The organism is Acinetobacter sp. HA (genome assembly GCF_000264725.1).
Taxonomy (GTDB): domain Bacteria; phylum Pseudomonadota; class Gammaproteobacteria; order Pseudomonadales; family Moraxellaceae; genus Acinetobacter; species Acinetobacter schindleri.
On the sequence record NZ_AJXD01000098.1, the window covers coordinates 57,672 to 115,342 of the forward strand.

47 protein-coding genes, 1 tRNA gene and 3 pseudogenes (1 of these 51 only partly in view) are annotated in these 57,671 nt (G+C 42.8%); 31 read left to right on the top strand and 20 right to left on the bottom strand.

What is annotated here, in order from left to right; translation table 11 throughout:
* Window positions 1–2,104, top strand: partial view of a DUF6160 family protein gene (locus HADU_RS14445; RefSeq protein WP_008307503.1) — the 3' portion only. 137 nt of this gene lie to the left of the window's left edge; only the last 2,104 of its 2,241 coding nucleotides appear in the window; its start codon lies beyond the left edge, outside the window; it ends in the stop codon at window positions 2,102–2,104.
* A gap of 117 nt (window positions 2,105–2,221) precedes the next feature.
* Window positions 2,222–3,625: a hypothetical protein gene (locus HADU_RS14450; protein ID WP_005223032.1), complete on the top strand. Its 1,404-nt coding sequence runs from the start codon at window positions 2,222–2,224 to the stop codon at window positions 3,623–3,625.
* Window positions 3,626–3,679: 54 nt separating this feature from the next.
* Here HADU_RS14450 and HADU_RS14455 read toward each other — a convergent pair whose 3' ends face one another.
* The 4 genes from HADU_RS14455 to HADU_RS14470 all read right to left on the bottom strand — a co-directional run bounded on the left by HADU_RS14455 (window position 3,680) and on the right by HADU_RS14470 (window position 10,468).
* A complete protein-coding gene (locus HADU_RS14455; protein ID WP_004891776.1) occupies window positions 3,680–5,398 on the bottom strand; it encodes a proline--tRNA ligase in 1,719 nt (572 codons plus the stop codon).
* A gap of 96 nt (window positions 5,399–5,494) precedes the next feature.
* A complete protein-coding gene (locus tag HADU_RS14460) occupies window positions 5,495–8,602 on the bottom strand; it encodes an efflux RND transporter permease subunit (RefSeq protein WP_008307506.1) in 3,108 nt (1,035 codons plus the stop codon).
* Between the two features lie 21 nt (window positions 8,603–8,623).
* Window positions 8,624–9,757 (bottom strand): efflux RND transporter periplasmic adaptor subunit, encoded by a 1,134-nt coding sequence (locus HADU_RS14465; protein ID WP_008307508.1) that lies wholly within the window; start codon window positions 9,755–9,757, stop codon window positions 8,624–8,626.
* A gap of 51 nt (window positions 9,758–9,808) precedes the next feature.
* Complete coding sequence (locus tag HADU_RS14470) at window positions 9,809–10,468, bottom strand: hypothetical protein (RefSeq protein ID WP_034593087.1); 660 nt, start codon at window positions 10,466–10,468, stop codon at window positions 9,809–9,811.
* 306 nt (window positions 10,469–10,774) lie between these two features.
* Here HADU_RS14470 and pilG point away from each other — a divergent pair, with 306 nt between their 5' ends.
* The 6 genes from pilG to HADU_RS14500 all read left to right on the top strand — a co-directional run bounded on the left by pilG (window position 10,775) and on the right by HADU_RS14500 (window position 19,349).
* Window positions 10,775–11,158, top strand: coding sequence for a twitching motility response regulator PilG (gene pilG, locus HADU_RS14475; protein WP_004814763.1), 384 nt, complete (start codon window positions 10,775–10,777; stop codon window positions 11,156–11,158).
* Between the two features lie 30 nt (window positions 11,159–11,188).
* On the top strand, window positions 11,189–11,557 hold the full coding sequence (locus HADU_RS14480; protein ID WP_004814764.1) for a response regulator: 369 nt from the start codon (window positions 11,189–11,191) through the stop codon (window positions 11,555–11,557).
* A 5-nt stretch (window positions 11,558–11,562) separates the two neighbouring features.
* Window positions 11,563–12,099 (top strand): chemotaxis protein CheW, encoded by a 537-nt coding sequence (locus tag HADU_RS14485; protein WP_004814765.1) that lies wholly within the window; start codon window positions 11,563–11,565, stop codon window positions 12,097–12,099.
* A 44-nt stretch (window positions 12,100–12,143) separates the two neighbouring features.
* Complete coding sequence (locus tag HADU_RS14490; RefSeq protein WP_004814766.1) at window positions 12,144–14,216, top strand: methyl-accepting chemotaxis protein; 2,073 nt, start codon at window positions 12,144–12,146, stop codon at window positions 14,214–14,216.
* Window positions 14,217–14,384: 168 nt separating this feature from the next.
* Window positions 14,385–18,884, top strand: a complete 4,500-nt coding sequence (locus HADU_RS14495; protein ID WP_008307513.1) for an Hpt domain-containing protein — start codon at window positions 14,385–14,387, stop codon at window positions 18,882–18,884.
* Between the two features lie 3 nt (window positions 18,885–18,887).
* A complete protein-coding gene (locus tag HADU_RS14500; protein ID WP_008307514.1) occupies window positions 18,888–19,349 on the top strand; it encodes a hypothetical protein in 462 nt (153 codons plus the stop codon).
* Window positions 19,350–19,421: 72 nt separating this feature from the next.
* On the opposite strand, the gene dapE is transcribed toward HADU_RS14500, so the two are convergent.
* The 3 genes from dapE to HADU_RS14515 all read right to left on the bottom strand — a co-directional run bounded on the left by dapE (window position 19,422) and on the right by HADU_RS14515 (window position 21,819).
* A complete protein-coding gene (dapE, locus tag HADU_RS14505) occupies window positions 19,422–20,558 on the bottom strand; it encodes a succinyl-diaminopimelate desuccinylase (RefSeq protein WP_008307515.1) in 1,137 nt (378 codons plus the stop codon).
* A gap of 124 nt (window positions 20,559–20,682) precedes the next feature.
* Window positions 20,683–20,832, bottom strand: coding sequence for an entericidin A/B family lipoprotein (locus HADU_RS14510; protein WP_034593091.1), 150 nt, complete (start codon window positions 20,830–20,832; stop codon window positions 20,683–20,685).
* Window positions 20,833–20,970: 138 nt separating this feature from the next.
* Window positions 20,971–21,819 carry a DUF1853 family protein gene (locus tag HADU_RS14515; RefSeq protein ID WP_008307517.1) on the bottom strand — a complete coding sequence of 283 codons (849 nt, stop codon included), beginning with the start codon at window positions 21,817–21,819 and terminating at the stop codon, window positions 20,971–20,973.
* An 88-nt stretch (window positions 21,820–21,907) separates the two neighbouring features.
* On the opposite strand from HADU_RS14515, the gene HADU_RS14520 reads away from it, so the two are divergent.
* On the top strand, window positions 21,908–22,303 hold the full coding sequence (locus tag HADU_RS14520) for a YbaN family protein (RefSeq protein ID WP_008307518.1): 396 nt from the start codon (window positions 21,908–21,910) through the stop codon (window positions 22,301–22,303).
* A gap of 4 nt (window positions 22,304–22,307) precedes the next feature.
* A complete protein-coding gene (gene elsL / locus HADU_RS14525) occupies window positions 22,308–22,814 on the top strand; it encodes a cell wall-recycling L,D-carboxypeptidase ElsL (protein WP_008307519.1) in 507 nt (168 codons plus the stop codon).
* A 414-nt stretch (window positions 22,815–23,228) separates the two neighbouring features.
* Here elsL and HADU_RS14530 read toward each other — a convergent pair whose 3' ends face one another.
* The gene (locus HADU_RS14530; RefSeq protein WP_081399017.1) at window positions 23,229–24,257 is read right to left on the bottom strand and encodes a transposase; all 1,029 of its coding nucleotides are present in this window, start codon (window positions 24,255–24,257) and stop codon (window positions 23,229–23,231) included.
* A gap of 205 nt (window positions 24,258–24,462) precedes the next feature.
* Between HADU_RS14530 and HADU_RS14535 the strand changes: the two genes are divergently transcribed.
* Window positions 24,463–24,538, top strand: a tRNA-Val gene (locus HADU_RS14535).
* Between the two features lie 73 nt (window positions 24,539–24,611).
* Window positions 24,612–25,073, top strand: coding sequence for a DUF2750 domain-containing protein (locus HADU_RS14540; protein ID WP_008307522.1), 462 nt, complete (start codon window positions 24,612–24,614; stop codon window positions 25,071–25,073).
* A 25-nt stretch (window positions 25,074–25,098) separates the two neighbouring features.
* Here the strand turns inward: HADU_RS14540 and HADU_RS14545 are convergent, their stop codons facing one another.
* From HADU_RS14545 to yccS, 4 genes are all read right to left on the bottom strand, one after another.
* Entirely contained in the window at window positions 25,099–25,881 is a 783-nt protein-coding gene (locus HADU_RS14545) for a YdcF family protein (RefSeq protein ID WP_008307524.1), read from the bottom strand.
* A 98-nt stretch (window positions 25,882–25,979) separates the two neighbouring features.
* Complete coding sequence (locus HADU_RS14550; protein WP_008307526.1) at window positions 25,980–28,640, bottom strand: PepSY domain-containing protein; 2,661 nt, start codon at window positions 28,638–28,640, stop codon at window positions 25,980–25,982.
* Window positions 28,641–28,808: 168 nt separating this feature from the next.
* A complete protein-coding gene (locus tag HADU_RS14555; protein WP_004814787.1) occupies window positions 28,809–29,369 on the bottom strand; it encodes a YcxB family protein in 561 nt (186 codons plus the stop codon).
* Between the two features lie 85 nt (window positions 29,370–29,454).
* Window positions 29,455–31,629 (bottom strand): YccS family putative transporter, encoded by a 2,175-nt coding sequence (yccS, locus tag HADU_RS14560; RefSeq protein WP_008307527.1) that lies wholly within the window; start codon window positions 31,627–31,629, stop codon window positions 29,455–29,457.
* Between the two features lie 150 nt (window positions 31,630–31,779).
* Here yccS and HADU_RS14565 point away from each other — a divergent pair, with 150 nt between their 5' ends.
* The gene (locus HADU_RS14565) at window positions 31,780–32,988 is read left to right on the top strand and encodes a multidrug effflux MFS transporter (protein WP_034593096.1); all 1,209 of its coding nucleotides are present in this window, start codon (window positions 31,780–31,782) and stop codon (window positions 32,986–32,988) included.
* Window positions 32,989–33,036: 48 nt separating this feature from the next.
* Here HADU_RS14565 and HADU_RS14570 read toward each other — a convergent pair whose 3' ends face one another.
* The gene (locus tag HADU_RS14570) at window positions 33,037–33,744 is read right to left on the bottom strand and encodes a nitroreductase (RefSeq protein ID WP_005223003.1); all 708 of its coding nucleotides are present in this window, start codon (window positions 33,742–33,744) and stop codon (window positions 33,037–33,039) included.
* 889 nt (window positions 33,745–34,633) lie between these two features.
* Here HADU_RS14570 and gltS point away from each other — a divergent pair.
* Complete coding sequence (gene gltS, locus HADU_RS14575; RefSeq protein WP_005223001.1) at window positions 34,634–35,872, top strand: sodium/glutamate symporter; 1,239 nt, start codon at window positions 34,634–34,636, stop codon at window positions 35,870–35,872.
* 55 nt (window positions 35,873–35,927) lie between these two features.
* Entirely contained in the window at window positions 35,928–37,403 is a 1,476-nt protein-coding gene (locus tag HADU_RS14580; RefSeq protein WP_005222998.1) for an alanine/glycine:cation symporter family protein, read from the top strand.
* A 51-nt stretch (window positions 37,404–37,454) separates the two neighbouring features.
* On the opposite strand, the gene chrA is transcribed toward HADU_RS14580, so the two are convergent.
* Entirely contained in the window at window positions 37,455–38,663 is a 1,209-nt protein-coding gene (gene chrA, locus HADU_RS14585; protein ID WP_008307532.1) for a chromate efflux transporter, read from the bottom strand.
* Between the two features lie 122 nt (window positions 38,664–38,785).
* On the opposite strand from chrA, the gene HADU_RS14590 reads away from it, so the two are divergent.
* The 7 genes from HADU_RS14590 (at window position 38,786) to HADU_RS14615 (ending at window position 44,689) form a co-directional block, all read left to right on the top strand.
* On the top strand, window positions 38,786–39,781 hold the full coding sequence (locus HADU_RS14590; protein WP_008307534.1) for a patatin-like phospholipase family protein: 996 nt from the start codon (window positions 38,786–38,788) through the stop codon (window positions 39,779–39,781).
* Window positions 39,782–40,124: 343 nt separating this feature from the next.
* Entirely contained in the window at window positions 40,125–40,301 is a 177-nt protein-coding gene (locus HADU_RS15710; RefSeq protein WP_004814805.1) for a hypothetical protein, read from the top strand.
* Between the two features lie 296 nt (window positions 40,302–40,597).
* A complete protein-coding gene (locus HADU_RS14595) occupies window positions 40,598–41,119 on the top strand; it encodes an acyl-CoA thioesterase (RefSeq protein WP_004814807.1) in 522 nt (173 codons plus the stop codon).
* A 133-nt stretch (window positions 41,120–41,252) separates the two neighbouring features.
* The gene (locus HADU_RS14600) at window positions 41,253–41,816 is read left to right on the top strand and encodes a TetR/AcrR family transcriptional regulator (RefSeq protein ID WP_008307536.1); all 564 of its coding nucleotides are present in this window, start codon (window positions 41,253–41,255) and stop codon (window positions 41,814–41,816) included.
* A 31-nt stretch (window positions 41,817–41,847) separates the two neighbouring features.
* The gene (locus tag HADU_RS14605; RefSeq protein WP_034593102.1) at window positions 41,848–43,035 is read left to right on the top strand and encodes an MFS transporter; all 1,188 of its coding nucleotides are present in this window, start codon (window positions 41,848–41,850) and stop codon (window positions 43,033–43,035) included.
* A gap of 13 nt (window positions 43,036–43,048) precedes the next feature.
* Window positions 43,049–43,942, top strand: coding sequence for a LysR substrate-binding domain-containing protein (locus HADU_RS14610; protein ID WP_008307540.1), 894 nt, complete (start codon window positions 43,049–43,051; stop codon window positions 43,940–43,942).
* A gap of 129 nt (window positions 43,943–44,071) precedes the next feature.
* A complete protein-coding gene (locus HADU_RS14615; protein WP_008307541.1) occupies window positions 44,072–44,689 on the top strand; it encodes a glutathione S-transferase family protein in 618 nt (205 codons plus the stop codon).
* Between the two features lie 73 nt (window positions 44,690–44,762).
* Here HADU_RS14615 and HADU_RS14620 read toward each other — a convergent pair.
* A pseudogene (locus HADU_RS14620) lies at window positions 44,763–46,367 on the bottom strand (bifunctional 3-(3-hydroxy-phenyl)propionate/3-hydroxycinnamic acid hydroxylase).
* Between the two features lie 366 nt (window positions 46,368–46,733).
* The gene (locus tag HADU_RS14625) at window positions 46,734–46,970 is read right to left on the bottom strand and encodes a hypothetical protein (protein WP_008307546.1); all 237 of its coding nucleotides are present in this window, start codon (window positions 46,968–46,970) and stop codon (window positions 46,734–46,736) included.
* Between the two features lie 398 nt (window positions 46,971–47,368).
* On the opposite strand from HADU_RS14625, the gene HADU_RS14630 reads away from it, so the two are divergent.
* From HADU_RS14630 to HADU_RS14650, 5 genes and pseudogenes are all read left to right on the top strand, one after another.
* Complete coding sequence (locus HADU_RS14630; RefSeq protein ID WP_034593104.1) at window positions 47,369–48,391, top strand: CobW family GTP-binding protein; 1,023 nt, start codon at window positions 47,369–47,371, stop codon at window positions 48,389–48,391.
* Window positions 48,392–48,472: 81 nt separating this feature from the next.
* Window positions 48,473–49,003, top strand: a complete 531-nt coding sequence (locus tag HADU_RS14635; protein WP_004814824.1) for a YaeQ family protein — start codon at window positions 48,473–48,475, stop codon at window positions 49,001–49,003.
* A gap of 87 nt (window positions 49,004–49,090) precedes the next feature.
* Window positions 49,091–49,715: pseudogene (locus HADU_RS14640) on the top strand (MgtC/SapB family protein).
* A gap of 79 nt (window positions 49,716–49,794) precedes the next feature.
* A complete protein-coding gene (locus tag HADU_RS14645) occupies window positions 49,795–50,133 on the top strand; it encodes an FKBP-type peptidyl-prolyl cis-trans isomerase (protein ID WP_004891857.1) in 339 nt (112 codons plus the stop codon).
* A gap of 173 nt (window positions 50,134–50,306) precedes the next feature.
* A pseudogene (locus HADU_RS14650) lies at window positions 50,307–52,153 on the top strand (diguanylate cyclase domain-containing protein).
* Here HADU_RS14650 and HADU_RS14655 read toward each other — a convergent pair.
* A complete protein-coding gene (locus HADU_RS14655) occupies window positions 52,154–52,621 on the bottom strand; it encodes a GNAT family N-acetyltransferase (RefSeq protein WP_008307555.1) in 468 nt (155 codons plus the stop codon).
* 408 nt (window positions 52,622–53,029) lie between these two features.
* Here HADU_RS14655 and HADU_RS14660 point away from each other — a divergent pair, with 408 nt between their 5' ends.
* The 3 genes from HADU_RS14660 (at window position 53,030) to HADU_RS14670 (ending at window position 54,686) form a co-directional block, all read left to right on the top strand.
* Window positions 53,030–53,521, top strand: a complete 492-nt coding sequence (locus HADU_RS14660; protein ID WP_008307557.1) for a hypothetical protein — start codon at window positions 53,030–53,032, stop codon at window positions 53,519–53,521.
* A gap of 228 nt (window positions 53,522–53,749) precedes the next feature.
* Window positions 53,750–54,022, top strand: coding sequence for a hypothetical protein (locus tag HADU_RS14665; protein ID WP_005222971.1), 273 nt, complete (start codon window positions 53,750–53,752; stop codon window positions 54,020–54,022).
* 166 nt (window positions 54,023–54,188) lie between these two features.
* A complete protein-coding gene (locus tag HADU_RS14670) occupies window positions 54,189–54,686 on the top strand; it encodes a DUF2505 family protein (protein ID WP_004814839.1) in 498 nt (165 codons plus the stop codon).
* A 63-nt stretch (window positions 54,687–54,749) separates the two neighbouring features.
* On the opposite strand, the gene HADU_RS14675 is transcribed toward HADU_RS14670, so the two are convergent.
* The gene (locus tag HADU_RS14675; RefSeq protein ID WP_008307559.1) at window positions 54,750–56,030 is read right to left on the bottom strand and encodes an MFS transporter; all 1,281 of its coding nucleotides are present in this window, start codon (window positions 56,028–56,030) and stop codon (window positions 54,750–54,752) included.
* A gap of 316 nt (window positions 56,031–56,346) precedes the next feature.
* Here HADU_RS14675 and def point away from each other — a divergent pair, with 316 nt between their 5' ends.
* Window positions 56,347–56,835, top strand: a complete 489-nt coding sequence (gene def / locus HADU_RS14680) for a peptide deformylase (RefSeq protein WP_008307562.1) — start codon at window positions 56,347–56,349, stop codon at window positions 56,833–56,835.
* Here def and HADU_RS14685 read toward each other — a convergent pair whose 3' ends face one another.
* Entirely contained in the window at window positions 56,836–57,273 is a 438-nt protein-coding gene (locus HADU_RS14685) for a YbjQ family protein (RefSeq protein ID WP_004784913.1), read from the bottom strand.
* 3 nt (window positions 57,274–57,276) lie between these two features.
* Window positions 57,277–57,633 carry a YbjQ family protein gene (locus HADU_RS14690; RefSeq protein WP_008307565.1) on the bottom strand — a complete coding sequence of 119 codons (357 nt, stop codon included), beginning with the start codon at window positions 57,631–57,633 and terminating at the stop codon, window positions 57,277–57,279.
* Between the last annotated feature and the right edge of the window lie 38 nt (window positions 57,634–57,671).

Below are 57,671 nucleotides of genomic sequence, written 5' to 3' on the forward strand. Positions count from 1 at the left end.
AGTTTCAAAAGTGTACATTGAACAAGCCAACTGGCTTGATCCTACCGGTGATCAGAATGTACAAAGAGGTTTGGGGCTGCATCAAGTAAATGTATTAGGTGTTAATAACAATCCTATAGTGAGCCAATTACATCTTGATGTAGGTGCTACAGAGGTCGGCACAGGGATCAGGCTGGCATTTAGTGTTGATCCATTTAATGCAGAGGCAAACTTAAATATTGTTGAAAAAAACTGTAGTGAAGCAACGTGTCATGCTATCAATCGGAATGTGGCAAATGTAAGTAGCTTGGGTAAGTTGGGTATACAAACCAACTCTCCAATAAAAATGCTTTTAGAAACACAAGCAGGGCTATTTAACAGTAAAGAGCTCGCTTATCTAGATTTTCAATTGCAAAATGCGAATATAAGTCATGCCTTAGGGAATAATAAAACCCTATTAAAAGACTTTAATTTTAACTTCTCTGGTTTTGGATATATGTCTGTAAACCAGCATGAAGGTATTGTCCTAAGTACATACAATACTGCAGAAAAACCGAATATTAATAGTGAAACTAATATTGTGCATTTAGGACGTGTTGCTGATAAGACTGATGTGGCAGCGGGACGTTCTGGCGCTACTAATCCTGGTATAAATCTGGATTTGCGTTATGTAACCCAACAAGATGCAACTTCTAAAGCAGTAGTCAAAAATATTATGCGTATGGGCGCATCAGGCGATATAACCAACGCAAAAATATTTATGAATGGTAATCAGTCTAATATTACTAAATTTGGAGTCAATACCAATGGTCAGACTTACAATGCTTTAACAGGTTATGAAAATATCACCAATACTGGTGGCTTGCATTTGGGTATATCCACTGATTTCACCAATGCGTCCAATAGCCAAAATACACCAACAACATTAGAAATAGGTCATACAGGGAAAGGAAGTTATGCAATTGAGTTTTCTAATTTAAGGGCACTTACAAAGCAGCAAAATGCTTATATTGATTTTGGTGATATTTATGTCAATACGATTTCAGGTAAAAGCTTAGATTTTCTGATAAATGAAAATTTAAAAAATACCTTAATGCAGAATGATCATATTCGTAAGCAAAATCTAAAGTCTACTGAAAATTATGCCTTTATAGCAGTACGTGGCATGGACTTTCAGTCAATCGCCAGTAAAGCGCGCTTTATTTCAGACAATTCGATTGCCGCTCTTACAGGCGATGGTGGTTCTTGGGGTATAGGTATTCCAGTCTATAACCTGAATGCCAATGTAGCTTTGACCGGTACAACTTATAATGGTAAACAGGGGATAGCTTACAATGTTCTTGCATCAACCGAGGGTTATGGTATTGATGCTAAAACGGGTTTGCCAAGTACCACCTCTATTCTTTTAATTGATGGTCAAAATGGCGTACATGGCGAAGCTGTGAATTATTATGCTGGTTTACGTAACATTGATGCTCTGATTCAAGCTGAAGGTGTGATTAGCTATGAAGATAGTGGACTATATATTCGTGCAGATGATTTATTAATTGCAGCACAAGCGGAATTAGCCATTGGCCAATTGCCTGGTTCAAAATATAACTGTACTTCAGGATCTGCGCTATGTGGTGCTGTAGTTGCTAACGATAGCTTCTCAAAACCTGATGATGTTTTGACTACGATTGCTTTAAAACTAGATGGTTCAGGTGAACTACGCATTATTCCAGGAGTAGATCCGACTCCTGCTGATCCTGATAGTAACTTCCTTGGATTGAAAGGTAATTTCAAATTTAAAGATTTAACTGCTGCGCAACGTAATGATGAGAATTATGTAGGTAGTTATTTTAGTTTAATCAACAAAGATATTGGTGAAAATGGTCAGGTTGTACAAAGTTCAGCATTAACTTTGAACAGTCTGGAAGGAAATTTAGGTTTTAATACAAAAGTTAAATTAAGTACAGATACAGTGACCTTGGATAGTCAGATTGACTTGAATCATACTAAGGATCTGGCAACCCCATTTAGAACCAATTTCGCAATGACCACTAATAATACTATGCAGAATATGGCATCAATTGCGTTAACAGGTGGAACGATGCGTAGTACTTTAGGAATAACGCCACGTTAAAAGGGTCATCTTCTTACAGAAGTGTGCTGTGTCACATACTGGTAAGTAAGATAAATAATGAAATGTTAATGAATTATTGTTCTAAATTGAGTAACTGATACTTCATGGGATTATAAGATGAAAAAAATAATAATGAGCAGTCTTGCATTTGCAATACTAGCAACATCACAGCAAGGGATTGCTCTAACTGCTTTAGCGGATCAGGAACTGGCAGCAGTAGAAGGCCAAGCTCTTTTAAATATGCAGACTAATTATGATTCAGGGCAAGGTATCAAGTTTCATAAACTAGGCCTAGAAGCATTAATGGAACTTAATGTTAATATTAAAAGTCTCCAATTGGGCTGTGGTGGGATGAATGGTGCAAATGCCTGTGATATTGATATTTCCAATATATCATTAAGTGGTCCAGCAACAGGGCAAAAGACCGATGGCTCTCCAAGTTTTACGGGTGAACGTGCTGCAACCAGTGCTCAAATTACCAATCCATTTATTGAGTTTGCAATCAGTGGTAATCAGACAGCTACACGTGAAGTTGTGGGTTTTCGTCTAGGTGCAGAAGAAATTTTAGGCTTACTGACCTTGGGTACGGACAATATTCCAGATCCACAAGACGGAATTAAAAGCTTCAGTGGTTATATGAAAATGGCTCAAACAGAAGGTCACTCCTATACTAAGGCTGCAACCTTTGGTAATGCATCAGATCAGAAAATTAGTGGTACATTAACCGCTTTAGGACAAGACCGTACTTATACCAGTAAACCTGGTGCTGAAGGTCATACTGGAATTACTGTACCTTCGATGCGTGCAGATTTTGTGATGCCAGAAACAGTCGTAACCGGTAAACGTCTTAACTCAGCAGTCGTTTCTGGTATTCGTTCTACCTTAACATCTATTCCACTTGCTGCATCAGAGAGTGGTTCGTATGGGCCTGACGTAAATGGCACACCAGACTTTTCTAAAGACCAGCTATATGTCACGTTTCCTGCTCTAATTTCATTAGGGAGTATTGAGGTCGGAGATCACTCATTCTTTAAAATGGCAAAAGGATCAACCTTAGAAAACTTGAATATGGATATTACCTTTGTTCAAGCCTTAAATATGATTCATAACATTCCATTATCCGGTACAGGTGGATATCTGTCTTTGCAAAGCCGTGATGTGCAGTGGTTAGGCGCTGACGATAAAGATATAGCAAAAGCAGGGTGGTGGATGTCGTTTAAAGATCCAATTGACTTGGGATACTTAGAAACAAAAGATTTGGTAGATGTGTCTGCTGTATTGCCACAAGTTGCTAAAGCACTGACTACTGAGCTGATGGCAAGTTATCATAATGTAGATGTATCAGTGATTGAAGCGCTGGGTTCTTTAGCAGGCACCCCAATTGAACGAAAAATGAATATCAATGTTGGCGCCTATACAGGATATTATACTGGACAGCCTGCGCGATTAACCTTACAAAATCAGGTCTTGCAGAATCAGTCGGTTACATCTAACTGTTTCGGCGGGCACAAGTTCTGTTAATTTCAAACATAAAAAAATCCCGCACTTAGCGGGATTTTTTACTTCAAAGACAAATTATTTCGCAATTTTAGCCAATAACTCTTCTTTAGAAAGGTTGACTGATTCAGCATCACGGCGACCTTTATATTCAAAAGTGCCTGCATCCAGACCTTTTTCACCAATCACGATACGGTGTGGAATACCAGTTAGCTCAAGGTCAGAGAATTTTACCCCTGGACGTTCATTACGATCATCCAGCAGTACGTCATAACCTGCAGCTTGAAGCTCTGCATAAAGCGCTTCAGCAGCTTCTAAAGTACGCGGTGATTTGTGCGCATTCATCGGCACAATGGCAACTTCAAATGGTGCAATTGCAGCTGGCCAGATGATGCCTTTCTCATCATAGTTTTGCTCAATTGCAGACGCAACCACACGAGTCACACCGATACCGTAACAACCCATCGTTACAGTAAATGGCTTACCATCTTCACCAAGGACTTTACAGCCTAACGCTTCTGAGTATTTTTTGCCTAACTGGAAGATATGACCGACTTCGATACCACGCTTGATTTGAAGCGTGCCTTTACCATCTGGAGATGGATCACCTTCAACTACATTACGCAGGTCATAAACCTCAGTAAATTGTGCGTCACGGTCCCAGTTTACACCAGTCGCATGCTTGTCAGCTTCGTTTGCACCCGAAACGAAGTCAGACAGTACAGAAGCAGCACGGTCAGCAATGACCGTAATCCCTTTTTCTACCAGACCTTGTGGACCTACAAAACCTGCCGTTAAGCCAAGTTCAGCAAGTTGAGCTTCAGTTGCAAACGCTAAAGGAGCAGCAATTTGTGGATGCTTTTCAGCTTTAATTTCATTCAGTTCGTGGTCGCCACGAAGGAACAAAGCAACAACTGGAGCAGGCTGATCCGCTTCTTTTGCAACGCCTTGAACGAGGAGAGCTTTCACTGAATGTGCAGGATCAGTACCCAGGAAGTGAGATACATCAGCAATGGTTTTTTGATTTGGCGTGTCAACAACTTTTAATTCTTGAGCGGGTGCAGCGCGTTCACCAACCAGAACTGCTTCAGCCATTTCGATGTTGGCTGCATAATCCGATTCAGTCGAGAATGCGATGTCATCTTCGCCGCTTGAAGCCAGGACGTGGAATTCGTGAGAACCTGAACCACCAATTGAACCAGTATCCGCCTGTACTGGACGGAAATTTAAACCTAAACGGGTAAAGATTTTGCAGTACGCATCATACATCTTGTCGTAAGTTTCTTGCAGTGATTCCTGGTCTGCGTGAAAAGAATATGCATCTTTCATGATGAATTCACGTGAACGCATTACACCAAAACGTGGACGAATTTCGTCCCGGAATTTAGTCTGTACTTGATAGAAATTGGCAGGCAATTGCTTATAGCTTTTTAACTCATTGCGCGCAAGATCAGTAATGACTTCTTCGTGTGTAGGACCAAGTACGAAATCATTGGTATGACGGTCTTTGAAACGAAGCAGTTCAGGACCATATTGAACATAACGGCCAGATTCTTCCCAAAGTGAAGCAGGCTGAGTTACCGGCATCAACACCTGTAATGAACCAGCACGATCCATTTCTTCGCGAACGATCGCTTCAACTTTATTTAATACGCGAACGCCCATCGGCAGCCAGGTATATAAACCTGAAGCCAACTTACGAATCATACCGGCACGAAGCATTAGCTGATGTGAAATAACTTCAGCATCGTTCGGGGTTTCTCTCAACGTTGCAAATAAAAAGCGACTCGCGCGCATGGAAACTGTCCTAAAAAATTAAGCGTTAAAGCAGAGATTATACAATAAAAAATGAGGTGAACATTTCAGAATGTCACCCCACTGTTATGCAATAAATTATGACATGATTTTACGTGTATGGCGCAGCATAAAATTTTTAAAGTCATCTAAATAAGTAAAGATGACTGGAACAACGACTAAGGTCAGTAGGGTAGAGGTGATCACCCCACCAATCACCGCATGTGCCATAGGTGCACTCTGTTCACCACCTTCACCGAGTCCAAGTGCCAAAGGAACCATACCCATGACCATAGCACTCGTTGTCATCAGGATTGGACGTAAACGGGTTTTACCAGAAGCGATAATGGCTTCATAGCGATCTTCACCACGGTCCATGGCTTTCTTGATGAAGTCAATCAGCAGGATAGCATTTTTGGTCACTAGACCCATCAACATAATGATCCCGATGATCGAGAACAGGTTCATGGTCGAGTTAAACAGGAACAGGGCTAGGAATACACCAATCAAGGACAAGGGCAACGAAGCCATGATCGCAGCTGGGTGAATAAAGCTGTTGAACTGTGAACCGAGTACAATATAAATGAACACGATCGATAGAGTTATCGCTGTCAGGGCATAACCTGCAGATTCAGCCATATCAGCATTGGCGCCTTGAGTGTCAAAGCTATAGCCCGGTGGTAAGTCAAAATCAGCCTGTACTTTGCTAATGTCCGTACCGATATCGCCTGCAGGACGACCAGCTGTATTGGCTTCTACCAGTACTTCACGCGCCAGATCACGGCGGTTAATCTGGGATGCTCCAAGTTTTTCCTCAAATTTTGTCACACTTGAGAGGGGAACCATGATTGGTTGACCATTCGCATCGGCCTTATTTGATGTGAGATACATATTTTGTAAGTCACTTGGTAGAGTACGTTTATCTTCAGTCAGGCGTAAATTCACGTCATAGGTTTCACCTTTCTCATCTTGCCAAGAGGTGACATCATCACCAGCAATTAATGGACGTATGACATTGGCAATCTGATTGACTGAAAGACCAAGATCACTTGCCAGTAATCGATTGACCTGTACACTCAGAGTAGGCTTGGGTTCTTTTAATGAACTCTCAAGGTCAACCACACCCTCTACTTTGCTAATCTCTGCCATAAAGCGGTCAGAAATTTTTTGTAATTCATCCAGATCTGGCCCTTTAATAGAGATCATGATGGGCTTTTGCCCACCAGAAACAGTTTCGTCTGCGGAGGCGACTGAAGTAATGGTAATCCCACCTACAGACTGCAAGCGCTCACGGAATTCATTGTTAAGGTCGTTCAGAGTTTTTTCACGTTCAGTCCGTGGCGTCACAGTGACGCGTAGACTGACATGGTTTTTGCCCCGGTCGGTAACCCCATTAATGACGCCATAAGTCGCACGTACATCCGGATGTTTACGGATGATCTGATCAACCTGCTGGAGTTTGGCTTGAGAATACTCCAGAGATGAATCAACCGGAGTTTCGAATTTAATCCGGATTTCACCTTTGTCTGGCACAGGTACAAATTCGGTACCAATCAATTTGGAAAGTCCGAGAGCACCGAATAGAGAAGCAACCGCAATCAGAATCGTGATTAATCTAAAACGCAGTGCCAGTTTGAGTAATTTCTCGTAGACATCGCTTAAGCCATCGAGCTTATTGGAAATCCAGGTAAAAAAGCGTTTTACCGCGTTGGGTTTTTTATTTGGATCCTTTTTACGCTCTGCCCAATGCGCAGACAGCATTGGATCCAGGGTAAAGCTGACAAACATGGAAATCAGCACAGCGGTACTTACCGCGACGCCAAACTGGAAGAAGAAACGGCCAATAATGCCGCCCATAAATGCAACGGGTAAAAAGACTGCGACAATGGTCAGAGTCGTAGCGAGAACAGCCAGACCAATTTCTTTGGTGCCATCCAGAGCGGCAGTGACATGGTCTTTGCCCATATCACTGTGACGTACAATATTTTCCCGGACCACAATGGCATCATCAATCAACAGACCAATACTGAGCGAAAGTGCCAGCAGCGTCATCATATTGATGGTGAAACCAAAGGCCCAGATAAAGGTTAAGGTACCAAGCAGGGCAATCGGTAAAGTAAGGCCAGTAATGACAGTAGAACGGAAAGAACCTAAAAATAGCAATACGATCAGTACTGCAAGCACAGCCCCTTCAATGATGGTTCGTGCCACATCGCCAATCGTTCCACGAATGCTTTTGGAGGAATCAACCACCACTTGCAAAGTAGTACCTTGCGGGAGCTGGGCTTTAATGCTTTCTAAAGTTTTATAAGTTTCATCGACAACTTCAATAACATTAGAGTCAGAACTACGCAGAATATCGATAGCCACTGCTGCCTTGCCATCCAGGAAAGCACCTGTTTCCAGTTCGGCCTGACTATCCTCAATCTTGGCAACCTGTTTCAGGAAAATAGGTGCACCATTTTTATTGGCAATGACCAGGTCCCCAAAGGCTTGTGGATGCAGCACTTTAGAATTGATTTCAATCACCAGCTCAGAATTGCCAGATTTCAGCGTACCACCAGGAACTTCAATATTTTCAGATTTCAGTGTGTTAATGACACTGTCTACACCAATCCTAAAAGCTTGTAATTTTTGTGGTTCAACCTGAATACGGATCTGACGCTGGGCATCACCGAGCAGGTTGACTGTACCCACACCGGGAACAGTACGTAGCTGCGGTACAATACGTTGATCAAGATAAGAACTTAATGATTTGAGATCCATTTTGTCGGATTCAAATACGATCGACATGACAGCATTGGCAGATGGGTCATAACGCTCAACCACGGGTTCCTGAATTTCATCACGAAAATCGGCAGTAACAGACGCAATTTTATCTCGCACATCCTGTGCAGCAGTGGTTGATGGTACATCCAGGTTAAATTCTGCCGTAATCATCGACAGGCCTTCACTGGATTGTGAAATCACCTGTTTAAGGCCAGAAATGGTATTGATCTGGTCTTCCAGTTTTTTGGTGATCTCAGATTCAACCGTTTCAGGAGAAGCACCCGGATAGTTAGTATAGACCACCACGAAAGGAAAATCCACATCTGGAAACTCTTCCACACCCATACGTTGCCAAGAAGCGAGGCCCAGTACCATCAGACAGAACATCATCATGATGGTAAATACAGGAAACTTCACACTAATACGCGTCAACCACATCTTGATAATCCTTTTATGATTTTAGTTCTGGCCAAGGGTGACGGTTTTATTAATATCGGCATCCGTGAAGCTGATTCGGCTGACCCGATCACTACTTTCAAGTCCGCGAACGACGGCAAGATTATCGTTATAACGTTGTTCTAGTACATCCACATTCACTTTAATGATCTTATTCTGGCGAACAGCCCAGACATAAGGCTTGTTCTGAATATCCCGGATAGTATCCAGAGGAATCAGCTGTCCGGAAATCTGGCGAGCACTGAGAATCTCGCCATCCACAAAGGAGCCGATACTTAAAGAAGTAATGGTTTCATTTGGACGAGCAAAGAATTCAATCTGACGACTGGCCTGATCTGCAATAGGAGAGATCCGGCTGATACTGGCAGTAAGCAGGTTTGGATTGCCCTGAATACGGTATTCAATTTTACTGCCAGTTTTCAGGTCAGCCTGCATGTCGCTCGGCACTTTAGCCTGAATTTCCAGTTGATCTGGATCGACAATTTCAAAAATGGTTTGACCGGGAGCGACAGTCTGACCTGGCTCAACCTGACGTTGGGTAATTACCCCACTAATCGGGCTGCTAATGATGCCATCCCGATCTGCCTTTTGTGCAATATCGACATTGGCCTGTTGTGCACGAACATTTTCTAATTGTGTTTGATAGTCGACACGGCTTTGTTCATATTCAGCTTTGGAAATAAAACCTTGATTGAGTAGGCGCTGCTTACGTTCCATCATGAGGCGTGCCTGATTCGCCTGTGCTTGAGCCGATGCACGATTGGCCTGGGCCTGTGCAAGACGCGCAGCATTGTCCTGATTATTCAGGCGAACCAGCACCTGACCTTTCCGAACGCGTTGCCCGACTTGAGCATTGACACTGGTCGCTGTAGCGGTCACCTGAGCCTGAATGCTACTTTGATTTACCGCACGGATAGTCCCGGTAAATGCTGTTTTTTGCACAGCATTGCCTGTCTTTACCTCAATCAGGTCTTGAGCAATCAGTTCTACATTGTTTTGATTTTTTGATGGCGTTGAATCAGCTGTTTCTTGTTTATTACATGCAGTTAAGAGCAGACTCATACAGAGCAGACTCATGACAAAAGTAGAGCGACTGGTATTATTTTTCGAAAAATAAGTATGCTGTGCAGGGTGCATAGGAGTCCTTTTTATAGCGCTGACCACAGAAGCAGCATCAGGAATAAAAGATTATTCAAGCGCTTTTAAACGCTGGATAATTCTGTCGTATTCTGCTTCCTGATTTCGATAGCGGCTTTGTAAAGATTGAATATTTTCTTTTTGTGCAGTCAGGTTTTTTTCATTGGTAACTAAGGTTTTTTTAAGGTGCTCAGGTACATTTTTACCTTTACGCAGAAATTCACGTTCCTGACGTACAAACATAATCCGATCTTTTTGTAGCTGCTTAAGTTGCTCTTGTTGGAAAGCCATTTGCTTTTTCAACTGAGAGAGTACTTCATTCTTTTTTTGTAATGCAATCTGACTATTATTATAGGCACGTTTTAACTTCTGGTCTTCTGCCTGTTGTCTGGCAAGTGCTGCGCGTTGAGGTGCCTGACGAATATCTGCTTCAACATTATAAGGTTTGGCACGCTGAATCACCTGCATATTCTGATCTAGTGCTTCATAGCCATAACGAATATGGTTAGGGGTCACGTTGCTGCTAATATTTGCTACCCCCTTATGATCATAATAACGATACCATTTTGCTTTTTGAGGCACGTTATTTGTTGCGGATGCATGGCTAATAGTCAACATGGTTTGCAGCATAAGTACCACTAAAACAGCAGTCTGCCTGATTATGGATTTTCTTTGACCTATATAAGCAGGTTTTTCCCCAAACTGGCGCATTATCGGCTCCGCGAAAAAAGTTTACTAATAAAGTTCTTTTAAAGTTGACTAAATTACTTAATTAGAAGTAATAATATTGGTATATTATTCCTAATTCCGACAATAAAAAGCTATTACCACTCAAAAAAAATCATTGAAACAGGGAAAGTGTGAAGTCGTTATTGAAATTATAATTTTTTGACTACTTGTGTAGAAAATGCTCGTTGATAATCTCTGGACAGGTATGTTAAAAATAATCGACACTTATATAAAATTCCGCTATAAGCCTGTGGTCGCTTATGGTTTCTGAATGGGAAGGGGTAAGAAATGGACGATAAATTCCAAAATCTAAAAGTGATGGTCATTGATGATTCAAAAACCATTCGTCGTACAGCAGAAACTCTTCTTCAGCGTGAAGGTTGTGAAGTCATTACCGCAGTAGACGGTTTTGAAGCATTGTCAAAAATTGCAGAAGCAAATCCCGACATCGTTTTTGTAGATATCATGATGCCTCGCCTTGATGGTTATCAGACTTGTGCCTTAATTAAAAACTCGCAAAGTTATCAGAACATTCCTGTTATTATGCTATCGAGTAAAGATGGTTTGTTCGATCAGGCCAAAGGCCGTGTGGTTGGTTCAGATGAATATCTCACCAAGCCATTTAGTAAAGATGAGTTGCTTACCGCAATCCGCAACCATATCAGTGCTTAATTTATTTGATTTTTTCTTGGGGAAATTGGCATGCCACGTATTCTAATTGTAGATGATTCACCGACCGAAACTTTTCGTTTCCGCGAAATTCTATCCAAGCACGGTTTTGACGTGATTGAAGCAGCAAATGGGGCTGATGGGGTGACCATGGCGCAGGCAGAATTGCCTGATCTGGTGTTAATGGATGTCGTCATGCCAGGGGTAAACGGTTTTCAAGCGACACGCCAGATCGCTCGTGGGGCAACAACCAAACATATTCCAATTGTCATTGTAAGTACCAAGGATCAGGCAACTGACCGTGTATGGGGTAAGCGTCAGGGTGCAGCAGATTATCTGACCAAACCTGTAGATGAAAATCAGTTAATTGATGTGATTAAGCAACACCTCAATGCAGGATAAGCGCTATGGCAGCGAATGGATTTATCGAACTGCTTCGGATTGCGAAACGGGGTAACAAAAACTACGTTTCCAATGACAACGAAGTCAACCGATGGTCAGGCATTGCTTTTGAAATGATGGGGCAATATTTTGTTGCTCCGCTCGGGGAAGTATCGGAAGTTATCTATCCGCCAAAATATACACCTGTTCCCAATACTCAGCCGTGGGTAGTGGGACTGGCAAATATTCGGGGCCGACTGCTTTCAGTTTCAGATCTGGCTCAATACATGTCTGGACATAGAAGCCAGTATTCACCTACTCAAAAAGTATTATGCATTAACCATAATGATCAGTATGTCGGCCTGGTTGTAGATCAGGTTTTGGGGATTCAACACTTTAATAAGAAAAGTTTCTTTTCTAAAACAACTGAATTAGACAAAAATTTACAGGAATATTGTCAGGGGTATTTCCACCAGCATAATCAGCAGTGGCATGTCTTTTTATTCAGTCGTTTGTTGCAAAATCCAAAATACATGAATGCATCTATAAAATTTATAAATTAATTGTCGCACGAAAGTAAAAGGGCGTAAATTCGGGGAGAAGCTTTATGGGCTTTAAGCTTAAGAAGAAAAATACAGGCGAGAGTAGCAGCCGCAGCGGCGGTAATGCTTTTTTAGCCAAGATTCAATCACAAGCAGATCAGCTATCACGTGTATTTGGTGATAGTGAAAAGTCTAAGCCACTCATTTACGGAGCAATTGGCTGTCTTGTTGCTGCAACTATCACACTGTTATACCTTTTCTATAGCGTTCCTCGTGCCAACGAACTTACACAAAGTTTGGGTGAATTGCGTCTACTTTCACAAACCATTTCGCGTCAAGCAACTGAAGCGACTGCTTCCGGCACGCCTGAGGCAATGAAGAAACTGACCGAATCACAGCAGTCATTTGCTGAAAATCTGGAAACGGTAAAAAGTATCCATTCGAATAATGAAGCCCTGCAAGCGGTAGACAAGCAATGGACTGAAGTATCTTCAAGTATTGACCTGATTTCTTCACAACAAAAAATCATTAACCAACTTTACGATACTAACATCGCGATTGGTGAAGCAATTCCAGGAATTCAGGCAGAATATAACCTGATGGTCGATCAGATGGCACGTCAGGACATGCCGTCGAACCAGGTGGTTATTGCCAAAAACCAGGTATTCATTGCAGAACGTATCTTGCGTTCGATCAGCTTGGTGTTAACCGGTACAGATGGTTCACGTGAGTCTGCAGATGACTTCAGTTCGGATACTGAAACATTCGGTGCTTACTTAAATGCACAGTTAGATGGTTCAGCACAACTGGGTGTACAACGTATCGATGATCCGAACTTACGTGAGTCATTAGAAGGTATTAAAGCTGAATATGATGATGTATTACAGTCAGCTGCATCTACAATTTTGAAAAACTCAGCGCAGATTGTAAAAGTACGTCAGGCATCTGCATCTATTTTTTCTCAATCTGACCAACTATTAGATAACCTGAACAAACTGTCAGGTGGTTCAACTTTAAAAACAGTTATTCCGGCAATATTGTTACTTACCTTCCTGGCTGGCTTCATTGTTTGCGTATTCCGTTTGCTTTCATTACGTGGTGCATCGGATAAACAGCGTGTAACTCGCCTACAAGAAGAATATGACCGTAACCAGAATGCGATTCTTCGTTTACTTGACGAAATTGCTGACCTTGCAGATGGTGACTTACGTTCATATGCAACGGTATCTGAAGACTTTACCGGTGCGATTGCTGACTCGATTAACTTCGCGATCGATCAATTACGTGATCTGGTATCGCGTATTACTGAAACATCTCAGGAAGTTGCACAATATACTGCAACTACTCAGAGCATTACCAACCAGTTAGCCGAAGCATCTGAACACCAGGCACAAGAGATTGCCGGTGCATCTGCAGCGATTAACGAAATGGCACTGTCGATTGACCAGGTATCTGCCAACGCCGAAGAGTCTGCTGTCGTTGCGGAACGTTCAGTACAAATTGCAGCAAATGGTGCAGACGTTGTACATCGTTCTATTGAGGGTATGGATACGATTCGTGAACAGATCCAGGAAACCTCTAAACGTATTAAACGTTTGGGTGAGTCTTCTCAAGAGATTGGTAACATCGTCGCACTGATTAACGATATTGCCGACCAGACGAACATCCTGGCACTGAACGCTGCGATTCAGGCATCTATGGCGGGTGAAGCAGGCCGTGGTTTCGCCGTAGTTGCCGATGAAGTACAGCGTCTGGCAGAACGTTCTGCATCTGCGACCAAGCAGATTGAAGGCCTGGTAAAAACCATTCAGACCGATACCAACGAAGCTGTAATTTCGATGGAACAGACTACTGCCGAAGTTGTGCGTGGTGCGAACCTGTCTAAAGATGCCGGTGTGGCACTAGACGAGATTCAAACTGTATCGAATAACCTTGCAAAACTGATTGCGAACATTTCCGATGCAGCAAAACTTCAGGCTGCATCTGCGGGTCATATTGCAACGACGATGAACGTTGTACAGGAAATTACTTCACAAACAACGACTGCAACCTTCGATACGGCACGTTCGGTATCTGAACTTGCTAACATGGCCGATGCATTACGTGAATCTGTATCTGACTTTAAACTTCCAGAATAAGTCAGACAAATTTGGGGGAAGGAGCGTGTCTTAATTCCGGTTAGGACACCTCCACATACAGATCAAGCCTCGACAAGATGTACTTAACTTCAAACGTTAGGTCTCGCGTGACGGTCACAATCAAGTTTGAGCGCCCTTCTTGGCGGCAGAACGTAAGAAGCCTTAGCTATGAAAGAAATATTAAAAGATCTAGTTGAAACAACAGCGCTTCCTGAAGATAGTTATCTTGATCAAGATGCTGAAATTTTAGAGATATTTGTCGAAGAGATTGAAGAAATCTTTGTCGAGTTAAATGCTTTATTGCCACAGTGGTTTGCCACACCAGATCATCAAGAAACATTAACCACCATTCGCCGCCATTTCCATACGCTGAAAGGTTCGGGTCGTATGGTCGGTGCGAAGCAGGCGGGTGAAATTGCCTGGGCAGTTGAAGATACTTTGAACCGTGTACTTTCAGGTTCAATCAAATTAACACCAGTCATTCAGAAGTTTGCGCAAGCAACTTTAAATATCTATCAATATGTATTGTATCCATGCTTTAAGCAGGTACAGCCATTAACCATTGATTTACGTCCAGTCGTACTTTTAGGACAACAATTACAAAAGCAATTGAGTCCAGAACCGGCACTTGAAGAATTATTGCTACTTGCGGACAATCTGACTGCTGAAGGTCAGCTAACAGGTCTTGAGCTTGCGGATACTGCAAAAGCAGATTCATCAGGAGTAGAGATTGCTGAAACTGCTACCGCAGAACGAGTAGAAGTTGCTGAAGAACGTACTGACCTTGAAGAAACGGTGGCGATCTTTGTTGAAGAAGCCGAGGAACATCTTGCGACAATCCATGATTTCCTAAAACATGAAAATAGTGCCAAGCAAGACTATAATGGCCTGATTCGTGCATTGCATACCCTGCGTGGCAGCTCTTCTATGGCACAGATTGATGATATCTGTGAGGCCAGCGTTAAAGTAGAGAATTTATTTAAAACGCTGGTTCAGGATGAAATTGCTTCAACTTCCAAAGAAACAGCACTATTACAGCAATATTCAGAATTTATCGGTGATTATTTACATCTATTGAAACAAGGTAATACTGAAAAGCTGGCAGGGATTTCTGCTACTTTTGAGGATGCCTGGGATACCTATGGCTTTACTGTGACTGAACAGCAGGATGCTGATCAATCTCAAGGTATGGTTACACGTCTGGTTGAACTGAATATTGATCAGTTACTGGATGCCGAATTTGAGTTTGATAAGCGGGTACTTGAAGAATATCCAGATTATATTGAAGCTTTGAGCCAGCAAGCCGCAGAGCTGATGGTACATACGGATAACCGTGCATCGATCGGTATTCATGAATTCGCATCCCAGTTAAAAGAAGCTTATGATGCTTTGCTGGCGAGACCGGTCTTGCTTGAAAGTGATTATGCCTTCGAACTGTTTGCACAGGCACACCAGGAATTTATTCACCTGTTCGATACGCTCGCGGCAGGACAGCGGGTGATTTTGAATGCCGAAGTTGAAAAACTTCTGGCGGATCTGTCTGCCTTTGTACAGCAAGACATCGAAGTATTCGCTACAGACAAAGTTGTTGAAACTGAGGTATCTGCGCCAGTAGAGTCGGATATATCCACAGCAGTTGATTTTACTGGGCTCAGCCAGCGTATTGCAGTTGATCGTCAGCAGCAGGACGCTGAAGATGCGAACCGTGATTTCGATGAAGACTTGCTGGATATCTTCCTGGAAGAAGCAGATGAGTTGCTGGCAGGCATTGATGAAGACCTGAATACCTGGTCCAAAGAACCTGAAAATACCCACTCATTGAACAATCTGATGCGTTATTTGCATACCCTGAAGGGGGGTGCAAACATGATTGCTGCCACGCATATCGGTTCGATTGCACATGAGCTGGAAAGTATTTATGAGCGCGTGATCCGTCAGCAGATTACCGTAACACCTGCATTGATCCAGATTATCCGACTGGTACAGGATAACGTGTCAGACCGTATCCAGAGTATTCGTGATAATAAGATTGATTATCCGGCACCTGAAGCTATTCATATGCTGCAAAATATCCAGGCACTTGTGGCTGGAACAGCTACTGCAACTCCGGTAGCTGCTGTTGAGACGGTAGAAGCAGAGACTTCTGTAGAACTAGAAGTTATTGACGATGCATCAGAATCTGCTGAGATCGTTGTGGAATCACAAGCGCTTGAGCGAGTAGACAGCTTTGAAACTGAATCTGTTCCTGCATCAGATGAGCAAATTCAGGAAGACCAGTCAGGCGAAACACTTACGGCTGAGTCAGCTGAATCTATGCTTGCTGATGAAGATGATCTGCAAACGATTGTTGAAGAAACCTTCCTGGAAGAATCGCAAGAGATTCTGGAAAATGCAGAAAAATTACTGAACCAATGGTTCGATCAGCGAAGTGACCGTAGCTTATTGCTGCAACTTCAGCGTGCTGCCCACAGTATCAAGGGTGGCGCCCGCATGATCAGCAATGAAAGCATCGCAAGTATTGCTTATGGTCTGGAAAGTGCATTTGAACAGTTTGCTGTTCATCATTTTAACTCCAATGCCTATGACAGTCTGCTACAAAAGACCCTGAAATGGCTGGGTCAAGCCATTTTTGATCATGATTACAATGGTTTTGAGCAAATCAAAGCAGCGCTGGATGCGATTGAGTTTGTAGATGTCACTGCACAGCTACCTGAACGTCTGACCAAAACTGAAAATCTGGAAGTTACAACTGGTTTCGAGTTTGTCCAGGGTGATGGTACTGAACCACCAAATATGATGGGTGAGTGGAATGAGAACACCTCAAGCGATAGCAATAACGAGATGATCCGTATTTCAGCCGAATTGGTCGAGAAGATGATTGACCTGTCAGGCGAAAATGCAATTAACCGTTCGCGTATCGAGATGGATCTGGGGCAACTCGGCAATACCTTAAATGAGATGGAACTGGCGATCAAACGTCTGGCTGATCAGCTGCGCCGTATGGAAGGCGAGCTGGAGTCTCAGATTATTGCCAAACATGGCTCAGAAAATTCACGCTATGCTGACTTCGACCCCTTGGAGATGGACCAATATTCATCCCTGAATCAGTTATCTAAATCTCTTGCTGAATCTGCATCGGACTTGGTCGACTTTAAGACCACGTTGGCAGAAAAAATCCGTGATACCGAAGGTTTGCTATTGCAACAATCGCGTATCCAGGCTGAGATTCAGGAAAGTCTGATGCGTACCCGTCTGGTACCATTTGACCGTATGTTGCCACGTTTACAACGTATTGTACGTCAAACTTCGACCACACTGAACCGTCCGGCAGAGCTGATTGTTCAGAATACCGAAGGTGAACTCGACCGTACCATTCTGGAACGTCTGGTAAACCCATTTGAGCACATGCTGCGTAATGCGATTGACCATGGTCTAGAAGATACTGCAGAACGGCTTGCGCTGAATAAGCCAGAAGTCGGTTCAATTGTCCTGAACATTAGCCGTCAGGGTACCGACGTCATTATCTCCTTTAGTGATGATGGTAAGGGGATTGATGCGGAGAGTATTCGTGCTAAAGCCATCAGTCTGGGCTTGATCAAAGCGGAACAGCAGGTGGATCAGGAAGAATTGCTGCAATTCATCTTCCATCCAGGTTTCAGTACGGCTAAAGCAGTCACCCAGATTTCGGGTCGAGGTGTTGGTCTGGACGTGGTACAAAGCGAAATCAAAACGCTGGGCGGTCACGTTTCGGTAAATTCTGAACTGGGCAAAGGCACGACCTTTACGATTCGCGTACCGACCACTGTGGCAGTCAGTGATGCCTTGATGGTGAAAGCAGGTGACCAGCAATTTGCCATTTCTCTGGCACAGATTGACCGTATTGTCCGTATTGCACCAGCAACACTGGAAACTTACTTCAACAGTAAGGATGATTACTTCAAGATTGATGGTGTGAACTACAAGCTGCGCTATCTGTCTGAGTTTGTCTCTAATCAGCCAATTCCACGTTTGAACAATGTCGCGCATTCATTACCAGTACTCCTTATCAAGGGTAATGGTGGTCAAAGTATCGCTTTGCTGGTGGATCAATTAGTTGGCTCACGTGCACAGATTGTAGTAAAACCAATTGGGCAGCAGTTTGCCAGTGTCGGTGTAATTGCAGGTGCAACCATTCTTGGTGATGGTCAGGTCTGTCTGATTCTGGATGGTCAGAATATTGCCCGTCAGGTTCAGGCGACTCAGCGTATCAAACAGTTATCTGATCAGCAGGATCTGTCGCGTCGTGGTAATGCACGTCGTCTGGTCATGATTGTCGATGACTCGGTAACTGTACGTAAGGTAACGTCACGTCTGTTAGAGCGTCAGGGTTATGATATTGTCACTGCCAAAGATGGTGTCGACGCGATTGAACAGTTGGAAAATGTCCGTCCAGACCTGATGTTGCTGGATATTGAAATGCCACGTATGGATGGTTTCGAAGTAATTAACCTGGTTCGCCATCATGATATTCACCGCAACTTGCCAATTATCATGATCACCTCACGTACTGGGGAGAAGCATCGTGAGCGTGCCTTCAGTCTGGGTGTGACACACTATATGGGTAAACCGTTCCAGGAAGCGGAGCTGCTTGCCAATGTTCAAGAATTAATTGCTGCTCAACAGGGGTAATGAATGAATAGTCAGACTAATGTGAACGCAGTGTCGGCCGATAAAATCAGCCAGCAGGAGCTACAGCATCTCATTACCGTATCTACGGGATTTATTGATGCGTATATCATCGACTGTCATGGCAAGGATCCGATGTTGCTGCCGCAGAACATTGTTCTATCAGCGCTGGATAGTGCTACACAGGTAAAAACTGTAGAGTGGCATGATGCACAACTTCCAGTTTATGCAGTGAATGATCCAGACCGTAAGAATGGTGTAGCATTAGTCATTGAAGGGGATGAAGCGAATCAGCGTTTTGCCCTGATGTGCAATGAAATGCCAAAGACTATCCGTTTACGTATTTCGGAAATTGTCGATGATGAACGCGAAGTGACAGATCCGACGATTTTCCAGTATGTACGTATGGGCGAGGCGATGTACCATATTCCGCAGATGGCACATATTCAGTCCTTGGTCGGCCATTAAGCTATATAGATCTAAGAATATAAAAAAGGAACTCAACGGAGTTCCTTTTTATTTGGAGCTTTTCAATCTGGCTTAGTTTGCCAACAGATTGATCAGGATTTTTTCGTAAATTTCAGCCAGTGGTTCCAGATCTGCAATATCGACATGCTCATTAATCTGGTGAATCGTTGCATTCAATACGCCTAGCTCAAGGACTTGAGCACCGGTAGGGGCAATGAAACGGCCATCTGAAGTACCTCCAGAAGTTGACAGTTCGGTTTCAGTACCAGTGACATCACGAATCGCATCTTTTGCAGCATTCACCAGTTCACCGACTGGTGTCAGGAATGGCAGGCCAGATAAAGTCCACTGAATGTCATATTCCACACCATGACGATCCAGAACTTCTAAAGTGCGTGCTTTTAATTCGTCAGCAGTCACTTCAGTTGAATAACGCCAGTTGCACAGCAAATTCATTGTGCCTGGAACAACGTTGGTTGCACCTGTGCCAGCATTGATATTGGAAATCTGGAAAGAGGTTGCCGGGAAGTATTCATTGCCATTATCCCAAACAGTTTCACAGAGTTCAGCGATGGCTTTAGATGCAGTATGAATTGGATTCACAGCAAGATGCGGATAGGCCACATGACCTTGTTTACCTTTGACAGTCAGGTTGGCATTCAATGAGCCACGACGGCCGTTTTTAACAATATCACCAAGTTTATTGGTACTAGATGGTTCACCTACCAGACACCAGGTAATTTTCTCATTACGCGCTTCTAAGGCCTGAATGACTTTTACTGTACCATTGATTGATGGACCTTCTTCATCAGAAGTGATCAGGTAAGCAATTGAACCTTTATGATCTGGATATTTCTCTACAAAGCGCTCAGTAGCAACGACCATGGCTGCCAATGCAGTTTTCATATCTGCACTGCCGCGACCATAAAGTTTACCATCACGGATTTCTGGCAGGAACGGGTCAGAGTTCCAGGCATCCAGATTGCCGGTTGGCACTACATCTGTATGACCTGCAAAACAGAACACCGGGCCTTCCGTCCCTTTGCGCGCCCAAATATTATCGACATCTTCAAAACGCATGTTTTCGATGTTGAAGCCTACCTTTTTCAGGCGTTCTGCCATGATGTTCTGGCAATCATGATCGACTGGAGTAACGGAAGGCTGACGTAACAGTTGCAGGCTTAAATCGAGAGTTGCGGAAGATGTCATATGAGATTCATTCATAAATCAAGAATATTGTGTGCACTATGATAGGCGAAGAAATAGTAATTTGGGAATCTCAGGCATAAAAAAACCCTGACAAGCGCAGGGTTCTTTTACTAAGGCAATAAGATTAGTTGCGGTGAATTTTATCAGCAGTTTTTTCTGCTGTACCAGTCACGGCTTCACCCGCTTTAGACACATCTTTACCAACGCCTTTCACAGTATTACAACCTGTAAGTACAAATGCCAAGATTAAAGAAGTTGCAAGAATTTTTTTCATCATCATCTCCGTGTTATCAATAATAAAATTATTATGATGTGGAAGTTAGATTAGAAAATATACGAAAGAAAAAATATATGGTTTTCATAGTGCTTGCGTAAATTAATGTAATAGTTATCAAATTTTTCAGTAAATATCCTAGATCAGTGTCGGGACACGGAACATATAGAAATCTCCGCTGAGTGCCGATTTATATAAGCCATTAGTCCACCACTGTGGATAGTCACTGCTCATATGCCGGTTTGGATAGATCCATTCATGTCGTTGCAAACGATAAAAGCCTTGTTCCCGGTCTGGAATCTGATAGCCCCAGCTGCCCAAACGCCGTCCTGTATTCACCCAGTCTGGAATAGGCGCGCTGCGATGGACTGGTAAATACAGTTGTCCCTTCAATATGCAGAATCGCTGATCAATCGGATAATCCAGCGCATCCGGAAACTGGAACTGTTTTTGGGTGAAATGCTGCAACTTGCGATTCAAGGTATCGCTTCGGTTTAAGCCATACCAATGCGGCAAGCTAAAATCTGCTTCAGCCAGATAGTATTTTAAAGCAATTTCCCAGTGTTCAATTTTTCCGCTGATTTTATTGAACAGCAGAAAATCGAGTTCACCAAAGGTTCTGGATCCGTCAATCTTCTGAATACTATGTCCAAGCAGGGTATAGGGATGATAACCCTTATCCAGCAGCCAAAACCAGATCAGCATTTCGAAACGCAGTCCAAGACGGGTACTTTTGAGTTGTGCAACAAAGTTTTCCAAAGCCTGTGGATTTTGATCCAGTTCTAAAAGTCGTGGATGATAATTTTCCAGATATTGTTGCCACATTTGATCTGAATGCAAGTAAAAGGCATGCTCTAGTTCAAGTTTGTCAGGCACCTGAGAAAGGATATTTGGACTGCCAACAGCGAATGCCAGCTGACGTACCAGTGGATGCTGATACTGTTGCCACGGTTCAATAAAGTCCTGAGTCAGGCAGGGTACAGGCATGAAGAGTCCTAGCTAAATATGCAGAAATACAACGGATAAGAATCAAAAACACCTTATACTACCCCAATTCCATGGTTAGGGTTGCTGTATGAAAGTGTTGTTTTGGCGAAGTCTGGTGGTCATTTTTGTGACATTAGGCTTTATAGGTGCGGTTTTGCCTGGCATGCCAACAACGGTTTTCTTGATTCTGGCCACATGGGCTGCCTCTAAAGGCTGGCCGCAGATGGATGAGTGGCTGCTGAATCACCCTAAATATGGACAGACTTTACGCGACTGGCGTGCCAATCGGACCGTGCCGCGTAAAGCCAAATGGTTTGCCAGTATCATGATGCTGGTTAGCGGGATTATCATGTTATTTACCAATGCACCGCTGGCTGTCAAAATCTTTACTGATCTGACCATGCTAATCGTGGCAATCTGGTTATGGTGCCGCCCGGAACCCAAGCCAATCTCTGAAAAGCATATACCGTCTGAAAGGGAATAAATGTATGCAGCAATGGACTATAGAACAAGCCGATATTCAGATTGATCTGGCTGCACAAAAACTGTATCTACCTCGTTTTGCCAAGAGTTATTCAATTTCAAGTGGTAAAAATGGTATCGGAGAAATAGAAAATAGTGGTAAAACGCCTCGAGGCTGGCATAAAGTTACGCAAAAAATCGGGGCTGATACACCATTGAATAGTGTATTCATTGCCCGTCAGGCTACAGGAGAGATTTATTCTGAATCACTGGCAGCAGAATTTCCCAATCGGGACTGGATTCTGACCCGGATTTTATGGCTGAGTGGTTTGGAAGACGGTTTTAACTATGGTGAAGGTTGTGATACTTACCGCCGTTATATCTACATTCATGGCACGCCAGATACAGAACCGATGGGGATACCAATGTCACATGGCTGTATCCGTATGCGTAATACCGACCTGATCGAGCTGTTTGATCTGGTTAATGAGCAGGCTCTGGTTTATATCTCAGAACATTCTTTAGAAAAATAGTCTCTTACCAATGTTTTCATGGCTCCTATTTTAAATCTCTACAGAGAGTGAGATGGAGTAGAGAGCGTAAAAGGATTTTATCTCACTATTCACATTTAAATATGAATGACCAGACAGCTTTAGAGCATGATGAAAAGCATCGTTTGCCTTTGAAATAAGCTGAATTTCCTCCTAAATCGAAAAATATGGCATAAATCCCGACTTATTTTTGATTAAAAATAATTGCAGATACGTTTTTACATGATCACAACGTGTCCTTAAATAAAGCTTTGTATACTATTTCAGTGAAATAGCGGCTTTTGGACCGTACGGTGTATATAACGAACGATCCAGCAAGCAATGAATACCGCCTTATCTGAGTTCGAGATTCAATAAATTTCGGTATAGACTTAAAAAATTAGGACTTACGCACTGTTATTTATAGACTCTCTGTGGTAGCAGATGATTTTTATCGAGAATAAAGTCATCAATGAAGTTTTTGATCATTGGTCTAAATAATTTCTTCTGCCAATGATATACATTTTCAAAGATCCCCTCAAACTGGTTCTTTTGTATCTCAACGTAGGCCATTAAGGCTGAAAAAATATGATTCAAAATCAGTTTAGACCGTCTTACTTGAAACTTTTCAATATGACAAACCTGTTTAATCACTCGGTGATATTGTTCTATTTTCCAATGACTTGAATGTAATTCATGAAAACCCTCAAAGGACAATAAATCATCTTCATCTTGATGCACAATATAAAACCTCTGCTGTTCTTTTAACTGAGTCTTAAATAATTGTACAAAGCCAAAATCTTTGAGCCAGACCACTTGACCCTGATGGAAATCTGGCAATAAACGCAGTTGAAACCATTGTCCTTTTTCTGGGGAAACCTTACGGTTACTGTCGACACCAAACATAAATCGAATACCATATTTTCTTATGGTTTTTAGATTTTCAGTCGATGAATACCAACTATCACCTGTAATAAATTGAATCTTTGCACCCCAACTGAGTACTTCACTTAACATATCCATAAAGTAATCATTCTTGGTTTTACTTTCAGATTTGTCATAAATTCGGAAATTAATTGGAATATTTTGACCATTTTGATCTGTCGCATACAAGGTAATGAGATTAATACCTTTGACGGATCGGTGGTGTTTGCCTGACCAAAAATAGCTAACTAAGTCCATATGCTGACTATACGGTTTATCTAAAACAGTATCATCAATACTGACTATAAGTTTATTATTATCAATATGTTGAATTGCTTCTTGATATAGGTCGTGAGGTGTGTAGTCTTCACGCTCTAGAAAGCGATTTACACTATCATGCGAGATATTATAAGTCTCGGCAAGTTGTGTGCAGCTAATAGAGTTCGGTTCTGTCATGAGAAAGCCCATATAAATGGGTAATGTACAAGTTGCTGTAGAAGCATGTTTAATTCGTCTGATCACAGATACTTTATAAAGTATTTTAATACTTTTTTGAATCTGTCAATGCGTAAGTCCTAAAAATAAACAAAAAGTGTTGTTTTTTTTGGCGATCAACCTATTTTTTAATCACTCGAACCTAAAAAGTGGAAAACATTCGGAAAAGCGTTTGACACGCTGTGAAGATTCTCTATAATGCACCTCATCAAGCGATGAAGTCGATTTGAAAGGGCGCTTAGCTCAGTTGGTAGAGCGTCTGCCTTACAAGCAGAATGTCGGCGGTTCGATCCCGTCAGCGCCCACCATATTCTCTCTTGCTTAAAATCTCAATTTTTCTTAGAATCCTAAGTCTATAATAATTTATAAGATTTCATGGCTATGAGAAATCCATATCAGCGCAAGGCCGCGGCTAAAGCTCAAAATACTCCTTACGATCCTCTACAAGTTTATAAACAGTTCATCGAAACAATTGTGGTACAAGGCTGCATTTACGCCTTATACCAAGATGGCTGGGCACTCTGTGCAACGCCAACAGGGCAAAAGGCTTTTGCAACCTGGCAGAGTAAAGGCTTGGCAAAACTGCTCATCAAAGATAACTGGGAAAAATACGAAATTCAGGAAATCAGCTTTAAAGACTTTATTGAAAAAGTGATTCCTTTCCTGCGTGAAGAGCATACCGCTTTATCTCTAGATCTGACGCCTGAAGGGCAAAATATTCTGGTTGCACCAGAAAAAATGCTGCTGGATATCAAGAATTATCTGTATCAGATTTATGTGCAGAAGCCGGAGATCTTTAAAAGCGGTCATATTCCATTGCCACGCCAAATCCGATTGCATTGATTTTCATCTTTTAAATAACTCTTTTTTAATATTCATTCAGCAACCAGCCGCTAAGAAAAGCAAAATACTCGCGTAGCCACGAGTTATAGCGAATATATAGTGGTGTTTCTGCGCTAATACTGATGACCTGTGTATAGCCCTGATGTCTGGCTATGGCACGAGCACGAATGCTATGAAAGTCACTGGTGACAATGGTAATTGGATCATTCAAAGTAATCTGATGACTTTTTAAAATCTTTTTGGAGTTGATCAGATTGAGTTCGGTGCTGGTACTTTGATCTTCCATTACAACTGGATTACGAACAGCAGGATATGACTGTTTAAGGTAAGCCTGCATCACTTCGGCTTCAGTATATTTCTCCTGAAAACTCAAGCCGCCCGTCATAATGATCAATGCTTCTGGATGCAATTGTGCATATTTAGCTGCAGTGTCGAGACGTTTTTGCAAGGTTGGCGAGGGTCGGTTGTTTTCTATACCACTACCTAAAACCAGGATTGCCTTGGTTGGCAATTGGGTATTATCACTATTGATATTGCTTTGAATATAGCCAAAGAAGATCAGAACACTGGCAACCCAGGTAAAAAATCCAATCCACATCCATTTCCATACATTGGAACGAAACCTGGAGTGCTGGTGCCATTGCTGGAAATAGGAAAAGAACAGGGCGTAAATAATCAGTAACACGCCAATCAATAGTGGTAGCAAGATTCCCAGATGAATCTTGTTCTGTAAGAGTAACCAGAGACTGTCTGCACTCAGTAAAATCCCTACAATACTACTGATCAGGCGTTTATAAAAATCTGACATGAATAATCCTGTAATTTTCATATTTTATTGTAGGTATTTCAGTTCTATAGGCAAGAAAAAACCGGGCAACATGGCCCGGTTTTTCTATCATTCACTGATTAATACACATCACGGCGATAACGACCGTCCTGACGTAATTGATCAACAGTTGATTCACCTAGAATATCAATCAGTGCCTGATCGACATCACTGGCCATGCCATCAATGCTACCGCAGACATAAATCACAGCACCATTGTTCACCCAGGTTTTCAGCTCATCCGCCTGTTCACGGAGCTTGTGATGTACATAAACTTTTTCAGCCTGATCACGTGAGAATGCCAGATCCAGACGTTTTAGTGTACCTACAGTCAACCAGGCTTCCAGGGTTTCCTGATAGAAGAAATCGTGTGCACGCTGACGTTCACCGAAGATCAGCCAGTTTTCATTATAGTCCTGACGGTTACGAGTATGCAGTAAACTCATCAGGCCAGCGATCCCGGTACCATTACCAATACAGATAATTGGGCGGTTATCATCCACCAGATGGAAGGAATCATTGCTGCGAATACGCAAGGCAATAGGTGCATTGAGTGCAGCATATTGTGTTAACCAGCCTGAACCTAGACCAAGTTCACCAGAGGTATCCTTTTGCTGACGAACCACCAGACGTAAGATCTGTTGGCTTGGAATACTGGCAATAGAATATTCACGTGTTGGTAACACGGGTAACTGATTCAGTAATTCTTCTGAAGAAATAAATGGGAAAATTGGCTGAGTCAGATCACGATTCCAAAGGATGTCTTCTATACGTTGCTGCATAGAGGCAACCACAGTACCTGCAGGAATTTGGTGTGCTGCCAGGAATTGCGCAATGCGTTCAGCACTGTTCCCTGGCTGGATTTCTGCAATATCACCCGCTTGCCATTGTGCTTCATGTTCAGGTTTAAATTCCAGGTTAAAGGCTGGAGCTCCCAGACTGCCTGGATTCAACACCTCACGTTTTACAAGGGTCCAATGGTCAAAGGTTTTATCAATGTCCATGGCCTGAAGTTCTAGCTGAGTTGACTGAGCGAGTGCGGCATTCCATTGCTGGATATGCTCGTTACTGGCATTGTCGACTTCAATAGTGGCAAATAATTGCTGAGCACCATTATTTTTCAGCCATTGATCAATACGGTGACCAAAACTACAGAAAGTATCCGGATATTCTTTAGAACCCAGCGCCAGTACAGCATAATGAAGATGATTCAGGTCAGCCTGACCGGATATAATTTTCTTCTCAAATGACGAAGCCAGGTCTGGTGCTTCACCGGTACCATAAGTACTTGCAATAAAGAGCACCTGTTCAGCCTGTTGCAGATCAGCCAGCGTCAGCTGTTGTACGGATTTTACCGTTGCTGGTTGATGCGCTTGTTGTAAGGCTGTTGCGGTACGCCATGCCAGCTGTTCAGAAACACCGGTTTGTGTGGCATAAGCAATCAGCCAAGGCTTGGCATTTGGATCAATATCGACGGCTGTAGCGCCTTGACGTGCGGCAAGGGTTAATTTCTTCTGTTTACGACGCTTCAGATACAGCATCCAGCCGGTCACAAAGAAAAGTGGCATCAGCAGTGACGCGACCATGGCAAAGAACTGATAAATCGGACCAAAGAAGCTGCCACGGTGCACCGGTAGCATACTGCTCATGATCTTTTCATTCAGCTTTTTGTCTTCATACATTTCTACCAATGTAAAAGCTGCATCCTGATAGTTATAAGTAGCATTATTACGGGCACGCTCATGCTGAACTTCAACATCGGTAAAGCTGAGTTTCAGTTCACCATCGGCTTTATTAGGAATATTAAAAGTAACTGTTGAATATTTGTCATTGAATTCATTCTGGAAACCTGCCCAGCTCTTGTTCAATGCAGTAAGTAAAACGGTATCATCAACACCTTTCTCACGACCTTCACCGCGATTTTCGCGCTGACCTTCGCTTTGTGGACCGCGTTCGCCTGCACCTTCACCACGAGAACCACGTTGACCTTCACCACGTGATTCGCCAGCACTACGACCTTGTTCTGCACCACCACGGCCGCCTTGACCTTGCTGCATTTCAGGTTGTGGACGTTCTACACCCAGCACCTTGAACATACCATTGCGCCACCAGTCATAAGACCAGTACAGTCCGGTACACGCCAGGATCAGGTAAAAAATCACGACCCAGGTTCCAACAACCGCGTGCAGATCCCAGATAAAGTTACGACCTTTCAGTTGCGGCTTCACAGCTAGCCACTGCTTCACTGAATGGCGTTTTGGCCAGCGTAGGTAAAGACCCGACAAGACAAAGAAAATCAGCATCAGGGCACAGGCACCTGTGATCTGCTTGCCAACAGGACCCATGGTTAAATAACGGTGTAGCTGCTGTATGAACTGGAAGAACTCGCGGCCTTTGATTTCAGGCAGTACTTCAGCCGTATATGGGTTGACCATCATGTTGTAGCCACGACGAGCACCTTCTTTGGCAATATTAACCGTACTGGATCCTGTTGGACTGGCATCCAGGCTCACGCTGTTGATCTGCATTTCAGGATTTTGCTGCTTAAAGTGCTGATACAGCTCAGCCGGGCTGAGTTTCGGCCCGGATTGTGCCTGTACGGTATAACTGTCCGTATTGATCCATTTCAGGATCTGTTGTTCATAGGAATATATCGCCCCGGTAACGCCCATAATTGACAGGACCAGACCGGCAGTAATTCCAAGAAACCAGTGGATCTGGAAAAAGGTTTTTTTAAACATGGTCGTTGGATGAAAATACGAATATTAGAAAATGGTCTGATTATAAAGGAATATCGCAATAGAATGATGGATTTTGCGGATAATATTTATTCTCATTATCGTTTACAGTTATAAATACAAAAAAACCTCCGTACCCAGGTAGGAGGTTTTTTTTAATGAAAGTTCGTATCAGATTTCTTTCGGTTCGCCTACTTCTTCACGTAAATGCTTGCGAATGGTTTCGAATGAGAAATTTTTGCTATCCAGGCGTTTTGGCAGGATATAAGCACCTTGCTGACCTTTAACTTTGAAATTAACCAGCATGAATTCAGGTGTATTGTACCATTCATAGATGTCTTTCCAGCCAATCGCACCTACACCTTCTTGTAGACCCATTTTCTGACGCATCACGATCCCGTGAGGTTGTACACCCAGACGAATACCTTTAATTTCCTGAACTGGAAATTCGTTCATCTTACGCTTTACATACCATTCCAGACCAAAAGTACGGATCAGGTAGTACAGCACCACACACACCAGTGCCACCCAGCAAAAAATCGTAGAATAGTTCTTGAGCATGATAATGCCCAGAATAGAAAGTGCCACAACTGCACCCATGATCAGCCAGGCTTTCATGCCAATTTTATTGGTACTGCGCCAGATCATTAGCTGAGCATGACGTTGTTCCTGTTCTGTCACTTCATAGTTCACAGGCTGTAGGGTATAGGCGTATAAATTTTTCGCGGTCATAGTGAAATTTACAAATTTAAAACTGCAAAAAGTTTAGCATTATTTGTACCAATTCAGTGAGTATATTGTTCCAAAATCAGTCAAATTATAATGAGGCTAATTCGGTTGCCTGCTCATCACGTTCATGGCTTAAACCTTGCTTTAACTGACTGAGTTGATTCAAGATACTGAACATTAAGGACAGTTGCTGCAAAATGATCAGGGATTTCTGGTCTTCATCCTGCTGGTGTGACAGGCGTTGACGAATATTGTGGATCATATTCTGTGCACTAAGATCGGGCACTTCATCGGCCAGTAATGCTCCACGAATGTCTTCAAGCGCTTGATCTAGCAGGCTTAAAATTTCCTGATCTTCGATTTTCTCACGATGTGCACCTAGCGCAGCAATATAGCTGATCAGGGTATGATTCAGACAAAGAAATTCGAAAGCCTGGCTCTTTTGCAAAGGATCAAAATCGGGCTCAGTCGCCAAGGTCGAAATCAGGGAAGCAACTTCAGCATCGGTATTATGTGCAGCGCGACGCACGATCCGGTAACGCAGACCATTGTTACGCCCAGTTTTATACTGTTCAATCACTTCGCTAAGATAATCGACCTCAGCATTTAAAGAACGTTTGATTGAACGCGGTAGACGGCGGAATTTCCAGTCAGGGAAGATAAAGCTCACCCCGAACCAGGCAATCGCACAGCCAATGAGGGTATCAATCATCCGTGGCAATGCTGCGGAAAAGCCCATACCATCCAGGTTAAAGTTGATCAAAGCCAGAATGGTGATGAAGGCTGTAGCTTGCGCATACTGCTTACTGCGTAATTCAAAGAACAGCACGCCACTCAGGATCAGAAGCAGTAATTGACCTTCGATTGAAGGGACAAAATATAGAACGGCAAAGCCCAAGCTAATCCCAATCAATGTGCCGACTATCCGCAGACGTAAGCGGCGCTTGGTGGCGTTAAAGTTGGGCTGACTCACGAACAGGGCAGTCAGCAGAATCCAGTATCCATATTCGATATTGGTCAGCTGTACAAAGATATAAGAAATCAGCAGTACAATCGACAAACGCACCGCATGACGGAACAGCACGGATTCCGGGGTCAGATGCTGTTTGATCCGGATCCGGATATCTTCCCAGCCTTTTAAGTCGTCATCTTTGAGCTGGTTTTCAATATGTTTGGCACGCTCGAACTTAATATTGCGTTCGGTTTCCAGATTACGTAACTGGGCATCAATCGACTTTAAGTTCTGATACAGAGAAAACAGTGCATTGATCCAGACTTCATCATACTGCTGTTCCTGACGTAACTTATCCAGTGAATAGCGCAGATTCTTAAAGGCATGCTTAAACCGCGAATTATGCTGGTAGGTTTTACGCTGAAGGATACTTTCGCTCAGGTCCTTACAGGCTTTGCCCTGAATCGACAAAATGCGCTGAAAGCGGAACAGAATATCGCTATGCTCAAAAATCTTTGCCAGTTTCTGATAATCAATATGGGCTGAGTCCGCCCGCTCATGAATGTCTTGGGCAATAAAATAATATTGCAGGCTGCGACGGGTGTCTTTCTGTCCTCGATCTCCCTTGAGTCGGGTCAGTAAAGCAGCTTTCATATCATTAAAAATCGCAATTAATTTGCCATTTTCAAGTGAAAGTTCAATCATGCTTTGCTGATAACTATTCGACGTCATATCGACATCAAATAGATTCGATTTGGCATAAAGAAAGTTACCGAGCGACGAATAGCACTTGGCCAAATTGTCTTGTGCCAGACGGGCAGGGAACAGCAGGAAACTAATTGTAGATAACAGGCCATACCACATGGCACCGATAACCAGCAGGCCTGCCTGGGTGTACCAGTTATCAAATAATTCTACCCCGAGCATGGAATAGACCGAGATCACCAGACAGCCATATGAAATCGTAGCATAACGCCGTCCCAGCGAGCCGAGCAGAATTAAGCCAATACAGGACACGATGAGTGCCAAGGCGAACAGGATCGGGTACGGAAATAATAGATAAACGGCAGAGGCTGTAATAAAGAAGCCAATATAAGTATAGAGGAGATTCAGAATCCGGACCGAGAAGCGGTCGTCAATATCGCTTAAACCTGCTGCCACCACACCCAAGGTCAGTGGAATGGTCATTAACTGCTGACCCATCAGATAAGGCACAAAGGCAGTTCCTGCAAAGGCAATGATCATCCGCAGATTATACATAAAGGTCGTATTGCCGGTGGTTTGCTTGAAACGAGTGAGCCAGGATTTCAAGATTCGTCCTTCTATACCACTGTCTTTAGATAAAGACTTAATAAGTGTGTGAAAATTTAGCAATAAAAATAAGTAAATTTGCTTCACAAATCATACTATGCTCTGTGTAAACTTGTCTGCACAGCGCTCATTTAAATTCTAAATATTATTATGTCGACAACAACGACCAATAAAAACTATGCCATGTCCTGGATCATATTACTGGCATCCCTCACTGCACTTGGCCCGCTTTCTATTGATATGTATCTGTCGGCATTGCCACAAATGGCTGATGATTTTGGTGTCACTACCCAGCAGGTGGCAAACAGTTTGCCCGCCTATTTTCTGGGGCTAGCGATCGGGCAGCTGGTCTATGGTCCGGTCAGTGACCGTATCGGACGTAAACCGCCATTGTACTTTGGTTTAGCCTTATATGTAGTGGCAAGTCTGCTCTGTGTATTTGCCCAGAATGAATGGAGTCTAATTGCCGCACGGGTGCTGCAAGCCCTGGGTGGATGTGTTGGTGTGGTAATTGCCCGCGCTGCGATCCGTGATCGCTTGGATATGCACTCAGCAGCTCAGGCTTTTGCCAGCATGATGATTGTCAGTACGATTGCTCCAATTCTAGCGCCGAGTATCGGAGCCTGGGTATTGCTGGTATTTGAATGGAATATGATTTTTGTATTACTGATGCTGTTTGGTCTGGTAATTCTGGCGTGTGTACATTTTTTCTTTAAAGAAACCCTGGAGCCAGAACGCCGTTTACAACTAAATTTTACCCAGGTCATGAGCCTGTATCAGGCAATTTTTCAGGATGAAAGTTTCAGAAAGCCGATGTTTGCTGGTTGTTTTTCCAGTGCAGTCCTGTTCTGTTATATCACCTCATCTTCAGCGATTTTGATGGATCATTTTCATTTAAGCGAGCAGCAGTTTGCCTATGTCTTTGGTGGCAATGCAGTCGGGATTATGCTGTTTTCCACCCTGAATAAAAAGCTGGCGCATCGGTTTGGTATTTTAAGTCGTTTAAGAATCGGAACGACCTTACAACTTGGTGGCGTAATTGCTTTGTTGGTGCTGGGAATAATTGAGACTGAATCTTTAATTCTGGTCATTGTTGCCATGTTTATGGTGGTGGCATCTATTGGTTTTACCGGACCAAATGCCATGGCGATTGCGATGTCTGAGCAGGGGGCACGTGCTGGAACTGCCAGTGCCATTATGGGCAGCATGCAGTTTGCCTGTGGTCTGCTTGGCGGGATTCTGCTGAACTTTATGTGGTGGAATGCTTTATTTAATATGGCGCTGGTAATGGCGATCTTTGTTGGGATTGCGGCAGTGACCATTTACCGTCTGCAGCTGCCGTCGCCTAAAGGGGATTAAACATAGGGACGGCATAACTGCTCAAGATAAGCTTACAAGTTCAGACAATTAGTCATTTAAAAAGACAGCGAAGTCCTCAACTGGCACACGTGGCGTAATGAAAGTATTTACAATATCCTCTGGATCTGCATAGCCGAGAGCCATACCGCAAACCAATTCTTCATCTTCAGGAGCACCCACCACGTCTAGCACAATAGGATGAAAATAGTTCCAAGCTGCCTGTGGGCAAGTATCTAATCCACGTGCTTTAGCTGCCAGCATCACATTCTGGATCATCATGGAAATATCCATTTTCGAGCCAATGCCTAATGATTTGTGTACAGTAAAAAATAAACCTACTGGGGCATCAAACAGCTGGAAATTACGCAACTGCTGGCGTGCCATTTTCTCTTTTTCGCCTTTCTGAATATTCAGCAAGCCATACAGTCCCCAGCCATTTTCACGGCGACGGTCAATAAAAGGTGAAAGCCATTGTTCAGGATAATAAGAGAAAGTTTCTTTATATTGCTCAGCCAGTTTTGGATTCTGATAAATTTCCATTTGTGCCTGACATACTTTCTCGACCAGTTCATCGCGTTTTTTACCTGTAAGTACATAGACTTTCCAGGGCTGGGTATTGGTACCGGAAGGTGCGCGGCTGGCAACCGTTAAAATATCTTTCAAGGTATTTTGATCTACAGGCGTATTCAGAAAAGCACGAACTGAATGACGGGAAGTGATGGTTTGATCCACAGCATTGACGATTGTTTGATCCATATGAATTGTTACTTCCTTGATGATAAGTTCTGACTATAAACTAAACAAATGATAATAGCTGATGCGATGAAGTAAGTTCATCCATAAGCAAAGGCTAAACTAAAAATATTGGTTTTTAGGAATTGATCAATACTTCATATCTCTAAAACATGCAGCTGCACCTCTTATTCTCGGCTAAATCCAATATTAGCTATTTATAAATTAATTTTTTCTTAAATATCCTATGATTAAGATAAATAAAACTTTCATAAAAATGCTGTATAAGCAATATAGACTACAATAATCCTAATAAAATAGATCGAAGCTTCAATGAATCTCCATTAAATATGCGGTATTTATAATGAATTGTTAAAACTTTAAAATAAGGAAAGATAGATCAAAAAATTATCTATTTATGAATTATTTTTATGAAAAGTCAAAATATTGTTAATAAAAAACAATAATACAGTGCATTAAGACACCGCATAATGTCCGACTTTTCATCTGAAGGTTCATTCTAAACATTCTGAATAGATCGTAAATATAAAAACTGTGGTTATCGCGGTATTTCTGTAGCGTATCTGTGGGTTTGGAATGAATTTAAAAATATTGTGCTTCGAGATCCTGCAGGATGATGAAGCTTTTATCTCATCTTCCGATGCAGAACCGACTGTTTAACAGCCTCAAGATTTCGCACATTGTATTTTTAAGATGGTCTTAGGGTTATATGCAATCTGCCAGATTGCATTAACGAATTTGAATCAGGTGCTGAATTGTTTTGTTTTTCTAAAAGAGATTACTGTCCGTGTTGACTGATATAGGGTAGGGAGGTGGACATCATCCACTAAACTTAGGTCAAAAGATTACTTTTAGAACAACAAAAATTCAGAATCATCTTGGGCAAATAATTATGGATTTTACTTTTAACGCATTTTATACCTTGATTGCTGCAGTGATTGTCTTATTGCTCGGTCGTTTCCTGGTCAATAAAATCGATTTTTTAAAGCGCTATAACATTCCAGAACCTGTTGCAGGTGGTCTGGTTGCAGCGATTATCTCCCTGATCATCCATAGCTTGTGGGGTTACAGTATTACCACAAGTGCAGAATTGCAGACCAGTTTTATGCTGATCTTCTTCGCATCGATTGGTTTGAGTGCAAACTTTGCCAAGCTGCGTGAAGGTGGTATTGGTCTGGTGATCTTCCTGATCGCAGTTTCAGTGTTTATCATAGTACAGAACACTGTCGGTATGACATTGGCTAGCCTGTTGGGTATTGATCCACTGATTGGTCTGATTGCAGGTTCAATTACACTCACTGGCGGTCACGGTACGGCAGGTGCATGGGGCGAGATTCTGGAAACGCAACATGGTATCCAGGGTGCCCTGGTGATTGGTATGGCCAGTGCGACTTTCGGTCTGATCATTGGCGGTATCATCGGTGGCCCTTTGGCGAAAATGCTGATTAACCGCCATGAATTAGCCACGCCTCGTACTGCGGCTCAGGTTGAAAAACGTGATAATACTCCGCTAGATGTGAATTCAACTGAATACATTCCATTTGAATATCCACACCGCGTACGCCTGATTACCGCAGATAATGCAATTACTACACTGGGTCTGTTTGCAGGCTGTCTGGCATTTGCAGAATTTATGACCGGTTTCAGTAAAGGTACTGCATTTGAACTGCCAACCTTCGTTTGGGCGCTGGCTGGTGGTGTAATCCTGCGTAACGTGCTTGAAGGTGTGTTTAAGGTTAAGGTCTTTGATCGCGCGATTGATGTATTTGGTAATGCTTCATTATCACTTTATCTGGCAATGGCATTGTTATCTCTGAAATTATGGCAATTAGCCGACCTTGCGGGCCCACTGATGGTGATCCTCGGTGCACAGACTATTACCATGGCACTGTACGCAGCATTCATAACCTTTCGTGTCATGGGCAAAAACTATGATGCGGCTGTCCTGGCAGCAGGTCACTGTGGTTTCGGTATGGGGGCAACACCGACGGCAGTTGCAAACATGCAGGCCATTACCAATATGTACGGTGCATCACATAAGGCCTTCCTGATTGTACCGCTCTGTGGTGCGTTCTTCGTAGACTTGATCAATGCCACTGTGATTCAGGTAATTCTGAAATTCTTTGTATAAGGATAGATATGCAGAGTCATAACAATAAATCTAAGACGGATAGAAAGGATTGAATATGAATGAACAGCTCAATGAAACCCTGCTGGGTTGGGTCAATGCCCTAAATGGTCCACTTTGGGATTTTCTGGTCGTCTTCCTAGTGGCAGTGGGTATTCTGTATACCATCATGACTGGGGCCGTACAGATTCGTCTGTTCTGGCACAGTATGAAAGTCATGAAACGCAGCCGGAATGAAACCAAGGATGAGCATGGGATTACGCCATTCCAGGCCTTTGTAACGGGTTTGGCTAGCCGTGTAGGTGTGGGTAATGTTGCTGGTGTTGCGATTGCCATTGCCATTGGTGGTCCAGGTGCCGTGTTCTGGATGTGGTTTACCGCTTTTCTGGGGATGAGTTCGGCATTTGTTGAATCTTCATTGGCACAGCTGTTCAAGATTCGTGATACCCAGAACAAGCAGTTCCGTGGTGGACCAGCGTATTACATTACGCAAGGTTTGAAACAGAAATGGCTGGGTATCCTCTTTGCTATCGCGCTGATTTTGACGTACGGCTTTGTCTTTAATGCGGTGCAGGCCAATGCGATTATTGGTGCAACTTCACATGCCTGGGGCTGGGATCAGGCGAATCTGAACTTGCCATTGGGTGGTTTTGACCTTGAAGTTTCATGGTTAGGTCTATTTCTGGTCTTGATCACTGCGGTGATCATTTTCGGTGGCATCAAGCGGATTGCAAAAGTTGCTGAAAGCTTTGTGCCATTTATGGCGCTTCTCTATCTGATTGTGGCGCTTTATATTGCTGTGATCAATTACGATATGCTGCCATCTATCTTCCAGCTGATCTTCACTAAAGCGTTTGAGTTTGAAGCTGCTGCAGGTGGTTTCTTCGGTGCCATGGTTTCTATGGCGATGATGATGGGTATCAAGCGTGGCCTGTTTTCTAATGAAGCAGGGATGGGTTCTGCGCCGAATGCTGCTGCTGCGTCGGATGTAAAACATCCGGTGAATCAGGGCCTAGTACAAATGCTGGGTGTATTTGTAGATACCTTTGTGGTGTGTTCATGTACCGCGATCATTATTCTGGTGTCTGGACTGTATGAAAATGCCGGATTTGAAGGCGTAACCCTGACCCAGATGGCACTAGAAAGCCAGATCGGTGCCTGGGGGGATGACTTCCTGGCATTGATTCTATTCCTGTTTGCATACTCTTCCATTATCGGGAACTATGCCTATGCAGAAGGGAATGTGCAGTTCATCAATAACAATCCAGGTGTGATGATGATCTTCCGTATTCTGGTACTGTTCATGGTGTATTTCGGTTCGATTGCCAGCGTACCACTGATCTGGAACATGGCAGATCTGTTCATGGGCGTGATGGCAAGTATTAACCTGATTGCGATTCTGTTATTGATGCCATTTATCCTGATGCTTCTGAAAGACTATACTGGTCAGTTAAAGCGTGGGGTGAAAGAGCCAGTGTTTAAACTGGATCAACATCCGAAGTTTAAAGACAAGGTCAAATCCGATATCTGGTAAAACCCTATTGAAAAAGCCCTGAATCATTCGGGGCTTTTTTATTAATCCAGTTTATAAAAAACTGAGATAGCTATAATAGACTGCGAAGCCTGTAATCAGGCTGAACCAGAGTGGAAGTTTTGACCGCAGCAGGTAAATCATCACGATTACAAATACCACATCTTCCCAGTCTTTCAGATAACTTTGTCCAAGTTGCAGGACCAGATAAAGTAACAGTCCGACCACTGCTGCATTAATCCCTGCCACTGCATGACGGATCACAGCTTGCTGCATCAGCCAGGACCAGTAAGGTAAGCTTGCAAAAATCAGCAAGAATGAGGGCAGGAAGATAGCAATAGTCGCCAGTAGGGCATTGAGCCAGAGCTGATCCGTCCAGTCCAATAAAGCACCAAGATAACTAGCAAAACTGAACAGCGGACCAGGCATCAACTGGGCAAAAGCATAACCTAGGTCAAAAGCCTGTGCACTGACCAGCTGGGTGCTGACAAAGTCCTGATGAAGCAGGGGCAAAATGACATGTCCACCACCAAAGACCAAAGAACCTGTTCGATAGAAATCGGCAAAGAAACCGAGTTCAGACCAGTGCAGGTACTGAACCAGAAAGGGGATACTTATGAAGGGCAGTAAAAAGGCGATAAACCAGTAAATTGCATGATTTTTCTGAATATAGGGGGTGTCTAGAGTGGTATTTTTCACTGGTGTCGATTGTAACAGTGCTTGACTTTGAAACTTGCTCATCGCAATACTGATCAAGCCAGCCAGTAGAATCACCAGGATCTGGTTAAAGCTGAGTGGGACGACAGCCAGAAAGATTGTGGCAGCGATCATTAGACTATATTGCCACCAGGATTTACAGAAGCTACGCAACATTTGCCAGAATGCCCAGCTGACCACTGCAAACACAATAAGCTGGATCACATGAAAGCTATGTGAGTTTAAAATATGAAAGTAGCGCTGTCCGAGCAGGGCAACCAAAGTCATTAACAGTGCAGATGGCAAAGTAAAACCTAGCCAGGCCATTAAGGCACCGCTATAACCTCGTTGCATATAGCCGATGCCGATGCCGACCTGACTGCTACTGGGTCCTGGCAGGAGTTGGGCTAATGCCACCAGTTGTTGATATTGGGCATCATTCAACCAGTTCAATTGACCGACCATCTTATGGTGAAAAAATACCAGATGTGCAGCAGGTCCGCCAAATGCGGTACATCCAAGCTTGAAGAAAGTCAGAAAAATCTGATAAAGGGTAGGTGACTGCATGGTAATACAGGTTTAAATAGCTATAAGTTATTCAAACTGTATGACAAATTTACGAAATTCAACAGTTAATTTAACATGGTGTTTATACACTATGCAGCTATTAAAATGAGGATAAGTGCTGTATGCGGAACTATGGGTTGAGCTTCATCATGCTGGGGCTGTTTTTAAACGGCTGTCAGAGCGTGCCTGATCGAGTGATGGCAGTGAAGGCAGGTATTCAATCCAAGCAAATGCAGTACAGCACAGCACAAGCACGTCCGAATCAAATCGATTTTCTGAAGATTAAAACGACCGAGCAGCGTCCTGTGGTTGCGCTGGTTTTAGGCAGTGGTGGTGCTCGTGGTTATGCGCATATTGGCGCGATTGAGGTACTGGAGCAGGCAGGCATTCAGCCGGACATGATTGTGGGAACCAGTGCTGGCAGTATTGTTGGTTCTATTTATGCCAGTGGCAAACCTGCGATTGAGCTGCGCAATATTGCGCTAAGCATGAAAGCCAATGATGTTCGTGATTTCAGAATCGATCTAAAAGGCTTCTTTGATGGCAAAAAAGTCGAAGAATATGTCAATTTGCAGGTAGATAATGTTCCTTTACAGGACCTGAAGATTCCCATGTTTGTGGTGGCGACAGACCTGAAAGAAGGCAAAAAAGTCGTATTTAATTATGGCAATACCGGTCAGGCGGTACGTGCATCGGTCGCGATTCCAAGTATGTTCATTCCCACCATGATTGAAGAAAAGGAATATGTGGATGGCGGTCTGGTTAGTCCGGTACCCGTAGATGTTGCTCGTGAACTGGGTGCAGATATTGTCATCGCCATCGATATTCTGGCGCAGCCAATTCATACCGAAACGACCAATGTCTGGGGCTTGTTCAATCAGAATATCAACATTATGCAGAAGCGGCTTGCCTTTGAAGAATTAAAACATGCGGATGTAGTGATCCAGCCAGACTTGCGTGAGAAAGGACATATTTTTGATGTGCGTGGCAGAACTATGACTATGGAAGCGGGTATTGAAGCGGCACGGGGGAAATTGCTTGAAATTGAACAGGTATATCAGAAACATGATTATGCAAAAGGACATCAGATTCCACAATTACTGGCCCGTGAAAAATAATCTCTAAAGCAGCTATTCAATTAAAACCCTTATTTGTAATAAATGAGGGTTTTTTAATTCGTATATTCAAAAAAATAATAAGAATTACTTATAAGAAAATATCAATCTATAGAAAATATGAGCTAAGTGTTATTAAGTATATATTAATAAAAATAATCAGCTTTAAAAATATAAGCCGCTGAAATTTAAATAAATTACTAGAATTAATATATTATTAAAGTATATATTTTTAGAATTTTATATGGTTATTTATATACTTAAGTTTATCAATTGTTTAAAAATTCAATCAGTCATGTCAGAATGCAATTGATGAAAACAGATAAGATCAGATCTAGGGTGATATATGAATAATCTTGAAGTCGGGCAGCAGGTCAAACTGGCTCAGTTTGAGCAATACATCTTTAAAGTAACTGCTACACATCAGGATGGCACTTATACTGTAGAAACACAGCTCGACGGTCAGCAAGTATTGAGTTATCAAAATGTCGCTCAGGAAATGTTAAGACTCAGTGCTGACTAAAGGATGAATAGAAGAATTTATCTATGAGAAGTTATGAAAACAGTCTGGATAAATTCTTAATTCCATCTATATACAGATTATTCATCATGAAAATAATAAATGAATAATGATTTTCTGAAATACAGGTTCGATGGAATATCATTCAAGCGGCTTCTATTATATTTATTTCTGTATGAAATCATTTTTCATATAAATAATAATGATGGATTTTTTGCCGAATAGAACATTTAATTAGTAGTAAAAACGATATAATAATGTGCTTATATCATTGTCATTCAAAGAGTTCAAAGAAAGCGATGGCCCCATTAGATCAAATTGCACCAGCTTCAGACGATCAGTCAGAATTAACAATGACTGTTCTTATGACGCCAGACATGGCGAATTTTTCAGGAAATGTCCACGGTGGTACCATTCTGAAATTGCTGGATCAGGTTGCTTATGCCTGTGCGAGCCGCTATTCAGGCAGTTATGTGGTTACGCTGTCCGTGGATAAAGTGAATTTTAAAGAACCTATTCACGTGGGTGAACTGGTGACTTTCCTGGCGAGTGTGAACCATGTGGGTCGTACTTCGATGGAAATCGGGATCCGTGTAGAGGCGCAGAATATCCAGAAACGTACTGTGCGTCATACCAACAGCTGCTACTTTACTATGGTGGCAGTCGATGAAAATGGTAAACCGCAACATATTCCACCACTGAATCTGGATAATGACTGGAAACGTTGCCGTTTTGAAGCAGCTGAACAGCGTAAGATTGCTAGACTGCAAGAAAATCATCATCCTTCTTGCAGTATTTATAAGAAAACAGCCCACAGCTAATTTCTATAAAGTGAAAAAAGACCTCAAATTAGAGGTCTTTTTTTGGCCTGTGCTTTTCATACGGACTGGTCATAACCCTATAAATCATCTATTATGAAACGATACGTATCGTTTCGTTTTTTTAATGGATTATATGACACTAGAAGAAAAAGGCTCACGTCGCCAGAAATGTATTTTGCAGGCGGTGGCGGAAGCATTGACTGAATATGAATATCATCAGCTCACCATTGAAGATGTCGCTGCACGGGCGGGGGTGGGTAAGTCCACCATTTATCGCTGGTGGAAACATAAGTCTGAACTGGTTCTGGATACCTTCAGAGCACATACCGCGTCTATTTTTGATCTGGATTTTTCCAGGTCCTTGGAAGATAACCTGGTACAGCAATTAATACGGTTATCTCAGGCACTAGATCATCCGGTAGGACGGGCATTACTGGTGGTGATGGCTAATCATCGTGAACTTGCAGGGGAATTTTTCACCCAGTATCTGCTACCGCGTCGAGAACAAATGCGCGGCTTGATCCAGCAAGCGATTGAGCGTGGAGAAATCTGTGCGGACTATAATTTTGAATTGATGCTGGACTGTTTGTACGGGCCGATTCACTACCAGATTATCTTTTTTAACAAAATGCCGGATGAAAACTATATCCGCGCGCTGGTTGCACTGATACTCCAGCCTGCAAGACCTCAGGCCTGATTTTAGAATTTTCTGTATATAGTTGGTTTTTATGTCTAGCACGACAGCTCCCTTATGGAATCGCTCATTTATTTTGTGCGTACTGAATAATTTATTTCTGTTTACCTATTATTTTGCCCTGATCGCGATTTTGCCAATCTACATCACCACAGATCTGGGTGGAACGGTGAAAGAAGCGGGCTTGGCGCTGACCTTATTTTTGGTGTCTTCTATTGCCATTCGCCCTTTTTCAGGCTTGATTATTGAGAAATTGGGTAAGAAACTGGCGATGCGTGGGGCAGGACTCTTATTTGCGCTGTTTGCCTTTAGTTATCTGCTGATTGATAGCATGAGTTCACTACTGATCGTGCGTTTTCTGCATGGCATCTGGTTCAGTATTTTGACTACGGTGACCGTACCGGTAGCCAATGACTTTATTCCGGATCAGCGTAAAGGGGAAGGGATGGGTTATTTCGTCATGTCGACCAATCTGGGCGTAGTATTTGGTCCGCTGATTGCCTTGACTACGATTCAGTTCACCAGCTTTCAGATGCTGTTTGGCATTCTCGCCGTCCTGATCAGTTTGGGTTTGATTTTTAGTTTAATCTTGAATATTCGAGAGCTGCCTCAAGCGAAACTAAAAACCGCAGAAAAATCGCGATTAAGCTTGCAGGATATTATTGAAACTAAAGTCCTGGCTGTGAGCTTTGTAGCACTACTTACTGCATTTGCTTATTCTAGTATTACCAGCTTTATTACGGTCTTTGCAGAGACCAAGCAGCTGCTAGCCTATGTCAGCCTGTTCTTTATTGTCTTCGCGTTGTCCATGTTGCTGGTACGTCCTTGGGTCGGTAAGTTTTATGACAGTAAAGGTCCAGACGCCGTGATCTACCCATCATTGATCTTTTTTGCCTTAGGTCTGGTGCTGGTCACTTTAGTCAATAATCAATGGATGTTGTGGCTCTCCGCTGTTTTCATTGGGATTGGCTATGGTTCACTTTTCCCATGCCTGCAAACTCTGGCGATTCAGGCGGTGGAGAAACAGCGTATGGGACATGCCATCTCAACCTTCTTTACCTTGTTTGATCTTGGTTTGGCAGTCGGGTCTGTAATGATGGGTATTTTTATAGCGCATTGGGGGTATCAAACCACATATATGTTATGTGCGATGATCGTGATATTGACTCTGCTGGTCTATCGATACACCATATCCAAAAAACGAAAAAAAGTAGCGATATAACAGGAATAAGAACATGGAACTTAGACATTTACGTTATTTTTGTATGGTTGCACGCGAACTCAACTTTACTCGTGCTGCGGAAAAGCTAAATACAGTGCAGCCTTCTCTTAGCCAGCAGATCAAAGATCTGGAACAGGAAGTTGGGGTCAAGCTATTAGAGCGTTCTAACCGTAAAGTTGAGCTGACCGAAGCAGGAGAGGTATTTCTCAAAGAAGCTTTGCAGAGTCTGGAACATGCTGAACGGGCGATCCAATTGGCTCGCCAAGTCGCAGAAGTGGAAAAAGAGCATCTGGATATTGGCTTTGTACCTGTGGCAGAAATGAAAATTTTCCCTTACATCATGCCGAATATCCGTGCGCATTTTCCGGATTTAAAAGCCCAGTTCCATAGCCTGACCGATGCTGAACAGTTTTCATGGCTTCGCCAGGGGACAATTGATATCGCTTTTACCCGCTATCCAGACCCTTCAGCAGAATTTGAATCGATCAAGATTTTTGATGAACCGTTAACCTTGATCGTACCGCGCGACTCTGATGTAAGAGATATACCTGCCTTAAGTATCAAGAATTTTGCAGGACGTAACTTCGTGATCAGTGATGAACAGGCTTCACCTCAGCTGTTTAATATCATCCATGAATTTCTGAAGAAGTCCGGTATTAAGGTCAATGTGGTACAGCATTCCACCAATATTTTGCTGAATGTGAATCTGGTCGGTATGGGAGTAGGCTGGAGTTTAGTACCGGCTTATGTCATTCCGTTATTAGGTGAAAATATTATGGTGAAAAAGACCATCGAGCCGCTCCCGATGATTGGTTTGTATGCGACTTATCGCAAGGATCAGAAACATGAAGTGATTAACCTGATCCTGAAAGTGTTAAAAGAAAAATTCTGCCTGGATTTATCTTAATTTAGGGAGAGGGATCGGCTAGGGAAACCGACACAGATGAGGATGAAATGATTGGTAGCATATCCTCACTCATTACGCTCTAAAATAACGCTATAGTCAGGGAATAAAATAAACCATAGGTCCACGATTATGATGACCTTATATAATAATCCGCAGTCTCGCGGCCTGACTTTGTTGCCCTTGCTGAAAGAGCTGGAAATTGAAAATCAGCTTGAGCAGATTGAAATTGCTTATACTGAGATGCACCAGCCAGCTTATGAGCAGATTAATCCCATGGGCAAGGTTCCATGTCTGGTGGATAACGATATTGTCATTTCAGAAATGGCAGCAATTTATGTCTATCTGGCAGATAAATATCGGGAGAAAGGTCTGGCACCTGCACTAGATGACCCTAAACGCGGGGCTTATCTGAAATGGATGTTCTTCTGCCATGGTCCTTTGACTGAATATATTGATATCAAAAACCTCAAGGTACTTCAGACAGAGATCGAAAAGAATCGTAGAAGCCTGAGCTTTGGTCACGAAGATTCTGTGTTTAGTTTACTTAAGCACGAAATACAGAAAGCAAATCCATATTTACTTGGTGAAAAATGTTCGGCTGCAGATTTATATGTGGCTTATTGTTTAATCTTTGCTATTTCCTCCGAAATATTACCACCTTTTGATGAGTTCAAGCCTTTTCTACAGCAGATGGCGTACCGTGATTCACTCAAAGATATTCCATGGTTTCAGCGATACCGTACTTAGCTGAAACCTTATTTATTGTCATCCATACATAAAAAACCACGCCGTAGCGTGGTTTTTTAAGTCAGGTCAATTATTATTTAACATGAAGCTTGTTGAACAGCGCCTTGCTTGTGCTTTCCATAGATTGAGGAATGGCAAGAGCTGCTACGAAGCGGTCTGGACGCAGGATGACGATAGAATCTTTGGTCTTGCCAAACCATGTATGGATATCAGTGCCGATATCACCAATGGTAATAACATCTTCATATTGCTTGCGCTGTTGATTAGACAGCTGGACCGCAGGAATGACCTGAATGAACTTCACACCAAGTTTTTTCCATTGCTGCATTGATTCCTTGTTTAAGCCCTATTTCGGATCTACACCCCAGGCAATGATAGCAAAATCATTACCAATGACTTCATCCAGTAATACTGTTTCACCAGATTCCAGTTTGACCTGTGGCTGAATGAACATTTTGCCAACTGGAGAATCTTTCTGAGCATTCGCCAGTAACGCACCATCATGATATTTCGGCATTGGTTTAAAGCGCATTTCCAGCAGGTACTGTTTGATTGGCTTAATATAGTTCAATGCATAGGCAATACCGTCACGCACAAAACCTTGCCATTTTTTCGGTGGCGCAAGCACGTGCCCTGCCATGACTGAAAGATCGATCATCGCTTTGGCATGGTCCTTACGTTCTACCTGATAAGAGTCCAGCAAGTCTGGACCTGCTTTGCCTTGTACCACTAGTGCTACTTTCCAAGCCAGGTTAAAGGCATCACGCATACCGCTGTTATAGCCTTGACCTTGCCATACAGGCATGATGTGCGCAGCATCACCGGCAAGCAGAATACGGTCGGCACGGAATTTGTCCGCAATACGCGCATTATGGGTATAAACACGCTGACGGATCACTTCAATACCATCAGTATTTGGCAGGACTTTAGACAAGAGTTGGGCAATATTTTCTGGCTTGCTCAATTCTTCCTGCGTTTCACCTGGCATGACCATGAATTCGAAACGACGGATACCGTGAGGCAGGGCAGCAGATACATAAGGGCGCACCGGGTCACAGCACAGGTAAATATGCGGGGTTGCCAATGGGTCATTGTCGATATCGATCACAATCCACTGGTTTGGTGCAGTTTCACCCTCAAATGGAATATTTAAAGTACGACGCACATAAGAGTTACCGCCATCGCATGCGATCAGGTATTGCGCACGTACAACTTCTGAGCCGCCATCTTTAGTCTGGACATTTAGTGTCACGCTGTCAGCATCCTGGCTGAAATGAGTCAGGTGACGAGAGAACAGTACTTCAGTTCTCTTATACTTTTTTAGACCTTGCAGCAGAACATTGTCTACCTGTGGCTGAATAAATGCATTACGGCGAGAGAAGCCAAACTCACGTGTCAGTGGTTGAATATCCGCAAAACAGCGACCTTTTGGAGTCAGGAAACGCATCGCATGGTTGGGTGTAGTATGTGGAAGGACCTGATCCACCAGACCTAATGATTGAATCGTACGCAATGATTCATCATCAATGCCAATTGCACGAGGGTAATCAATCAGGCTGTCCAGCTGTTCAACTACAGTGACCTGTACACCCTGTTTACTCAGGTAGTTGGCAATCGTCAGACCTACCGGACCTGCACCCAAAATGGCTACTTCAGTTGTGTAATTTGCATTGCTCATCGCAAGGTTCCTTAAATCCGTCCAGAATGAAGTTGATTAAGGGCTAAATCCAAAGTCTAAACAAGCTATGCCATAGTCGGTGCTACATAGTTATAATGCATGGTTAAAAAACAATTTTAATATTTATATTATTGATAAATATTAAAATTAATTAATATATCTCATAGTCGGGAGTGATTTAATAATCATCATTTATTATGATGGAAAGTAAAAATAGCTTAGAAAAATGGCTGAATGCAGAGGTCTGCAATCAGCCATTTAAAGTTCCTGTAGAGTATGGACTATAAATCCACTGGAGAGTTACCCAACAGGAGCTATGAGTACCCGAATGAACGGCTACTCATTATCGGTAAAAGCAAAATTGCCTTATTGAGCAGATGATGCTTTTGGTGTTTTAGTTGCAGGTTCTGCAGCTGCTTCTGAAGCTGGTTGTTCTGCAGTCGCCGGAGCAGTTGCAGCTTGAGTTTCAGGAAGCTCCTGAGTGCTCACGACCACTTTTTCTTCTTCAGTTGTTGCTTTGCTATCTGTGGTTTTAGTTGCTGCGAAGCTAGTTGCCGCTGCTGCGCTGAGTGTAGTTGCAAGTAGAATTTGAGCATAGTTCATGTTTGGCATCCTTATAGGTTTTATTCACAAGTCATTTATTGCGTTGACCATCACATCAACACAACAGGGACTTATGCTAGGGGCTGAAAATTCGTACCGCAATTGATTTAACAGAAGCTATAGAACAATGTGTACGTCCGGTATACAAAATTCAGGGTTATGTTTTATTTTTGTTAAATTTAACCCCAAAAAATCAATTAAAATGTTTTAAAACATTTCATATTTGGTTAAATTTTAAGCTTGTGTCAGTGGTTGTCTACGCTGAAAATTGGTAAAAACTGACAGAATTGAAGTTTTGAAGAACTTACTAGTTAAGTCAGTAAATTAACTCCCTGTAAGCCAAATGGCATTGTTATAATGTATCAATTTCTTCATTTTCATTGCTATGTGAGCTCGCCTTGAAACTCCTTTCTCCTTCATCTGCAGTGCCCGTGCATATTATTTCCGGTTTTTTAGGGGCAGGAAAAACCACACTACTGAAGCATTTGCTCAGTCAAAAGCCGGAAAATGAAGTCTGGGCAGTATTGATGAATGAGTTTGGTCAGATTGGCGTGGATCAAGCCTTATTACCACAAGATGAAGGCTACGCAGTCAAAGAACTATTGGGTGGCTGTTTATGCTGTAGCAGTCAGTTGCCAATGCAGGTGGCATTGTCCCGATTATTATCTGAATCCAAGCCAGATCGACTGTTTATTGAGCCGACCGGGTTGGGGCATCCAGCGCAGTTATTGGAACAGCTCACAGAACCGCACTGGCAGACTCATCTGAAGATGCAGGCATTAATGACTGTCGTCGATGGTTCGCGTTTGCATGATCAGGCCTGGACGACCCAGAACCTGTATGCCGATCAGCTCAAGGCTGCACATATTGTCATTGTGTCGCATACCGATTTAATGACTGCAGAAGATCAGGAAAGTTTGAAACAGCTACAGCAGGAGTACCAGGCTTATAACCAGGTCTGGTTATTTAGTGCAAATGGCCAGATTGATATTGAACAGCTCAAGCAGGACTATATCGGTTCTGTTCGTCAGATTCAGCCCTTGTTAAAACAGCAGCGTTCCCTTGGTGCAGATGAGGTTGCAGTGAAAATCCAGCAGCTACCTTATCATTATGTGGAATCCGCACAAGGTTATGCAGTGGCTGGCTGGAAGTTGCCAAAACGCTGGCAGTTTGATTTTTATGATCTGCTTGATTTGCTCTGTGAACAGCAGGACTGGCTACGTATCAAAGGGATTTTTAATACCAATCAGGGCTGGAAAAGCTTTAACTTTAATCCGGAGCAGTTTAACTATCAGTCAGCAGAAGAGGGTATTGATAACCGGGTCGAGATTATTTACCAGACTGAACGTGACTGGCTGAATTTTGAAACTGCGCTGATGCAATGCCGGATTGATGCGGAAGCAGGACATTCTGCTAGCTAAATTTTCTGGCATGGCGATAAATCTGTTCAGCAAAATCGATATAAATCTTATATGCTAGGCGCCAAATTTGAGGATTGTGTTATGGCGCTTAAAGCAACGATTTACAAGGCTGACCTGAATATTGCCGATATGGATAACCATCGTTATGAAGACTATCAGTTAACGATGGCATTGCATCCTTCGGAAACCATTGAACGTCTAATGGTGCGTGTTTTGGCTTATGCACGTTTTGCTGGTGAAGCGCTTGAATTTACTAAAGACCTGTTTGAAACTGATGAACCTGCTCTCTGGGAGAAAGACCTGACCGGTCAATTGATACAGTGGATCGAAGTCGGCTTGCCCGATGAAGATAAGGTCAAAAAGGCAAGTGCCCGTTGCAAGAAAGTTGCAGTCGTGGCTTATGGTACTTCTGTCGATGAATGGTACAAGCGCAGTTCTAAACTGAAGACCCTATCCAATGTGGAAGTTTGGAAGCTGTCTCCGGCCAGTACCGAAGCGGTACAACAACTGTGTGAACGCACTATGCAGTTGCAGCTAAACATCATGGATAGTGAATGGACTTTGATTGGCGATCAGGCACAGGCTGTAATTGAGTGGGAACAGTTACAATAACAACTCACAAGGATGCAAGTTTCGACTTGTATCCTCGCCCCAATATTTCGTATATCTGGAGAGAATAATAAGTTCCAGGGACGAAGCATGTATCATGAACTTTATGATTTGCTGTTAGCAGTCGTGATTGGTGCAGTTATTGGGGCAGAACGGGAATATCACAGTAAGTCTGCCGGACTGCGCACCATGATCATGGTCAGTCTGAGTTCCTGTCTATTTACTATTATTTCCTTAAAAATCGGCGTCGCCAACCCCGACCGTCTGGCAGCCAATGTCTTAACTGGCCTGGGTTTTCTGGGAGCCGGCGTGATTTTAAAAGATGATAACCGGATTTCTGGTATTACCACTGCAACCACAATCTGGATGACAGCTGCACTGGGCATGGCAGTTGGGGCTGGCTATGAACTGTTAAGTGTCTGGGCAACGGTGATCGTGCTGATCGTACTGGTTCTACTGGTCTACGTGCAACGTGGGATTGAGCATCTGAATCAAGAACGTAACTACGAAATTGTCTGTCCTTTTTGAGCAGCATGAGCCGGATCATTATGAAAAACTGTTTAAACAATACAAATTAAAAGTCATTCATTCCAGCCAGCAAAAAATCGACCGGCGGATCACAGGCCGCTGGATCCTGATGGGTTCGGCTAAAAATCACCAGAAATTAACCCAGTATTTATTACAGGATAAGAAGATTCAGGAACTCAGCTTTTGATCCATTGCAGTTAAAGTCTGAGGAATTTGGCTCAATCGTGTTTATACTAGGGCTATTTGCAAAATGAAGGATATTGGCGATGACCAAAGAACTAGAAATTATTGACCTGGTGGTGGGTGAAGGTAAAGAAGCGGTAAAAGGTGCACTGATTACAACGCATTACACTGGCTGGCTGGAAGATGGAACCAAGTTTGATTCATCGCTGGATCGTGGCAACTATTTTGAGACGGTCATCGGCACTGGCCGTGTGATTAAAGGCTGGGATCAAGGCATTATGGGCATGAAAGTGGGGGGCAAACGTAAGCTGATCGTACCTGCTCATCTGGCTTATGGTGAACGTAAAATGGGGAACATTATCCCGGCGAATTCCAACCTGATTTTTGAAATCGAACTGTATGACGTTAAAACACGTGACTGATATTATGTGACTTTCTGAACAGTACAATATGTCAGGAATTCAGCAGCAGGATAGCTCGTCGGTTATCCTGCTTTTTTATATGAAAAATCATTGGCAATATCCAACATTCCACGTACATTAGAATTAATAACAGTAGTTACAGGATGGTCTTTTTGCTCAGATTTAGGGGGATTATGCTGATATTGGCATCGTGGTTGATGCTGATATTTTTGATGGGGACTACACGGATCGTGTGGGCTCAATATGATGCTGCTCCAGAATCTTATTTCCTAGCTCATCAGAATGAGGTCACCGAACTAAAATTTGATGAAGATAGTACCACCTTGTTGCAAGGCAAATGGCAGTTCTATCCACGTCAGTTCATTGAGCAACCAGATCCTGAACTCGAATCACAAGTAGTTGAACTTCCAGCTTCATTCAAGAGTCTCACCGGAACCAATGCCACTTATGGCACTTTTATTAGCCATTTTAAAATTCCCAAAAAATTTATCGGACAACGTTTAGCGATTCAGATTCCGAGTCAGTATGGTGCTTATAGCATTTATTTAAATGGGGATATCTTACTGCGTCTTGGTAAAATCAGTAAAACCCCGACCGGGCAGGTAACTGAAAAGGCACCTAAGATCGCATCTTTTGTGCCACAGAATGAATATTTCACCTTAAGTATTCAGGTTTCCAACTATACTAATTTACATGGCGGACTAGAAAAGCCTCTGAAAATTGGCCCCTCTGCGACCATTAACCGACAGTTTATGCTGCAAATGATGAGTATCGCCGCGGTCTGTGGCGCAGTGCTGGGTGTAGGACTATTTACCATTTTATTTTCCCTGTTTCGCGGATCTGTGGAGCGAAACAGCCGCAGTGTATTTATTTTTGGCTTATTTATTATTTTTTTGGCACTGCATAATCTGTTTTCTGCCCCGCATCCATATGCCATTGTGAGTAAAATCAGTTGGTTATGGGGCGCTCGTCTAGAATATCTGTTTACTTTTCTGGCAATCTTATTCTTCCTGAGCTACATGTACCTGTTTAAGCCGCGTTATATCCGACGTTCAATTTATTACGTAGGTGCGGGATTACTGATTTTTAATATCGCAGTAACATTGTTCAGCACACCAGAAGTTTTTGAGCGTCTGGCTTTGTATAGTGTTATCTATGGTCTGGTGATACTGGGTAATTTTATTTACGGGTTTTATGTGACACTTTCTCAAGGAGATGAATATTCGTCCACTAACCTGTTTGCCATCATCTTTCTGTGTGTGACTTTTCTTAATGATTATCTGGTATTGCTGAATGTAATTGAGAGCGTACATCTGTCATTTATTTCGACCAGTCTGTATGCCTTAATCATTATGTTTCAACAATCTCGTAATTATGCCCATCAAACCTACTATACCGAGCGACTGAATAATAAATTAATGGTCTTGAACAGTTCACTGGATCAGAAAGTGCGAGAAAGAACAGCACAGCTACATGAACTGAATACTAAACTGCAATATCAGATTAATGTCGATGCCTTGACTGGCGCCTATAACCGGCGTGCCTTAAATGAAGAAATCCAGCGCCTGTTTAATCAGACCATTCAACATCCTGAACAGACCTTGTCCTTTGCCATGATCGATGTGGACTACTTTAAAAATATAATGATTACTATGGTCACTTAAAAGGTGATGAAGTATTGCAACGGCTGGTTCAGGTGATTCAGCAGGTTTTGCCTAAACAGGGATATTTAGCGCGTTACGGAGGGGAAGAATTCGCAATTCTGTTACATGATATGCCGATTGCGGAAGCCCGGGAAATTCTTGAAATTGTCCTGCTTGCAGTGCGGGCAGAGCAGTTAGCGCATGATAACCGCGGGGATGATAAAGATTATGTCACTGTGAGTATAGGGGTTGCCTATATGGATGCTCATCATCCTTATGCAGATATTCATACACTAATGAAAACAGCAGACCTGCATCTGTATGAAGCCAAACTTGCAGGTAGAGACCAAATCAAAAGCAAGGCTGTTGCAGCCTGATCAGAACTGAGGATAGGTGCTGGAAGATAAAGCTTTGAACAGGTGCAACGCAGGTTCATCCTGCATGTGGGGAGAAGTATTCTGAAAACCAAGTTTAGTATAGTAGGGCAATGCAGTTCGTGTGGTTTCAATTTCGAGACGGTCAATTTTTTTAGGCGTCATAAAATCCAGCATGTAATAAAATAACTGTGTTCCATATCCCATACGCTGCATACCGCTACTTACATAATGCATGCGGATTTCTCCCCGATCACTCACCATCAGAAAACCGACCACTCTGTCATGTACAGTATACACCCAGCAATCGTTATATAGCATTTCCACAATCAGGGTGGAATGGGTAAATGCTTCAAGCCAGGTTTGTATACGGGTTTCCTCACGTTGATGATCCATGACACAGGAGCGAATACTGTCATGAACAACATGTACAATTTGAGGAATATCCTGAACCTTTCCTTCACGAATCATAAGGCAAATTTAACTAAACTAAATAATAACGAGTGTTTCATTTAGCAGTATCTAAAGTATGAATGAAAGCCTAGGATTGTTATATTTTTAGGGAATTTTCCGGCAAAAAAACTCTTTATACAGCGTTTCTGTGGCGCATTTGTGTGGCTTGTTTAAATTGTCAGACAGTGTGTATTGATTTTTATTCGCATTTCTATTAGAGCTAAATTCTTTAGTCAGTATAAAAATATTTTAGAGGTAATTAAAGAAATCATACTGGAGTGGGAAATATAAAGTTTTTGAAATATCTTGAAATGACTAAAGTTGGGTATTTTTCAATCAATATGTTATGGTTTGTAAATGAACTGTAATTGAGTAGATCTGTGGTTACAGATTGAACATAAGAAAAATGAATAAGAGACTTAGCTTATGGTCAAAGTAATGCTTGTTATCTGTAGTGTTTTGGTGATGTATGTTGCCTGGATAATCGCCTTCAAAATCTATAAAGCCCGCTATCATGGTCAGCGCTTAAAGCCTGAAGCAGTGCCGCCATCTTCCCAAGATCAAACGTCTATTTCTACTGCACAAAAGCCACATGAACTGGCTATGACGGTAGATGCTTATGAGCTAGAACTGTTCGATGATATCGCTAAAATGTTATTCAAGCAGCCCGCGATTATTACCGAGCGTACTCAGGCTGAAGGTTTGCAGCAGAAATGGTTGAATCGAATGCCGCTGCAGACCAATAGTGTGATCCGAAAAATGGACTTGGGAGAGTGGTCTATTTACTGGAATTTTTACGGTCAATCCATCGAGTATTATGTGGGACGTTATGGAGTTTTCTATACGCATGTGGACCGGCATGGGGAAGAACATCGATATGAACATCGTTTCGAGCCAGACCATGCACATTGTGCCTAATAAAGTTTTGAATGAATACGGATAACTGTTCAGGTTGATGCGATCTGTTTGGTCTATAACCTTCTTAACCATTAATAGCCCTCATCCTTGTTTTTTATCTTTTAATGAAACCAGTGCATATATTCTATAGGATCGAGGTCCTCAGCCATATGTCACTGTGCAAATATCCCTATCTGTTATTCGCAAGCAGTCAGCATGCTAAAATCTGCTTTTGTCAGGAGCACGACAATGCTGATTGACTTCCGGCAGGCCCAACTGGGTCTTTTTATCGAATTGGCATGGAAAATTCAGGCACAGCCGCAGCAGTATCTCCAGTTTGATTCGGTATCAGATTTTTATAAGGCTACCTGGTTGAATGATTTTCCGAAAGGTACGACCTGGTATACCTCTGGGCTGGATGATGGTGCAGATGAGTTTGAAGCTGTCATTTGCTATCCTGGAGCCAAGCTGATCATCAGTAGTGGCGTGAAAACTCAAGTGTGGTTAAAGGTGGATGATTGACTTATGTGCCTTAATTTACCTAAACACTGCATAATGACTCTGGATCAGAAATTCAGTTTAATACTTTCGATATACAGCAAAGTTATCTGATTCTGAATTTGGCTTTATAATAAGCTTCCCCAATACAAGCCACATCCACAATTTAAGAAATAAAAAGGAAAACCACATGGCACATCAATTTACTGTAAAGGCAAACATCAATGGTGTTTCTATTGATGAATTTAAACGTCTGGTCAGTGATATCAGCATGCACGAAGCGGTCTGTCGTCGTATTCCGGCGCAGAACATGGAGATTCTGGTTTCTGAGAAACAGGGTGAAATCTATACCTTGAAACGTGCATATAACTTGGACGTGAATATTCCAGATATCGCAAAAAAACTGTTACGTGATGCTTTTCGTCTGCAACGTACCGACATCAGTAATCTGGAACATTTAACTTCTACAGTGGAGCTTGGTGCGAACCTGCCAATCGAAGCGACTTGCCAACGCGCAGTAAAAGGTGATGAACGTCAGATTGAGTTTCAACTGGACTGGACCGTAAAAGTAAAGGTGCCATTGGTCGGCGGCATGCTGGAAAAACATGCGGAAGGCGAAATCCGCAAATTTAGCCAGATTGAAATCAGTATCATTGAAGATGAAATCCGTAAAAGCCTGACTGCCTAAATGGCAAGAAGGTCAAAGAAAGAGCCCATATTTGGGCTCTTTTTTATCACAATATTTTATTGATCAGACTACCGATTTTTCAAATTTACTTCTGTAAATCAGGGCAGTGAACAGGGTCACCAGACATACAGTCCAGACATAGTACATTGCACCAATATTGCTATACAGGCTAAGCCATTGTACGAGTGGCAAGGTAATTCCGCCGGCAATGGCATAGGCCAGATTGTAAGAGAAAGAAATCCCGGTAAAGCGGATCTGTGCTGGAAACATTCTCACCATGCTGTAAGACACCATCCCGACTGTACCGGAGCTTAGACCGAGCAACATGTAAAGCATGAACACCGTTGACGCTTCAACATGACCCAGACTGTGATAAAAAATCCCAGCCATTGCCGCGACAAAAATAGAGCCAAGTAAAATGACCTTGCCTGCACCGAAACGGTCAGCCAGTACACCAGCAATAATGCAACCGAGCATTTGCATCAGGATTGCAGCACTTTGCATCTTGAATGCATTAGCACGTTCGAAGCCAAAACTGGCCACCAGTAAATTTGGCATCGCCAGAATCAAGACCACCACACAGCCGGTCAGGAACCAAGTAAATAACATCCCGATGCCTACAGCAGTTTTGTGGCTTAACAGCACTTGCTTGACCGGTAATTCTTTCGCCAGTTCTTTTTTCGCCTGCATGGCTTTAAAAACTGGAGTTTCTTTCAAATAACTGCGCAGGTAAAGAGCGATAAAACCGAAAATTCCACCCAGAATGAAGGGAACGCGCCAAGCCCAGTCTTTGATTTCCGCTTCAGTGAACTGTAAGGAAATAAACAGCGACATTAGGGCACCGAGTAGAATTCCGAGTGATAGGCCTGCGGTCAGCAAGCCATTGGCAATCCCAATTCGGCCTTCAGGCACATGCTCAGACACAAAGGTCCAGGCAGCCGGAATTTCACCACCAATCGCAATACCTTGAACAACACGCATCAATAGCAGCAGCAATGGTGCAGCATAACCAATACTTTCAAAGGTTGGCATGATCCCAATCATGAGGGTCGGTAGCGCCATCAGCAAGATGGATAAACTGAATAGTCTTTTACGACCGATCAGATCCCCAAAATGCGCCATCACCACACCGCCGAGTGGGCGAAAGAAATAGCCTGCGGCAAAGATGCCATAGGTATTTAGCATGGCCCAAAACGGACTCAGGGTACTTGGAAAGAACAGTTCAGAGATCAATTTGGCGTAGAACACATAAATGACAAAATCATAGAATTCCAGTGCGCCACCTAGGGACGATAGTCCGAGGGTGCGTTTATCAGCACGGCTCAGATAGGGTTGTGCATTCATGTGCTCGTTCCATCATTTAATATCCATGATTTGAGTGCTGATTTTAAAGAAGGGTTATTTTCTTGAATAATCAATCTTTCTTTGTTTAATCTAAACTAAAATTTATTAAAATTTAAATGAATAAAATTATTTGGAATGTTTTGATTAATTATTTTCTTTTCAGGTGAAGTTTTTAAGGCAACCATAAGCTGGATTTCGACATACTACTTAAAACACAGCTTATCTTTTTTAGACGTATTTATTCATTTTAGTATGATGTTCATTCTGTAATTTTCTCTCTAAGATAGAGTTGGATGAAAAATTGCAGGATAACGTGATGACAAATACCTTGGCGGTGGCGCAGCAAGGCGAGACCATTTTGACCTTAATTGCCAGTCCGGTCACACAAGCTGAATTTGACAATGACTGGTTGCGGCAATTTAATAGTGCCTTGATGGAAACCATGCAGCAACGTCAGGGTGTGGGCATTGCAGCACCGCAGGTTTATGTCTCTAAACGCATTATTATTGTCGCATCACGGCCCAATTTACGTTATCCAGACGCGCCGTATATGGAAGCTGTGACCATGATCAATCCGGAGATTATCAGTGCTTCAGCTACGCAAGTATTGGGTGAGGAAGGCTGTTTAAGTGTGCCCGAACAAAGAGGGAGAGTAGCTCGAGCAGAAGAGATTCAGGTACGTTATTTTACCTTAGAGGGAAATGAAGTGGTTCAGTCATTCAAGGACTTTCCGGCACGAATTGTACAGCACGAAATTGATCACTTGAATGGAATTCTATTTGTAGAGAAGCTTGCAGAAGCATAATTACTTGGCTTGAATTGCGGTGCCATAAGCGAAGACTTCAACCATACCGCCTTGCATGCCAAGTTCAGTCGTACTGAGGCGGATTCCCATAATCTGGTCAGCGCCCATTTTTTCTGCTTCCAGTTTTAACCGTACTATAGCTTCACGTCGTGCCCGTTCAACGACACTCTCATAACTGGTCAAACGACCACCTAACATGTTTTGCACATTAGCAATTGCATATTTAAAGTAATCATGTGAAATGACCACATTGCTGCTGATCATATGACCGGGGAATGTAGATTCGTTAAAACGGCTATTATTGACCCGGATATAAGCTAAACGCTGTTCCTGCTCATCCAGATATTGCAGATGCTTGCGCTCGTTATAGCGACCAAAACCGAAACCCACGCTGAACAGAATGGCAAAAATGACAATCTGTATAATCAATCCGTCCATGCATTAGTTCGCCTGTGGAAATGGATCAGGCAGTTTAGGCATGACTGGATCAGCGATGACTGCTGTGCCATAAACAAACAGTTCAGAAGCACCTTGGGCAATATTTGAGGTAGAAAAACGAATACCCACAATCGCATTGGCACCCATACTGCGAGCTTTTTCAATCATCCGGTTCATGGCTTCCTGACGGGATTCTTCCAGTAATTCGGTATAGGCAGTCAGCTCACCGCCAACAATATTTTTCAAACCTGCGAGCAAATCACGGCCAACGTGTTTACTACGTACCGTACTGCCATAGACCACATCGATTTGACGGCTAATAACATGTCCCGGGACGGATTCCAGATTACTGAGTAGCATAAGAGATAGAGAACCTGATTCTGTTCCTTTGAAGATAA

Bases quoted from the DNA above. Each gene is read 5' to 3' on its own strand.
- HADU_RS14450 (WP_005223032.1), top strand. From the start codon at position 2,222: ATGAAAAAAATAATAATGAGCAGTCTTGCATTTGCAATACTAGCAACA.
- HADU_RS14455 (WP_004891776.1), bottom strand. From the start codon at position 5,398: ATGCGCGCGAGTCGCTTTTTATTTGCAACGTTGAGAGAAACCCCGAAC.
- HADU_RS14460 (WP_008307506.1), bottom strand. From the start codon at position 8,602: ATGTGGTTGACGCGTATTAGTGTGAAGTTTCCTGTATTTACCATCATG.
- HADU_RS14465 (WP_008307508.1), bottom strand. From the start codon at position 9,757: ATGCACCCTGCACAGCATACTTATTTTTCGAAAAATAATACCAGTCGC.
- HADU_RS14470 (WP_034593087.1), bottom strand. From the start codon at position 10,468: ATGCGCCAGTTTGGGGAAAAACCTGCTTATATAGGTCAAAGAAAATCC.
- pilG (WP_004814763.1), top strand. From the start codon at position 10,775: ATGGACGATAAATTCCAAAATCTAAAAGTGATGGTCATTGATGATTCA.
- HADU_RS14480 (WP_004814764.1), top strand. From the start codon at position 11,189: ATGCCACGTATTCTAATTGTAGATGATTCACCGACCGAAACTTTTCGT.
- HADU_RS14485 (WP_004814765.1), top strand. From the start codon at position 11,563: ATGGCAGCGAATGGATTTATCGAACTGCTTCGGATTGCGAAACGGGGT.
- HADU_RS14490 (WP_004814766.1), top strand. From the start codon at position 12,144: ATGGGCTTTAAGCTTAAGAAGAAAAATACAGGCGAGAGTAGCAGCCGC.
- HADU_RS14495 (WP_008307513.1), top strand. From the start codon at position 14,385: ATGAAAGAAATATTAAAAGATCTAGTTGAAACAACAGCGCTTCCTGAA.
- HADU_RS14500 (WP_008307514.1), top strand. From the start codon at position 18,888: ATGAATAGTCAGACTAATGTGAACGCAGTGTCGGCCGATAAAATCAGC.
- dapE (WP_008307515.1), bottom strand. From the start codon at position 20,558: ATGACATCTTCCGCAACTCTCGATTTAAGCCTGCAACTGTTACGTCAG.
- HADU_RS14510 (WP_034593091.1), bottom strand. From the start codon at position 20,832: ATGAAAAAAATTCTTGCAACTTCTTTAATCTTGGCATTTGTACTTACA.
- HADU_RS14515 (WP_008307517.1), bottom strand. From the start codon at position 21,819: ATGCCTGTACCCTGCCTGACTCAGGACTTTATTGAACCGTGGCAACAG.
- HADU_RS14520 (WP_008307518.1), top strand. From the start codon at position 21,908: ATGAAAGTGTTGTTTTGGCGAAGTCTGGTGGTCATTTTTGTGACATTA.
- elsL (WP_008307519.1), top strand. From the start codon at position 22,308: ATGCAGCAATGGACTATAGAACAAGCCGATATTCAGATTGATCTGGCT.
- HADU_RS14540 (WP_008307522.1), top strand. From the start codon at position 24,612: ATGAGAAATCCATATCAGCGCAAGGCCGCGGCTAAAGCTCAAAATACT.
- HADU_RS14545 (WP_008307524.1), bottom strand. From the start codon at position 25,881: ATGTCAGATTTTTATAAACGCCTGATCAGTAGTATTGTAGGGATTTTA.
- HADU_RS14550 (WP_008307526.1), bottom strand. From the start codon at position 28,640: ATGTTTAAAAAAACCTTTTTCCAGATCCACTGGTTTCTTGGAATTACT.
- HADU_RS14555 (WP_004814787.1), bottom strand. From the start codon at position 29,369: ATGACCGCGAAAAATTTATACGCCTATACCCTACAGCCTGTGAACTAT.
- HADU_RS14565 (WP_034593096.1), top strand. From the start codon at position 31,780: ATGTCGACAACAACGACCAATAAAAACTATGCCATGTCCTGGATCATA.
- HADU_RS14570 (WP_005223003.1), bottom strand. From the start codon at position 33,744: ATGGATCAAACAATCGTCAATGCTGTGGATCAAACCATCACTTCCCGT.
- gltS (WP_005223001.1), top strand. From the start codon at position 34,634: ATGGATTTTACTTTTAACGCATTTTATACCTTGATTGCTGCAGTGATT.
- HADU_RS14580 (WP_005222998.1), top strand. From the start codon at position 35,928: ATGAATGAACAGCTCAATGAAACCCTGCTGGGTTGGGTCAATGCCCTA.
- chrA (WP_008307532.1), bottom strand. From the start codon at position 38,663: ATGCAGTCACCTACCCTTTATCAGATTTTTCTGACTTTCTTCAAGCTT.
- HADU_RS14590 (WP_008307534.1), top strand. From the start codon at position 38,786: ATGCGGAACTATGGGTTGAGCTTCATCATGCTGGGGCTGTTTTTAAAC.
- HADU_RS15710 (WP_004814805.1), top strand. From the start codon at position 40,125: ATGAATAATCTTGAAGTCGGGCAGCAGGTCAAACTGGCTCAGTTTGAG.
- HADU_RS14595 (WP_004814807.1), top strand. From the start codon at position 40,598: ATGGCCCCATTAGATCAAATTGCACCAGCTTCAGACGATCAGTCAGAA.
- HADU_RS14600 (WP_008307536.1), top strand. From the start codon at position 41,253: ATGACACTAGAAGAAAAAGGCTCACGTCGCCAGAAATGTATTTTGCAG.
- HADU_RS14605 (WP_034593102.1), top strand. From the start codon at position 41,848: ATGTCTAGCACGACAGCTCCCTTATGGAATCGCTCATTTATTTTGTGC.
- HADU_RS14610 (WP_008307540.1), top strand. From the start codon at position 43,049: ATGGAACTTAGACATTTACGTTATTTTTGTATGGTTGCACGCGAACTC.
- HADU_RS14615 (WP_008307541.1), top strand. From the start codon at position 44,072: ATGATGACCTTATATAATAATCCGCAGTCTCGCGGCCTGACTTTGTTG.
- HADU_RS14625 (WP_008307546.1), bottom strand. From the start codon at position 46,970: ATGAACTATGCTCAAATTCTACTTGCAACTACACTCAGCGCAGCAGCG.
- HADU_RS14635 (WP_004814824.1), top strand. From the start codon at position 48,473: ATGGCGCTTAAAGCAACGATTTACAAGGCTGACCTGAATATTGCCGAT.
- HADU_RS14645 (WP_004891857.1), top strand. From the start codon at position 49,795: ATGACCAAAGAACTAGAAATTATTGACCTGGTGGTGGGTGAAGGTAAA.
- HADU_RS14655 (WP_008307555.1), bottom strand. From the start codon at position 52,621: ATGATTCGTGAAGGAAAGGTTCAGGATATTCCTCAAATTGTACATGTT.
- HADU_RS14660 (WP_008307557.1), top strand. From the start codon at position 53,030: ATGGTCAAAGTAATGCTTGTTATCTGTAGTGTTTTGGTGATGTATGTT.
- HADU_RS14665 (WP_005222971.1), top strand. From the start codon at position 53,750: ATGCTGATTGACTTCCGGCAGGCCCAACTGGGTCTTTTTATCGAATTG.
- HADU_RS14670 (WP_004814839.1), top strand. From the start codon at position 54,189: ATGGCACATCAATTTACTGTAAAGGCAAACATCAATGGTGTTTCTATT.
- HADU_RS14675 (WP_008307559.1), bottom strand. From the start codon at position 56,030: ATGAATGCACAACCCTATCTGAGCCGTGCTGATAAACGCACCCTCGGA.
- def (WP_008307562.1), top strand. From the start codon at position 56,347: ATGACAAATACCTTGGCGGTGGCGCAGCAAGGCGAGACCATTTTGACC.
- HADU_RS14685 (WP_004784913.1), bottom strand. From the start codon at position 57,273: ATGGACGGATTGATTATACAGATTGTCATTTTTGCCATTCTGTTCAGC.
- HADU_RS14690 (WP_008307565.1), bottom strand. From the start codon at position 57,633: ATGCTACTCAGTAATCTGGAATCCGTCCCGGGACATGTTATTAGCCGT.